47 protein-coding genes and 2 pseudogenes (1 of these 49 running past the window's edge) are annotated in these 57671 nt (G+C 55.2%); 19 read left to right on the top strand and 30 right to left on the bottom strand.

Annotated elements, in window-relative coordinates; translation table 11 throughout:
* The 3 genes and pseudogenes from F6S08_RS31335 to F6S08_RS04380 all read left to right on the top strand — a co-directional run.
* A pseudogene (locus tag F6S08_RS31335) lies at nucleotides 1–3404 on the top strand (RHS repeat-associated core domain-containing protein); it begins 1143 nt to the left of the window's first position.
* Nucleotides 3404–3793 (top strand): hypothetical protein, encoded by a 390-nt coding sequence (locus tag F6S08_RS04385; RefSeq protein ID WP_074844622.1) that lies wholly within the window; start codon nucleotides 3404–3406, stop codon nucleotides 3791–3793. Before F6S08_RS31335 ends, F6S08_RS04385 begins: the two are co-directional and overlap by 1 nt.
* A 117-nt stretch (nucleotides 3794–3910) precedes the next feature.
* Nucleotides 3911–4273, top strand: a complete 363-nt coding sequence (locus F6S08_RS04380; RefSeq protein ID WP_027604139.1) for an Mpo1-like protein — start codon at nucleotides 3911–3913, stop codon at nucleotides 4271–4273.
* Between the two features lie 3 nt (nucleotides 4274–4276).
* Here F6S08_RS04380 and F6S08_RS04375 read toward each other — a convergent pair whose 3' ends face one another.
* The 3 genes from F6S08_RS04375 to F6S08_RS04365 all read right to left on the bottom strand — a co-directional run bounded on the left by F6S08_RS04375 (nucleotide 4277) and on the right by F6S08_RS04365 (nucleotide 6249).
* Nucleotides 4277–5074 (bottom strand): acyl-CoA thioesterase, encoded by a 798-nt coding sequence (locus F6S08_RS04375; protein ID WP_137213065.1) that lies wholly within the window; start codon nucleotides 5072–5074, stop codon nucleotides 4277–4279.
* A 90-nt stretch (nucleotides 5075–5164) separates the two neighbouring features.
* Nucleotides 5165–5926: a CHAD domain-containing protein gene (locus F6S08_RS04370; protein ID WP_065947441.1), complete on the bottom strand. Its 762-nt coding sequence runs from the start codon at nucleotides 5924–5926 to the stop codon at nucleotides 5165–5167.
* Between the two features lie 44 nt (nucleotides 5927–5970).
* The gene (locus F6S08_RS04365) at nucleotides 5971–6249 is read right to left on the bottom strand and encodes a hypothetical protein (RefSeq protein WP_003172685.1); all 279 of its coding nucleotides are present in this window, start codon (nucleotides 6247–6249) and stop codon (nucleotides 5971–5973) included.
* A 216-nt stretch (nucleotides 6250–6465) separates the two neighbouring features.
* On the opposite strand from F6S08_RS04365, the gene F6S08_RS04360 reads away from it, so the two are divergent.
* A complete protein-coding gene (locus F6S08_RS04360; protein ID WP_065947440.1) occupies nucleotides 6466–7503 on the top strand; it encodes a patatin-like phospholipase family protein in 1038 nt (345 codons plus the stop codon).
* Between the two features lie 271 nt (nucleotides 7504–7774).
* On the opposite strand, the gene F6S08_RS04355 is transcribed toward F6S08_RS04360, so the two are convergent.
* The 7 genes and pseudogenes from F6S08_RS04355 to kdpF form a co-directional block, all read right to left on the bottom strand.
* Nucleotides 7775–8464, bottom strand: coding sequence for a response regulator (locus F6S08_RS04355; protein WP_027604142.1), 690 nt, complete (start codon nucleotides 8462–8464; stop codon nucleotides 7775–7777).
* Between the two features lie 37 nt (nucleotides 8465–8501).
* Nucleotides 8502–11153, bottom strand: a complete 2652-nt coding sequence (locus F6S08_RS04350) for a sensor histidine kinase (protein WP_065928094.1) — start codon at nucleotides 11151–11153, stop codon at nucleotides 8502–8504.
* Between the two features lie 160 nt (nucleotides 11154–11313).
* Nucleotides 11314–12055, bottom strand: a pseudogene (locus F6S08_RS04345) (helix-turn-helix domain-containing protein).
* Nucleotides 12056–12162: 107 nt separating this feature from the next.
* Nucleotides 12163–12708 carry a potassium-transporting ATPase subunit KdpC gene (gene kdpC / locus F6S08_RS04340; protein WP_315871327.1) on the bottom strand — a complete coding sequence of 182 codons (546 nt, stop codon included), beginning with the start codon at nucleotides 12706–12708 and terminating at the stop codon, nucleotides 12163–12165.
* Nucleotides 12709–12772: 64 nt separating this feature from the next.
* Nucleotides 12773–14836 carry a potassium-transporting ATPase subunit KdpB gene (gene kdpB, locus F6S08_RS04335; protein WP_409999753.1) on the bottom strand — a complete coding sequence of 688 codons (2064 nt, stop codon included), beginning with the start codon at nucleotides 14834–14836 and terminating at the stop codon, nucleotides 12773–12775.
* 9 nt (nucleotides 14837–14845) lie between these two features.
* A complete protein-coding gene (gene kdpA, locus F6S08_RS04330; RefSeq protein WP_065928096.1) occupies nucleotides 14846–16540 on the bottom strand; it encodes a potassium-transporting ATPase subunit KdpA in 1695 nt (564 codons plus the stop codon).
* 9 nt (nucleotides 16541–16549) lie between these two features.
* Complete coding sequence (gene kdpF / locus F6S08_RS04325; RefSeq protein ID WP_003218754.1) at nucleotides 16550–16639, bottom strand: K(+)-transporting ATPase subunit F; 90 nt, start codon at nucleotides 16637–16639, stop codon at nucleotides 16550–16552.
* Between the two features lie 414 nt (nucleotides 16640–17053).
* Between kdpF and eat the strand changes: the two genes are divergently transcribed.
* Together eat and F6S08_RS04315 are read left to right on the top strand one after the other, a co-directional pair.
* On the top strand, nucleotides 17054–18418 hold the full coding sequence (gene eat / locus F6S08_RS04320) for an ethanolamine permease (RefSeq protein ID WP_065928097.1): 1365 nt from the start codon (nucleotides 17054–17056) through the stop codon (nucleotides 18416–18418).
* A 110-nt stretch (nucleotides 18419–18528) separates the two neighbouring features.
* Entirely contained in the window at nucleotides 18529–18696 is a 168-nt protein-coding gene (locus F6S08_RS04315; RefSeq protein WP_003172675.1) for a DUF2897 family protein, read from the top strand.
* Nucleotides 18697–18702: 6 nt separating this feature from the next.
* On the opposite strand, the gene F6S08_RS04310 is transcribed toward F6S08_RS04315, so the two are convergent.
* On the bottom strand, nucleotides 18703–19551 hold the full coding sequence (locus tag F6S08_RS04310; protein ID WP_027604148.1) for an urea carboxylase-associated family protein: 849 nt from the start codon (nucleotides 19549–19551) through the stop codon (nucleotides 18703–18705).
* 15 nt (nucleotides 19552–19566) lie between these two features.
* Nucleotides 19567–20211 carry a GntR family transcriptional regulator gene (locus F6S08_RS04305; protein ID WP_315871325.1) on the bottom strand — a complete coding sequence of 215 codons (645 nt, stop codon included), beginning with the start codon at nucleotides 20209–20211 and terminating at the stop codon, nucleotides 19567–19569.
* Nucleotides 20212–20343: 132 nt separating this feature from the next.
* Between F6S08_RS04305 and F6S08_RS04300 the strand changes: the two genes are divergently transcribed.
* Nucleotides 20344–20922, top strand: a complete 579-nt coding sequence (locus F6S08_RS04300) for a TetR/AcrR family transcriptional regulator (RefSeq protein ID WP_315871324.1) — start codon at nucleotides 20344–20346, stop codon at nucleotides 20920–20922.
* Between the two features lie 17 nt (nucleotides 20923–20939).
* Here F6S08_RS04300 and F6S08_RS04295 read toward each other — a convergent pair whose 3' ends face one another.
* On the bottom strand, nucleotides 20940–21272 hold the full coding sequence (locus tag F6S08_RS04295) for a ComEA family DNA-binding protein (protein ID WP_027604151.1): 333 nt from the start codon (nucleotides 21270–21272) through the stop codon (nucleotides 20940–20942).
* Nucleotides 21273–21796: 524 nt separating this feature from the next.
* Between F6S08_RS04295 and F6S08_RS04290 the strand changes: the two genes are divergently transcribed.
* From F6S08_RS04290 to F6S08_RS04235, 12 genes are read left to right on the top strand one after another with little or no spacing between them, the layout of a single operon-like run.
* Nucleotides 21797–23227 carry a mannose-1-phosphate guanylyltransferase/mannose-6-phosphate isomerase gene (locus tag F6S08_RS04290; protein WP_065947437.1) on the top strand — a complete coding sequence of 477 codons (1431 nt, stop codon included), beginning with the start codon at nucleotides 21797–21799 and terminating at the stop codon, nucleotides 23225–23227.
* Nucleotides 23220–24305, top strand: a complete 1086-nt coding sequence (gene gmd, locus F6S08_RS04285; protein ID WP_065947436.1) for a GDP-mannose 4,6-dehydratase — start codon at nucleotides 23220–23222, stop codon at nucleotides 24303–24305. Before F6S08_RS04290 ends, gmd begins: the two co-directional genes overlap by 8 nt.
* A gap of 20 nt (nucleotides 24306–24325) precedes the next feature.
* Complete coding sequence (locus F6S08_RS04280) at nucleotides 24326–25255, top strand: GDP-L-fucose synthase family protein (RefSeq protein ID WP_065947435.1); 930 nt, start codon at nucleotides 24326–24328, stop codon at nucleotides 25253–25255.
* Nucleotides 25252–26424, top strand: a complete 1173-nt coding sequence (locus tag F6S08_RS04275) for a DegT/DnrJ/EryC1/StrS family aminotransferase (protein WP_315871323.1) — start codon at nucleotides 25252–25254, stop codon at nucleotides 26422–26424. Before F6S08_RS04280 ends, F6S08_RS04275 begins: the two co-directional genes overlap by 4 nt.
* Nucleotides 26424–27035, top strand: coding sequence for a CatB-related O-acetyltransferase (locus F6S08_RS04270; protein WP_098480026.1), 612 nt, complete (start codon nucleotides 26424–26426; stop codon nucleotides 27033–27035). Before F6S08_RS04275 ends, F6S08_RS04270 begins: the two co-directional genes overlap by 1 nt.
* Nucleotides 27032–28042 (top strand): glycosyltransferase family 10 domain-containing protein, encoded by a 1011-nt coding sequence (locus tag F6S08_RS04265; protein WP_315871322.1) that lies wholly within the window; start codon nucleotides 27032–27034, stop codon nucleotides 28040–28042. Before F6S08_RS04270 ends, F6S08_RS04265 begins: the two co-directional genes overlap by 4 nt.
* Nucleotides 28032–29483 (top strand): hypothetical protein, encoded by a 1452-nt coding sequence (locus F6S08_RS04260; RefSeq protein ID WP_315871321.1) that lies wholly within the window; start codon nucleotides 28032–28034, stop codon nucleotides 29481–29483. Before F6S08_RS04265 ends, F6S08_RS04260 begins: the two co-directional genes overlap by 11 nt.
* Nucleotide 29484: 1 nt before the next feature.
* On the top strand, nucleotides 29485–30351 hold the full coding sequence (locus F6S08_RS04255) for an alpha-1,2-fucosyltransferase (protein ID WP_315871320.1): 867 nt from the start codon (nucleotides 29485–29487) through the stop codon (nucleotides 30349–30351).
* A complete protein-coding gene (locus F6S08_RS04250; RefSeq protein WP_315871319.1) occupies nucleotides 30348–31304 on the top strand; it encodes an NAD-dependent epimerase/dehydratase family protein in 957 nt (318 codons plus the stop codon). The genes F6S08_RS04255 and F6S08_RS04250 overlap by 4 nt, the downstream gene beginning before the upstream one ends.
* Nucleotides 31294–32355 (top strand): glycosyltransferase family 2 protein, encoded by a 1062-nt coding sequence (locus F6S08_RS04245; protein ID WP_065947431.1) that lies wholly within the window; start codon nucleotides 31294–31296, stop codon nucleotides 32353–32355. The genes F6S08_RS04250 and F6S08_RS04245 overlap by 11 nt, the downstream gene beginning before the upstream one ends.
* Nucleotides 32356–32387: 32 nt before the next feature.
* Nucleotides 32388–33830: a hypothetical protein gene (locus F6S08_RS04240; protein ID WP_315871318.1), complete on the top strand. Its 1443-nt coding sequence runs from the start codon at nucleotides 32388–32390 to the stop codon at nucleotides 33828–33830.
* A gap of 39 nt (nucleotides 33831–33869) precedes the next feature.
* Entirely contained in the window at nucleotides 33870–35054 is a 1185-nt protein-coding gene (locus F6S08_RS04235) for a glycosyltransferase family 4 protein (protein WP_315871317.1), read from the top strand.
* 35 nt (nucleotides 35055–35089) lie between these two features.
* Here the strand turns inward: F6S08_RS04235 and F6S08_RS04230 are convergent, their stop codons facing one another.
* From F6S08_RS04230 to mtnA, 17 genes are all read right to left on the bottom strand, one after another.
* Nucleotides 35090–37090 carry a nucleoside-diphosphate sugar epimerase/dehydratase gene (locus tag F6S08_RS04230; RefSeq protein ID WP_315871316.1) on the bottom strand — a complete coding sequence of 667 codons (2001 nt, stop codon included), beginning with the start codon at nucleotides 37088–37090 and terminating at the stop codon, nucleotides 35090–35092.
* Nucleotides 37091–37180: 90 nt separating this feature from the next.
* The gene (locus tag F6S08_RS04225) at nucleotides 37181–38197 is read right to left on the bottom strand and encodes an MraY family glycosyltransferase (RefSeq protein WP_065947429.1); all 1017 of its coding nucleotides are present in this window, start codon (nucleotides 38195–38197) and stop codon (nucleotides 37181–37183) included.
* A gap of 101 nt (nucleotides 38198–38298) precedes the next feature.
* Complete coding sequence (locus F6S08_RS04220; RefSeq protein WP_065947428.1) at nucleotides 38299–39261, bottom strand: UDP-glucose 4-epimerase family protein; 963 nt, start codon at nucleotides 39259–39261, stop codon at nucleotides 38299–38301.
* Nucleotides 39258–40457: a glycosyltransferase family 4 protein gene (locus F6S08_RS04215; RefSeq protein WP_083221176.1), complete on the bottom strand. Its 1200-nt coding sequence runs from the start codon at nucleotides 40455–40457 to the stop codon at nucleotides 39258–39260. The genes F6S08_RS04220 and F6S08_RS04215 overlap by 4 nt, the downstream gene beginning before the upstream one ends.
* Before the next feature lie 69 nt (nucleotides 40458–40526).
* Complete coding sequence (locus F6S08_RS04210) at nucleotides 40527–41657, bottom strand: UDP-N-acetyl glucosamine 2-epimerase (protein ID WP_065947426.1); 1131 nt, start codon at nucleotides 41655–41657, stop codon at nucleotides 40527–40529.
* 67 nt (nucleotides 41658–41724) lie between these two features.
* Entirely contained in the window at nucleotides 41725–42843 is a 1119-nt protein-coding gene (wbjC, locus tag F6S08_RS04205) for a UDP-2-acetamido-2,6-beta-L-arabino-hexul-4-ose reductase (RefSeq protein ID WP_065947425.1), read from the bottom strand.
* Nucleotides 42844–42846: 3 nt separating this feature from the next.
* On the bottom strand, nucleotides 42847–43881 hold the full coding sequence (locus F6S08_RS04200) for a polysaccharide biosynthesis protein (protein ID WP_065947424.1): 1035 nt from the start codon (nucleotides 43879–43881) through the stop codon (nucleotides 42847–42849).
* A 663-nt stretch (nucleotides 43882–44544) separates the two neighbouring features.
* Nucleotides 44545–44841, bottom strand: a complete 297-nt coding sequence (ihfB, locus tag F6S08_RS04195; protein ID WP_003218804.1) for an integration host factor subunit beta — start codon at nucleotides 44839–44841, stop codon at nucleotides 44545–44547.
* 130 nt (nucleotides 44842–44971) lie between these two features.
* The gene (locus F6S08_RS04190; RefSeq protein WP_315871315.1) at nucleotides 44972–45256 is read right to left on the bottom strand and encodes a hypothetical protein; all 285 of its coding nucleotides are present in this window, start codon (nucleotides 45254–45256) and stop codon (nucleotides 44972–44974) included.
* 151 nt (nucleotides 45257–45407) lie between these two features.
* Nucleotides 45408–47093 (bottom strand): 30S ribosomal protein S1, encoded by a 1686-nt coding sequence (gene rpsA, locus F6S08_RS04185; protein ID WP_027604177.1) that lies wholly within the window; start codon nucleotides 47091–47093, stop codon nucleotides 45408–45410.
* 120 nt (nucleotides 47094–47213) lie between these two features.
* Nucleotides 47214–47903, bottom strand: coding sequence for a (d)CMP kinase (cmk, locus tag F6S08_RS04180; RefSeq protein WP_003172653.1), 690 nt, complete (start codon nucleotides 47901–47903; stop codon nucleotides 47214–47216).
* Nucleotides 47900–50110, bottom strand: a complete 2211-nt coding sequence (locus F6S08_RS04175; RefSeq protein WP_065928289.1) for a bifunctional prephenate dehydrogenase/3-phosphoshikimate 1-carboxyvinyltransferase — start codon at nucleotides 50108–50110, stop codon at nucleotides 47900–47902. The genes cmk and F6S08_RS04175 overlap by 4 nt, the downstream gene beginning before the upstream one ends.
* A 28-nt stretch (nucleotides 50111–50138) precedes the next feature.
* The gene (gene hisC / locus F6S08_RS04170; RefSeq protein ID WP_092359025.1) at nucleotides 50139–51251 is read right to left on the bottom strand and encodes a histidinol-phosphate transaminase; all 1113 of its coding nucleotides are present in this window, start codon (nucleotides 51249–51251) and stop codon (nucleotides 50139–50141) included.
* Nucleotides 51252–51260: 9 nt separating this feature from the next.
* Complete coding sequence (gene pheA, locus F6S08_RS04165; RefSeq protein WP_003172650.1) at nucleotides 51261–52355, bottom strand: prephenate dehydratase; 1095 nt, start codon at nucleotides 52353–52355, stop codon at nucleotides 51261–51263.
* Nucleotides 52355–53440: a 3-phosphoserine/phosphohydroxythreonine transaminase gene (gene serC / locus F6S08_RS04160; protein WP_065928115.1), complete on the bottom strand. Its 1086-nt coding sequence runs from the start codon at nucleotides 53438–53440 to the stop codon at nucleotides 52355–52357. The genes pheA and serC overlap by 1 nt, the downstream gene beginning before the upstream one ends.
* 212 nt (nucleotides 53441–53652) lie before the next feature.
* On the bottom strand, nucleotides 53653–56307 hold the full coding sequence (gyrA, locus tag F6S08_RS04150; RefSeq protein WP_065928116.1) for a DNA gyrase subunit A: 2655 nt from the start codon (nucleotides 56305–56307) through the stop codon (nucleotides 53653–53655).
* 422 nt (nucleotides 56308–56729) lie between these two features.
* Nucleotides 56730–57671: S-methyl-5-thioribose-1-phosphate isomerase (gene mtnA, locus F6S08_RS04145; RefSeq protein ID WP_315871314.1), on the bottom strand; the 942-nt coding region annotated here is incomplete at its 5' end.

The following is a 57671-nucleotide window of genomic DNA, read 5'->3' as shown; positions in this document are numbered from 1 at the left end:
GTGCCGGCGGTTCGCGGGAAGACTCAGCAGACGGTGTTGGTCAGGCAGGAGCCTGTCGATGATGTTCCGGTTTCAGGGAAGAATCCGAACGGGGATGCGACGGCATCTTCGGATAAGACCGTCACCAACGGCTGCCCCGTGTCGATGGTTACCGGGGAGGAATTGCTCACCCTCACCGACGGCACGTTGGATGGAATCTTGCCGTTCGAGTGGACACGGTTGTATCGCACCAGTGCGGTGGAAGTGGATGTCGGGTTGGGGTTTGGCTGGAGTCATTCGCTGGCGCATCGGCTTGCGGTGTCGGGCGATTCGGTGGTGTGGACGGACCATGAGAATCGCAGTACTTCGTTTCCGATGCCGACTGTTGCTCGGCCAGCAATCACCAATAGTTTGGCCGAAGCCGCGATCTATTTGGGCGCGTCGCCGGATGAACTGGTGCTGGCCCAGGCGTCGCGGTTTTATCACTTTCGCGACGGTGTGCTGGTCTCGATCAGCGACGCGTACGACAACCGGCTGCGGATTTCTCGGGATTATTTGGGGCGGATTGAGCGGCTGGATAACGGTGCGGGGTGTGCGCTGTTCCTGCGCTATGAATCGGACCGCATCGTGGCGGTGGACTACCAGGTGCAGCGGGCCGAAGACCGTGGTCCGTATGTCTGGATTACTGAGCAGAGCATTGTTTCCTACGCCTATGACGATGCTGGCCGACTGGTCTCGGCGACCAATGCGGTAGGTGAAAGCGAGGTTTATCGCTACGACGATCAGCACGTCATTCTTGAGCGGGGCTTGGCCGGTGGGGCGAGTTTCTTCTGGGCGTGGGAACGGGCTGGCAAGGCTGCGCGATGTGTTCGGCATTGGGCCAGTTTTTCCCAGATGGATACGCGGTATGCCTGGGGGAAGGACGGCCGTGTCACGCTGCATAACGCCGATGGCAGTCAGGAAGTGTATGTCCATGACGACCGGGCGCGGCTGGTGCAGCGGATTGATCCGGACGGTGCCCAGCATTTCAAATCCTACGACGCCAAAGGCCGGCTGACGGTTGAGCAGGATCCGCTGGGGGCGGTGACGGCGTATCAGTACGACGACGCCGGACACTTGGTGGCGTTGTTTCCCGGGGATGATGAGCCGACGTCCTACGAGCATGACAATGGCTTCGTACGGGTTGTAAGGCGGGGTCTGGCGGTCTGGAAATATGAGCGTAATGACCAGGGCGATGTCATCCGCAAGACCGATCCCGACGGCAATATCACCGACTACAGCTACGACAAATACGGGCAACTGGTTGGGGTTTGGTACCCGGATCACAGTTGCCATCGGCTGGTGTGGAATGAGCGGGGGCAACTGGTTGAGGAGCAGTTGCCCAATGGCGGGATCAAGCGGTATCGCTATGACGATCTTGGCCGTCAGGTGGCGCGCGAGGATGAGCATGGCGCGCTGACCCAGTATCAGTGGGGCAGTGTGGGTCGCTTGGTTCGCGTCGTATTACCAGGCGGTGCATGTCGGGAATACAGCTACAACCCCTACGGAAAAATCAGCGCCGAACGCGACGAACTGGGCCACGTCACCCGCTACGAATACGCCGACGGGTTGCACCTGATCAGTCGGCGCATCAACGCTGATGGCACTCAGGTCAACTACCGCTACGACAACGTGCGGTTATTGCTGACCGAGATCGAAAACGAAGTCGGCGAGACCTACCGACTTGCTTATCATCCCAACGGACTGATCCAGCAGGAAACCAGGTTTGATGGGCAGCNNNATATGCCTACGACCGCCAGGGCAACCTCCTCAGCGTCGATGACGGCCACTGGGCGTTGGCCTACGAATACGACCAACAAAGCCGCCTCACCGCCGAACACCAAGGCTGGGGCACCTTGCGCTACGGCTACGACGCCTGCGGCCAGCTTCAACACCTGCGCCTACCGGACAACAACCGCTTGGTGTTCAACCACGGCAAAGGCGGCCACCTCGCCACCGTCGAATTAAACGGCGCGCTGCTGACGTCTCATCTGTTCAAAGCCGGCCAGGAGCACCAACGCCAACAAGGCCAACTCCTCAGCCACTACCACTACGACGACCAACACCGCCTGCACGTCCACGCAATCACCCAGCAACAAGACCACCTCTACCAACGCCAATACGACTACGACAAAACCGGCAACCTCACCCGCTTGCTCGACACGCGCAAAGGCGAACACCACTACCACTACGACCCACTAGGCCGCCTCACCCGCGCCGACCACTCCCAAGACCTGCAGGAACGCTTCGGCCACACCCCGGCCGGCACCCTGCTGATGCAAGACCGCCCCGGCCCCGATATCGTTGCCGGCAACCGCCTGATGATCCAGGGCGACCGCCACTACGACTATGACGCCTTCGGCAACCTCATCCGCGAGCGACGCGGCAAAGGCCATCAACTCGTCACCGAATACCGCTACGACTGCCAGCATCGGCTGATCGGCATCACCCAACCCAACGGCCAAACCGCCAGTTACCGCTACGACCCGTTTGGGCGGCGCATCAGCAAAACCGTGGACGGCCTAACGACGGAGTTTTTCTGGCAAGGCGACAGACTGATTGCCGAACACCATGCGGATCGCCATCGCAGCTATCTCTACGAACCCGATAGTTTTAGGCCGCTCGCCCTGCTGGAAGGCTTCGGCCCAAAAGATACCAAGCCCTATCACTACCAACTCGACCACCTCGGCACGCCGCAAGAACTCACCTCTCCAGACGGCGACATCGTCTGGTCCGCCCACTACCGCGCCTACGGCCAGATCAGCCGACTCGACAAAGGCACAATCGACAACCCGCTACGTTTCCAGGGCCAGTACTTTGATCAGGAAAGCGGGCTGCACTACAACCGCCATCGCTACTACAATCCGGATATTGGGTGTTACCTGACGCCTGACCCGGTGAAGTTGGCGGGTGGGATCAACGCGTACCAGTACGTGCCTAACCCGACCGGATGGGTAGATCCGTTAGGGTTAGCTTGCACTTCTGGGAGCTGCCCTCCGCCACACACCGGAAACACGTGGGAGTTTAACTCCGATGTAGATCTGGACTGGCGCAAACAAGACCGCAACAGCTACGAGCAAATGCACACGGGTTTAGATGAAGCCTTTCGCAGAACAGGCATATCAAGGGATGAATACAGCGTATCCAAATGGGGTAAAGACCAATATGGAAAGTCATTTCCAACTGAATGGCGTGTCCAAAGCGGCCCAAATAGGGGGGCCGAGGTGAATATTGATGACCCAATACTTGTCCCAAGCAAAGAAGGGCCGAAATCACCTCATATTGGCTATCAAACCCCCGGAAAGAGAGCGGGCGGAGGGGCAAAAAGAGGTCATATACTTCTCAAACTGGTTCCCGTTAGCCGATCAAGAATTGGGATTCACTAATGAGTTACCTGGAAGAAGAAATAGATGATGCTTTCAGGAGCTTAGAAATAAGCTTTAGAAAACTTCAGACATACGAAACCACAGCATTAATAAATAACCTGACAAAAAAGTTCTTCAAGTTCGAGAGCAGCTTCCTCGACCCCGTCGAACTGAACGAGAAAAATTCAGAGCACAACCCCAATTTCTGGAAGGAAATACAGTACCGCATTAACCAAAAAGACCTGATTTTGTTGGTACTTGATTCAACATACTCGGGCTGGGAAATCGACAATGCGCAGGATATAGCCTCTATCTTAGGTGAAACGACCGGATATCCGTTCTGGGTGACGGATAGCAAACTCACGTTTCTGGTGCACATGGATGATCATGACTGCGTTATTTGGGCTTGAAGATGGTTTGCCACAACTGGCCTTCTATCACCGTCATAGCCAACCCCAATTCGCCCACCCGCCCCCCCCCACCTAAACTCTCCCCATATTATTTCAACGGACAGAGGGTTCACCATCATGGGCAAACGTCATCCCAATCTCCCCGCCTGGCAATGGCGTAACTACCCGCAAAACCATCAGCACCCGACCAACCTGGCGTTGCACCTGATTGCCGTGCCGCTGTTTATCATCGGGTTTCTGTTGATTGTGTCCGGAGTGTTCAGCCTGAGCCTGGCCAGTTTCGCCATTGGCGTAGTCGGCATCCTCGCTGGCCTGGCGTTGCAGCGTCATGGCCATAGCCTGGAAGCCGAGGCCGGTGAGCCGTTCAGTGATCGTAAAGACGCAGTACAGCGCCTGGTGGTCGAGCAGTTCCTGACGTTCCCGCGCTTTGTGTTGAGCGGTGGCTGGTGGCGTGCCTGGCGGCTGCGCCACCGCCACTGACGATCAGGCGAAGACCACCACGGTCTGGCGGCTGAGGGCGATCAACGCACCGGTTGGGCTCCACAGCGCGGCGGCGGCGTGACCGTAGCCGTCGCGCGCATGTTCGATGCTGACGTGGTACTGGCACCAGTCCAGGGTCGTCAATTCCTGCAAGGGCTGGATGAATTCGATGGTCCAGGTCAGTGTGCTGCCCGGAGCGGGCTTTTTCAGGTGCGGCAGTAACGCCGGTGGCCAGGCGTCGACCAAGGCGAGGATATGCGCTTCGGTCAGCGGTTCCTCCTTCACATCCCCGCGCAAGCGAACCCAACCGCCCATCTCGCGGGATTTATTACCGGTAAACGGCAAACCGCCAACGCTCCAGCGCATCGCCAGGTGGCGCATGAATTCAGGCGTGACGCCTTTGATATAGGGCAGTTCCTGGCACTCATCCCAGTGCTTGAACGTCGGCGGCGGCTCGCTGGCCACATCGATTTCCGACTCGCGGGATGCGCCAAAACTGGCCTGTACCAGGGTCGCGACCTCACCGTTCTGCACGACACGGCCGAGCAACTGGCTGACCGCCTTGCCTTCACGCAACACTTCGACTTGATAGCTGGCGGGTACATCGGGCGCGACCGGGCCAACGAAGGTGATCGCGAGCGAGCGCAATGGGCGGTCCGTCGGCACCTGGGCGCGCAAGGCTTCGTATTGCAACGCAGCAACCAAGCCACCAAAGGACGCACGGCCCTGGGCCCACTCGGCGGGAATGGTGACATCCAGCGGGTTGCTTCGGGCAGCGTCGAGCAAATCACTAAAGCGCATGGCGACCTCACATCAAAAAAAACGGATGTGCGATCTTAACCAGCGCGCAGCCAAGGTACAGCGCTTATTCCGGCCAAAAGCCGGACCGATTTAGAAACAATCCGCGCTGAGTTTGTCCAGCACGCGATCCGCCTGCCCTTCGGCCTTGGCCATGGTGCGATGCCATATCGCAACACAGGGCTGCAGATCGGCTTGATGTTCGGCCTGGGCCAACCATTGCCAGCAGTCATGCCAATCACCCAGTGCCGCTTGGGCTTTCTTCAGGCGTGGCAGGGCATTGGCGGGCAACTTATCCAGCTGGGGGTAAGCCTCGGCGGCATAGCGCACACGCTTGATCAACAAGCGCAAACGGTGGCGATCATGGTCTGGATCTTTCAGCGCTTGATCGAGTTTCTGCCATTGCTTGGCCAGGCGCTTCTCAATGCGCGGTCGCAAACCCTTGAGCAATTTCTGGTGCTCCGAGGCGCGGATAAAGCGCGGGAATGCATCAAGGATCAGCAGCAGATGCGCAACTTCCGGGCCTTGCGCCACCTGGCGATAGGCGTCGGGTTGCAGGCGCAGGCGTCGATCTGCGGCCTCGTGATAACCATGCTGATGCAAATACGCCGCCAGCACCTCTCGGTCGCGCAGCGGCGTCGTCAACTGGCCGACCGTGCCGGCGGCCAATTCAAGCTGTTCCACACCCGGCAGCCCGCGCAAAGGACGCAACAGACTGCGCAGGCGGCGTACGGTGGTGCGCAGATCATGCAGGGCTTCATCATCGGTAACGGCAGCGAGGCGAGCCTGGCAGCTCAGTAACCCTACTTCCAGGCCAATGACCTGAGCGACTAACTGATCGACCAAAGCTGACATCCTGCCCTCACTCTCAGATGAAAAATCCCACTCTGCGCTGCACGTTAACGCCCGGCGCGCGACTCACGAATATAGAACCGAGCTTTTTCGGCCTTGTTGGAGCAGCCTTCAAACGCCTCGAATTGCTGCTGGGTCTTGGCGCCCGTCAGTAACGACAAAGCCTTGGAGTAGCTGACGGTGCCGGCAAAACCTTCGGCCTTGGCCAGGTCGAGTTCTTTCCAGGCGGCATCCAATTGCGAGCCACAGCTGTCGCGGTATGCGGTTTTCCCGGCACAACCCGCCAGGGCCAACATGATCACAGGCACACACATCCAGGCTTTCATCGATGACACCTCAAAATAAAGAAAAACAGTCGTACGCTGTAGACGTTGCCTACAAGAAAAAGTGCCTTGTCCTTAGCCTGAAATCGGTAGTACCTATTGCCAGAGCATACCCGAGCCTGGGCGCTATTCTTGAAAAATATTGCCAGGCGCAACGAAGATTGAAGCGGCCCCCAAAATAGGCGCATTGTGGGCCCCCGTTTATGAAGGACATCGACCATGAAGAAACGTGTTGCCTTGGTGTTGGGTTCCGGCGGGGCCCGGGGCTACGCCCATATCGGGGTGATCGAGGAAATCGAACGGCGCGGCTACGACATCGCCTGTATCGCCGGTTGCTCCATGGGTGCCGTGGTGGGCGGGATCTACGCCGCCGGCAAACTGGACGAGTATCGAAACTGGATTGAAAGCCTCGACTACCTCGACGTGCTGCGCCTGGTGGACGTGAGTTTCCGCCTTGGGGCGATTCGTGGCGAAAAGGTCTTCGGGCAGATCCGCAAGATCGTCGGCGAGATCAATATCGAAGAGCTGCGCATCCCCTACACCGCCGTTGCCACCGACCTGACCAACCAACAGGAAATCTGGTTCCAGGAAGGCTGCCTGCACCAGGCCATGCGCGCCTCGGCAGCGATTCCCAGCCTGTTCACCCCGGTGATGCAAGGCAACCGCATGCTGGTGGACGGCGGCCTGCTCAACCCGCTGCCGATCGTGCCGGTGGTGTCGAGCCATTGTGACTTGATCATCGCGGTCAATCTCAACGCCACCAACCAGAAACACTACCAGTTGCCTGTGATCCAGCGCCCGCCGGCGTTCAAGAGCCGCTTCAACAGCCTGGCGAAATCACTGGGTTCGCACCTGCCGTTTCGCCGCAAGCAGGCCGAGCAGTTGATGAAACTTGAGCAGGAAGCCTTGCAGGCCCAGGCGGCCGAGATCAATCCGTGGCTGGAGTCGGCCGAACCCGAATCCCAGCAACCTGCCGCCGCACCGGAAAAGCCGGGGGCGCCGAAGTCGGCCACCGGTTCATTCATCATCGATAACGTCGGGCCGGCGTCATTGCTGGATCTGATCAACCAGAGTTTCGAGGTGATGCAGACTTCGCTGGCGCAATACAAGATCGCCGGCTACCCGCCGGATGTGCTGATCAACGTGCCGAAGCGGGTGTGCCGGTTTTTCGAGTTCTACAAGGCGCCGGAGTTGATCGCACTTGGGCGGGAAATTGCCAGTGATACCCTGGATCGCTATGAGAGTGAGCAGCGCTGAGACAGCCGTGTCGCTAGAGCCGTGGTGAGCGGGCTTGCCCCGCGCTGGGCTGCGCAGCGGCCCCACTCAATGAGGAGCGCGCAGTGTCAGGTACTCCTTTGGGCCTGGTTTTGGGGCTGCTACGCAGCCCAGCGCGGGGCAAGCCCGCTCACCACAGAATCCACATAACCCACAGAACCCACAGAACCCACAGAACCCACAGAACCACAGACCCCACAGACCCCACAGAACCCACAGAACCACAGAACCACAGAGAGGCTGACAGATCGCCTCAGGCGCTCAACAACCGATACCCCACTCCCGCCTCGGTCACGATAAACCTCGGCTGGGTCGGATCATCCGCCAGCTTCTGGCGCAGATGCCCCACCACAATCCGCAGGTAGTGACTGTCGTCGGTGTGGGTCGGCCCCCAGATGTCCTTGAGCAGTTGCTGTTGGGTAATCACCCGTCCCGGATGCCGCGCCAGTTGTGCCAACACCGCGTATTCCTTGCGGGTCAGTGCCACCTCGGCGCCGTCCAGCAGCACGCGGCGATAGGCCAGGTCCACCGTCAACGGGCCAAACTGCAACGCCGCTTCCTGGGTCTCGCCCACCGGCGCCTGGCGCAACAAGGCGCGCACGCGGGCCAGGAACTCCTGGATGCCGAAGGGCTTGGTGACATAATCATTGGCGCCACCGTCTAGGGCTTCGACCTTCTGTCCTTCGCTGGCCCGCACCGACAGCACCAGTACCGGCACCGTCGACCACTCACGAAACTCGCGCAACACCTGCTGGCCGTCCATGTCCGGCAGGCCCAGGTCGAGCACCAGCAAGTCGGGTTTGCTCAACGCAGCCTGGGCCAGGCCTTCGTTGCCGGTACCGGCCTCGATCACTTTGTAGCCCTGGGAGGCCAGGCTGATGCGCAGGAATTTGCGGATCTGCGGTTCGTCATCAATGACTAAAATCGTCGCGGTCTGGCTCATGGCGTCCAATCAACATCCGTAGAGAAAACAGGGTAGCTCACGCCTCGCCTTCCAGGCCAGGCTGTGTCGGCAATGGCAGGAACAGCGTGATACAGGTACCGCGCCCCTCAATGCCATCGGCCACGCTGATATGCCCACCATGGGCGCCGACCATGCCCTGGCAGATCGCCAGGCCGAGGCCGGTGCCCTGCCCGCCTCGATCACCGCGTGCGGCGGTGTAGAACATGTCGAAGATCTTCGCCCGCTCATCCTCAGGAATACCGGGCCCCTCATCCGCCACGGCGAAAAACAATCGGTTATCCGAGACGCCGGCGCTCAGTTGCAATCGACCGTGGGGCGGTGAAAAGCGCGCGGCATTTTCCAGCACATTGACCAGTGCCTGTTCGATCAACGCAGCATGGACATAGAGCAACGGCAACTCCGCCGGCACATTGGTGCTCACCTGCAGAGGTGCCAACACCGCGCGCAAACGCCCGAGCGCACTGCCGACAATATCGCCGGGCGACACCCAGTCCCGCGCCAGCTTCAGCGCGCCATGGCCCAGTCGCGTCATGTCCAGCAGGTTCTGGATATAGCGGTCCAGGCGCTCGGCCTCATCGCGGGTGCCTTCGAGCAGCTCGCGACGATCCTCCAGGGGGATGGCTTCGCCGAGCGCCAGCAGGCTGTCGATACTGCCGCGCATGGAGGTCAACGGTGTGCGCAAATCGTGGGACACCGACGCCAGCAAGGCGCTGCGCAGTTGCTCGGTTTCGCCATGCAAACGGGCGGATTCCAGCTCCTGGGCCAACTGTGCCCGCGCCAGGGCCTGGGCCAGGGGCTGGCTCAAGGCGGTCAGCAAGCGACGGCGCTGGCCGCTCAATTCCAGGCCCGGCTTGGCACTGACGCCGAGCAACCCGAGCGGGCCTTCTTCGCCCGACAACGGCCACCACCACCAGCGCCCGAACGGCAAGGTGCCGGTGCCCATGCCTGCCGGCTGGTCATGCTGCCAGGCCCAATCGGCCGCAGCACGCTCGGCTTCGGTGAAGGTCAGCGGGCCGCCGGTCTCGACCTTCCAGCCACCCTGGCCGTCGCGATTGACCAGGCACAGATCCAGGTCGCTCCAACCTTCCAGATGGTGGGCGGCGGCACTGATCACCGCCTGGCGGTCGGTGGCGGCGGTGAGTTTGCGCGACAGGTCGAGCAGTTCGCCGGTTTCTTCCTGGGTGTCGCGCAATGCCTGCAACTGACGGCGCTGGCGTGCGGCAAGATTGCCGGTGAGCGCCGCCATCAGCAGGAAGAACAACAGCGTCAGCACGTCCTCCTCGCGCTGGATGGCGAAGGAGAAATTCGGCGGGATAAACAGGAAGTCATAGGTCAGGAACGACAACGCCGCACACACCAGGGACGGCCCCAGGCTGCTGCGCACCGCCACCAGCAACACGGCGGCAAGAAACACCAGCGAGATATTGGGCAACGGCAGCGCGCTTGCCACTGCCCAGGCCACAGCGGCGGCGACGATGGTCGCAACCACGGCCAAGGCGTAATCGAACCACACCAGGCCGCGCACATCCGGCAGGCGTGGGGCTGCGGGCACATCGTCACTGTCGAGGACGTTGATTTCCAAGCCCCGGGCATTACGCAACAGGCGCGCCGCCAAACCGCCACCGAACAGGCGACGCCGCCAACGCATTCGCGACTGCCCCACCAACAGCAGGCTGGCACGGCGTTCGGCGGCATGCTGGATCAAGGTCTTGGCCACCTCCCCCGCCCGCAGCAGCACCACTTCGCCGCCAAGGCGCTCGGCCAGTTGCTGGGCGTTTTGCAGGCGCAGGCGGGCCTGCTCATCCCGCGCACGGCCGTTGTCGATATGCACCAGGCTCCACGGCAAATGCCGACGCTGGGCGACGCGACTGGCATGGCGCACCAGGCGTTCGGCCTGCGCATCGCCATCCACGCCCACCAACAAACGCCCACGTACCGCCGGCGCCGCCTGGCCGAGCTGGCGATAACCCTGGGCCAAATCGTCGTCGACATGGGCGGCGGCGGTCTGCATCGCCAGCTCGCGCAGGGCCATCAGGTTGGTCTGGGTAAAGAACGCATCGATGGCGGCGCGGGCCTGCTCCGGCACATACACCTTGCCGTCGCGCAGACGCTCGAGCAGTTCGCGGGACGGCAGGTCGATCAACAGCAGTTCGTCGGCCTCCTGCAACACCCAATCCGGCAAGGTTTCGCGAACCTGCACACCGGTGATGCCGCGGACCTGGTCATTCAGGCTTTCCAGGTGCTGGACGTTGACCGTGGTAAACACGTCGATGCCGGCGGCGAGCAGTTCCTGAATGTCTTGCCAACGCTTTTCATGGCGGCTGCCGGGGGCGTTGCTGTGGGCCAGTTCGTCCACCAGCACCAGCTTGGGCTTGGCGGCGAGCAGGCCGTCGAGGTCCATTTCTTCGAGCATCACGCCACGGTATTCGCTGCGCAACAGCGGTTGTTGCGGCAGGCCGCTGAGCAAGGCTTCGGTCTCGGCTCGGCCGTGGGTTTCAACCACGCCGGCGATCAGTTTGACGCCCTGGCGCAATTGGGTGTGGGCAGCCTGGAGCATGGCGTAGGTCTTGCCCACACCCGGCGCAGCGCCGAGGAAAACTTTGAGCCGGCCACGGCCGTCCCGGGGTAGATCGGCTAGCAGGGCATCGGCGCGGCCGGAGTCGCTCATGCTGGGGTTTCCTTCAATTGTTCAGACCCAGAGAAAATCCAATGTGGGAGGGGGCTTGCCCCCGATAGCGGTGGTTCAGTCGATACCTGTGTTGACTGACACTCTGCTATCGGGGTGTAGAACCGTAGACATCGTTTACATCTGAAACCGGGGACATCGTTTACACATTTGAGGCCTGGACGCGGGTCATACCTCGTCCCAGCCTCCCCAAGGGATAATCACACAGGTACAAATCCCAAGCTTCATCTTCAGCTTCTTTGAGCCCTATCCTTTCCCCGGACAGCGCCTCGCTGATAAATACCAACTTGCCGTTCCACTTGATCGATCCGTCCTGCCTGACGCTTCGAACTTTCATTTCTNNNGGCCCTGCACGCTAAAATCAGCCGCGACGCATGGTCTGTGACGGTCAAAGGGAAGCACATCTGAGCATTAAGCATCTTGAACTGCCCTTTGTAGTCAGCACACCACGTCTTGTTAGGTTCGTCGGCCTTTCGCATTTGTGCGTGGGAAATGCTGTGTCGGCGTTTGAAGCGCCGCTTTTTGACGAGCCCAAGTCGGTCAAGCCATTGACCGGCCGTACTTGGAGAGGGCCAGGTGACGGAGGGATCTTCCAGCCGTAATAGCTCGAGAAGCTTTTTCGGCCCCCATTTATCGTGAGCCTCCTTCATCGCGACTACACGGGCCAAAATCTCGTCGTCGGTTTTATTTGGGCTGTTGTGAGGTCGCCGGGACAGTTCGGATAAAGACCTCAAATCGCCGTCGTGCCGGGCAATCCACTTATCGACGGTAGGTCGGCTAACGTCAAAGCGGCGTGCCAACTGGCTTTTGGTGAAGTTGCCAGAAAGCCAATCAGCTACCAGCTTGATTCTTTGATTCATGGGGGACTCTTGGTTCCAGGGCATGATCAGTTACCTCCTGATCATGCGTATTAGCCTGTAAACCATGTCCCCGGTTAGAAATGTAAACGATGTCCCCGGTTTGTACCGGGGCAAGCCCCCTCCCACAGGGTTCAGAGTTTTTCCAGGGCCATGTTCAGCGCCAGCACATTCACCACTGGCGGCCCCACCAGCGGGCTTTCGATATGTGCATCCAACAACCGTTGCAGGGTCGACACCGGCACATTTCGCGCGGCAGCCACCCGTGCCAGTTGATAGGCAATCGCCTGGGGTGGCAAGTGTGGATCAAGACCGCTGCCGGAGGTAGTCAGCGACACCAAAGGCACCGGGCCCTGGCCGGGCACCAACTGTTTGTTCGCGTCATCGAACACGCGGGTGGCCAAGGCCGGGTTGCTGGGGCCGAGGTTACTGGCGCTGCTGGAAACCGTCGCAAAGGCACCCGCCGAAGGGCGCGGATGGAACCAGCTGTCACCGGTAAAGTCCTGGGCGATCAGGCTGGAGCCACGCACTTTGCCGCCGGCATCGCGCACCAGGCTGCCGTTGGCCTGGTCCGGGAAGGCGACTTGGGCGACACCGGTCACCACCAGTGGGTAGGCCACGCCGGTGATCAGGGTCATGAGCACCAGCAGGCTCAGGGCCGGGCGGATTATGTTGGACATTTCAAATTCCTCAATTCGGTCTTTGCAACCTGTGGGCACCGGGGTGGTGCCCACAGGCATCGGGTCACACCAGGTGCAGCGCGGTCAGCAGCATGTCGATCGCCTTGATGCCCACGAACGGAACCAGCAACCCGCCCAGGCCATAGATCAGCAGGTTGCGCCGCAGCAACGCCGCCGCACTCGCGGCCTGCACACGCACACCGCGCAGCGCCAGGGGAATCAGCACCACGATGATCAGCGCGTTGAACACGATGGCCGAGAGAATCGCGCTCTGGGGGCTCTGCAAGTGCATCACGTTGAGCACGCCCAACTGCGGGTAGATCGAGGCGAACAACGCCGGCAGGATCGCGAAGTACTTGGCCACGTCGTTGGCGATGGAAAAGGTGGTCAACGCACCACGGGTCACCAGCAACTCCTTGCCGATCTGCACCACGTCCAGCAGCTTGGTGGGGTCGCTGTCGAGGTCGACCATATTGGCGGCCTCGCGGGCGGCCTGGGTGCCGTCGTTCATCGCCATGCCGACGTCCGCCTGGGCGAGTGCCGGGGCGTCGTTGGCACCGTCGCCGCACATCGCCACCAGGCGGCCGTCGTTTTGCTCGTGACGGATGCGCGCGAGTTTTTTCTCCGGGGTCGCTTCGGCCAGCACGTCATCCACACCGGCTTCGGCAGCGATCGCAGCGGCCGTCAGCGGGTTGTCACCGGTGACCATCACCGTGCGAATCCCCAGCTTGCGCAGCTCGGCGAAACGTTCGCGGATACCGGGCTTGACCACGTCCTTGAGGTGGATCGCACCGAGCAATTTGCCGTCGGCACACACCAGCAAGGGCGTGCCGCCGCTCTGGGCGATCTTGTCGATTTCCCGCGCCAATGCCGGTTGCAGGTCGCCGCGTGGCTGGCCGATAAACGCCAGCAACGAATCCACTGCGCCTTTGCGGAACACGCGGCCCTGGTAGTCGACACCGGACAAGCGGGTTTCGGCGCTGAACGGTACCGCGGTCAGTTCATCCAGGGATGGCTCGGCCTGCGGGTGCAGAGCCCGCAGGTATTCGACGATGGATTTGCCTTCTGCCGTGTCATCGGCCAAAGAAGCAAACAACGCACCTTCGGCCACTTCCTTGCCGCTGACGCCAGGCGCCGCAACCACCGCCGCACACCGACGGTTACCGAAGGTGATGGTGCCGGTCTTGTCCAGCAGCAACACATGCACGTCACCGGCCGCCTCCACGGCACGACCGGACTTCGCGATCACATTAAGGCGCACCAGACGGTCCATACCGGCAATACCGATGGCCGACAACAAGCCACCGATGGTGGTAGGAATCAGCGTCACCAGCAGTGCGACCAAAAACACCAGCGGCAAGCTGCCGTTGGCGAAGTGGGCGAAGGGCTGCAAGGTCACGACCACCATCAGGAAGATCAGGGTCAGGCCGATCAGCAGGATATCCAGCGCGACTTCGTTGGGAGTTTTCTGACGCTTGGCGCCTTCGACCAGGGCGATCATGCGGTCCAGGGTGGACTCGCCGGGGTTGGCGGTGATGCGGATCAGCAGCCAGTCCGACACCAGCCGCGTGTTGCCGGTGACGGCCGAGCGATCGCCGCCGGACTCGCGGATCACCGGCGCGGACTCACCGGTGATCGCCGCTTCGTTGACCGCTGCGATGCCTTCGATGACCTCGCCGTCGCCGGGAATCATTTCCCCGGCGGCCACACGCACCACATCACCTTTACGCAGACTGGTGGCCGGCACGACCTTGAAGCTGCCATCGGCTTCCTTACGCCGCGCGCTCAGGCCTTCGCTGCCGGCCTTGAGGCTGTCGGCACGGGCCTTGCCGCGTCCTTCGGCCAAGGCTTCGGCGAAGTTGGCGAACAGCACGGTGAACCACAGCCACACGGCGATTTGCACGGCCACATACGTCGGTACGGCGGTGTCGGGCACAAAGCACAGCACGGTGGTGAGGATGGCGGTCAGCTCGACCACCAGCATCACCGGCGAGCGTTGCAGCTGGCGCGGGTCCAGCTTGACGAACGCCTGGACCAGCGCCGGGCGCCACAGGGCAGAGACGGCGGTTTTGGCGGGTTCCTGGGTTTTGACCGGGGCCGCGTTTTTTGCAGGCATATTCATGTTCATATCCCCTTTTTAGAAGCCCATGCTCAAGTGTTCAGCGATGGGCCCCAGCGCCAGCGTCGGCAGGAAAGTCAGGCCGCCCACCAGCAAAATAGTCACGGTCAACAGGGTCACGAACAGCGGACCATGGGTCGGGAAGCTGTTCTGGCCAATCGGTGCGGTCTTCTTCATCGCCAGGCTGCCGGCCAGGGCCAGTACCGGGAGGATGTAGCCGAAGCGGCCGATCAACATGCCCAGGCCCAGCATCAGGTTGTGGAACGGCGTGTTGGCACTGAAACCGCCGAACGCCGAGCCGTTGTTGGCGCTGGCCGAGGTGTAGGCGTACAGCAACTGGCTGAAACCATGAGGGCCAGGGTTACTGATCGCGCCGGCTGGGCCGGGCAGGCTCGCGGCGATGGCACCCAGTACCAGCACGCCCACCGGCATCACCAACAGGGTCACGACCAGCAGCTGCACTTCCTTGGCCTGGAGTTTCTTGCCCAGGTATTCCGGGGTGCGCCCGATCATCAGGCCGGCCAGGAACACCGCGATCAACACGTTGAGCAACATGCCGTACATACCGGCGCCGACGCCGCCGAAGATCACTTCGCCGACCATCATGTTGACCAGCGCCACCATCCCACTGAGGGGGTTGAGGCTGTCTTGCATGCCGTTGACCGAACCGTTGGACGCCGCCGTGGTGGTCACCGACCACAACACCGTGCCGGTGGTGCCGAAGCGCGCTTCCTTGCCTTCCAGCGGTGCGGTCTGCTCGACGGCCGGGTTGTTCAAGGTCGGGTTGGGCTGGTATTCGGACCACAGGGAAGTGGCGCCGCCGATCAGGAACAGCGCCAGCATGCAGCCAAGGATCGCGCGGCTCTGGCGCAGGTCTTTCACGTAGTGGCCGAAGGTGAATACCAACGCCACCGGGATCAGGATGATCGAAGCCACTTCGAACAGGTTGGCCCAGGCGGTCGGGTCTTCAAACGGGTGCGCCGAGTTGACGCCGAAGAAGCCGCCGCCGTTGGTGCCCAGTTGCTTGATCGCAATCTGGCTGGCTGCCGGGCCCAGGGGGATCACTTGATCCACGCCTTGCAGGGTCACGGCATCCACATAGTGCGCGAAGGTTTGCGGTACGCCCTGCCACACCAGGAACAGCGCCAGCACCAGGCACAACGGCAGCAGGCCGTAGAGCGTGGCGCGGGTCATGTCGACCCAGAAGTTACCCAGGGTCCTGGCGGATTTTCGCCCGATCCCACGGCACAGCGCGACCAGGACGGCCAGGCCGGTGGCCGCACTGACGAAGTTCTGCACGGTCAGGCCAGCCATCTGGCTGAGGTAGCTCAGGGACGCCTCACCGCTGTAGGACTGCCAGTTGGTGTTGGTCATGAAACTGACCGCGGTATTGAAGGCCAGGGTCCATTCCTGGCCCGGCAATTTCTGCGGGTTCAGTGGGAGATAGTCCTGGAACAGCAGGATCGCGAACAACAGCAAAAAGCCCGCGAGGTTGAACGCGAGCAAGGCCAGCATGTATTTCTGCCAGCTTTGTTCCTGATGTTCATCCACCCCCGACAGGCGATAACAGGCTTTTTCGACAGGCCCCAGCACCGGGCTGAGCCACGTGCGCTGGCCTTCCATCACCTTGTAGTAGAACCGCCCCAGGAACGGCGCCGGCACCAGTACCACGGCAAAGAAGGCAATGATCAGCCAATAGTCATAACTGTGCATGGCCAGCTCCTAGTTCCGATCCGCGCGTAACAGCGCAACCAGCAGATAAATGAACAGCGCCACGGCCAATAGCAGTGACACCCCGTCCAGAACGCTCATGGAAGTCTCTCCGTTTAGCGGCGAGTGCCGCGTGTGGGGCAATTGTCCGCAGGAGTGGCGTAAAGGAACGAGAGCGACGGGGTGGGCGGGGCGTAAAGATGGCGTAAAGAGTGGGTTTATGCGGGGTTTACACTGGGGGTTCCAGCGTCTGGGCGGGCGCTATCGGGGCATGGGTATCTACACAACTTCCAGTGAATACGGAATCTATGGCAATTAGGCTTCTGTGGGAGGGGGCTTGCTCCCGATAGCGCCGGCACCGTCACCGCCGCACCTATCTGGTGCGACGCCGGCAAATTTCAAACGCCAAACCATCCCCCACACGACAGTTGCGCCGCTTTACGACAATGATTCTCAGGCTGGCATGGCCGCTGCAACACCTTGAATCATTCCAAACCGTTCAGGGAGCGCAGCACGATGAACACACAACTCAAACCCACCTTGGGCACCCTGCATTTATGGGGCATTGCCGTCGGGCTGGTGATTTCCGGGGAATACTTCGGCTGGAGCTACGGCTGGGGCGTGGCCGGGACCTTGGGCTTCCTGGTGACCTCGCTGATGGTCGCCGCGATGTACACCTGCTTTATCTTCAGTTTCACCGAGCTGACTACCGCCATTCCTCACGCAGGCGGGCCGTTTGCCTACAGTCGTCGCGCCTTTGGGGAGAAAGGCGGCTTGATCGCAGGCCTCGCCACCCTGATCGAATTTGTCTTCGCCCCGCCTGCCATCGCCCTGGCGATCGGCGCGTATCTGAATGTGCAGTTCCCGGCCCTGGACCCCAAGCATGCGGCCGTCGGTGCCTACATCGTATTCATGGGGCTGAATATTCTCGGCGTGAAACTGGCCGCGACCTTCGAGCTGGTGGTGTGCGTGCTCGCCGTCGCCGAGCTGCTGGTGTTCATGGGCGTGGTCGCGCCCGCGTTCAGCTTCAGCAACTTTGCCCTGAACGGTTGGGCCGGTTCCGATACCTTCGGCGCCCCGGCGGTTGCCGGGATGTTTGCGGCGATTCCGTTTGCCATCTGGTTTTTCCTGGCCATCGAAGGCGCGGCCATGGCGGCCGAGGAAGCAAAAGATCCGAAGCGCACCATTCCAAAGGCCTACATCAGCGGCATCCTGACCCTGGTGATCCTGGCCATGGGCGTGATGTTCTTCGCCGGCGGCGTGGGCGACTGGCGCACCCTGTCGAACATCAACGATCCACTGCCGCAGGCGATGAAAACCGTGGTGGGCGACAACTCCGGCTGGCTGCACATGCTGGTCTGGATCGGCCTGTTCGGCCTGGTGGCGAGCTTCCACGGCATTATCCTGGGCTACTCGCGCCAGTTCTTCGCCCTGGCCCGCGCCGGTTACCTGCCCTCCTTCCTCGCCAAATTATCGCGCTTTCAGACACCACACCGGGCAATCATCGCCGGTGGCGTGGTCGGCATCGCCGCCATCTACAGCGATGGCCTGATCAACCTGGGTGGCATGACATTGACCGCGGCGATGATCACCATGGCGGTGTTCGGTGCCATCGTGATGTACATCATGAGCATGCTCAGCCTGTTCAAACTGCGTAAGACCGAGCCGCTGCTGGAACGTACCTTCCGCGCGCCGGGTTATCCGATCGTGCCCGGCATTGCGCTGGCGCTGGCCGTGGTGTGCCTGGTGGCCATGGCGTGGTTCAACACGCTGATCGGGCTGATCTTCCTCGGCTTTATGGCCGTGGGTTTCATCTACTTCCAGATGACCGCACAGGACCGTGCCGATGCACCGGCAGATGCAATGTTGACCGGGCTCTAAGGTTTCGAGGCAGAACGGGCCTACACTGAACTACTCAGAAAGCCCGTCACTCAAAGTAGTTATTGCCGTGGGAAAATTCTCCGACGGTAATCTGCCTCAAGGAGAGCCTTATGCCGTGGTATGCGTGGTTGATTATGGTGGTTGCGATTGGGTCGATCGTCGGAGGGCTGATGATGCTGCGTGACAGCGCCAACAAGGTGGAACTCACCGACGAACAACGCAAGCGCGTGGCCGAGCGCAATGCCCAGGCGGACGCCAAGGACGCGCAGGACCGCTAGGACCGCTTACTCCCAATCCGCCTTGGCAATTTGCAACCCGTGCTGCCCTTTATAGGCAGCACGCTCCGGCTGGCTCCAGCCGTCCAGCAACTCGTCCTCCAGCCGATAGATCTCAACCCCCAACGGACGGCACACCGTCAGCGGATCCTGCGCATCCGGCCCCCACATCGGCAGCGACAAATCCCCGCCCGGGCACGTCGACAGCGCGCAGAGCAAATCAATCTCGGCAAAGAACTCCAGGTAATCGCCCTTCTGCGCCGGGCAGGCTTTCATGAAATACATGTCGTCGTGATTGAGGCCCGTGCACTGGAAAATATTCAGCACGTCATGCACGTCGAATTCCGTCAGACCGTGGGGTAATACCGCGCGGGTCAGGTTGGAGTGGCAATGGTGATGGAAGTCCTCGCCGGTGAGCATGCGGTTCACATAGGGATCGCACCGCGTCCCCAGCAAGTCATGCAGACGCCCGCCGTGCTCATCGATGCCGTAACTGGCCAGGCTGTCATCGGTGATGGTCACCAGTGGCCTTAGAAATGGCAGATTCGACCATAGCCGGTCATGAGTGCTCACATGCGCCCCCTGCAACTGACGGGTACGTGCAGCCCAAAGACGTTCGCGGGGGTCATTGGCGTTCCACACATTGAAGTCCCCCACCTGCGGGCCCACGGGCGTGGTAACACGAAACACATGCCCGGCGGGCACCTTCCACGCCCTGCCCGTGCGAATCGGTACCTCGAACTGCTCGATCAAGCTGCGCTGATCTTTTCGGTCACGAATGCGCTCGTAAAATGCCGCGTCGACCTGCAACGCCGAACCCTTGCTGACCTGATAAGCGGCCGGATAGTCTTTGTACATGATGCAGATCCTCGATCAGGGGTGGGTAAACAGGGCCAAGGACAGGCGTTCCGAATCATCCAGGTACAGGCTCATCGCCTCCCCTGCCGCCGGTTTGTCCTGCTGGACCAGCCATTGATAAATCTCACGGTCACGCTCCAGCCAGGGCGACTGGAAACGTTGCTCATCAGGCGCGGCGCAAAACACCAGGCGCAACTGGGCGATGACCTGGGCAAAAAACTCATCGAACAACGGGCTGCCCATCAACCCGACGATGTGCTGATGGAACAGCAAACTGTGGGTGGCCACCGCACGCCAATCCTCGCGCTCACGGGCCAGGGTGGTGGCGTCAATGGCGTTTTGCAGGCGTTCGGATTGCTCGTGCGTCAAGGCATCGCTTCCGGCGATGGCCTGCAACTCCAGGGTACGGCGGACTACAAAAAGGTCGCGGACTTCCTCACGCTCCAACCGCCGCACCATAACGCCCTTGTTACGCACATAACGGGTCAACCCCTCCTGCCCCAGACGATGCAAGGCTTCGCGAATCGTATTGCGCGACGCACTGTAGGCCTTGACCAGATCCACCTCGACCAATGCCATGCCTGGCAATAACCGCCCCGCAATGATGTCGGCACGCAGCTCCAGGGCAATCTGGTCGGCTAAAGACAAACTGAGCGTCATGACTACCTCACGATTGTTGAACAATCCTCCGTCTAGATGTAATCACATTTCATGCCAACGCCTTGCATGCCGACGAGTGTGTAAAAAAGGTCAAGTTGGCTAAAATGCCCGCCTGTAACCGAGGCATGCCCCATGCGTTATTCACAAAACCACAAAGCCCAGACCCACCAACGCATCATCACGGAAGCCTCTGCGCGCTTTCGCCGCGATGGCATCGACGCCACCGGCCTACAGCCACTGATGAAAGCGTTGAACCTGACCCATGGCGGCTTTTACGCGCATTTCAAATCCAAGGGCGAACTGGTGGAGACAGCCCTGCAGGCGGCCGCCGCAGACCTGGACGCCCATTGCGACATGCTGTTCAGCCAGGAGCAGCCGCTGGGCGCGTTTATCGACAGTTACCTGTCGGAATGGCACCTGGCCTCCCCGGACCAAGGCTGCCCGCTGCCAACGATGTGTTCAGAACTGGGGCTCCGAGGCCAGCCCAGTGCGACTACAGACCAGGTACTCAACGCAAGGCTCAAGCAAATAGAAACGGCATTGGGAGATGAGCGTTGCGATGCAAAGAGCCTGGTGATGATGTCGACACTGGTGGGCGCATTGGTACTGGCCAGGAGTGTTGAAGCCCCTCAATTGGCAAGACAGATCATGGCCGTGGTGCGCGAACGCCTGAAAACGCAGAACCCGGAGGGCAAAAAGGCCGATCAATGACCGGCCTCCTGGATGAATCAGTTGATGGCCAGCCTATCGCGATTCTTCTCCAGCAGCGCCTTGCCAATCCCCTTCACTTCCAACAACTCATCCACCGCCGTGAACGGACCATTGCTTTCGCGATAGGCGATGATCGCCTGGGCTTTAGCGGCACCGATACCGAAGAGGTCACGACGCAGGGTCTCGGCATCGGCGGTGTTCAGGTTGACCTTGGTGGACTGCTCGACCTTGGTCATCTGGGCGGTGATAGGGGTTGGAGCTTCGGGTTTGATGGACGGGGCTGCGGTGGTGGTGACTGAGAGGGTCGTGAGGAAGGCGAAGATTAGGGAGGTGAGGTAGGTGTTTTGCATTGGTGACGCTCCATGACAGTGTAAGAGAAAAGCAGCTTTTCCGAGGCTGCTTTTCTAACTTAGGTGACTACAGAGCCATGTCAAAAATGACGAGGTTACAAAGTATGTGATGCGTAAGGTCATAGCGGACATGCGCCCCACAGATCAATGCAGTCACCGCCAATCGGAAACTGTAAGCCTCCAAAAAACAGCTAAAAAATGACGTCAGAGTCCTTGCATGAGGTAAAACTTGAAGCACGCCAAGCATAAGGTAAACTATTAGGTTAGCGTACCTGATGGCAATATAGAGTTAGTCAAAAAAATGGCAACTCGCCCTTAGAGGGTTTCACAAACGTCCGGCGAAAAGGATTTTTTGACTTGTATGAAACTGAAAAGCTCTTACGGCGTGGAGTCAGGCAGCTACCACAAAAAGACCAAGCATATCAACGCCGCTAGATATCTTTATAGATATTTCAATTCGTCGAGATCCACGTAGGTAATGCCATTTACTGGCTTTTTAGGCTTTTTGTTCAAGTAGACCACTGATGACATCTAACTCAATCACCCCGGTTATTCTCTGTGGCGGCTCTGGATCTCGGCTATGGCCGTTGTCACGCAAAAGTTTTCCAAAACAGTTTGTACCTCTAATCGGGGAGAAAAGCCTGCTACAACTGACACTGGAACGCGTATCTCTCCTCGCGGATCATGTGCTGTTAGTCGCTTCTGAAGATCACCGGTTTCTAGTCTCTGAGGGCCTTCACTCGACACAGTTGAAGGGCGCAGTGATTCTGGAGCCGTCTGCTCGGAACACGGCAGCCGCCATGACACTTGCAGCGCTGAGCAGTGTGAAAGAAGGGCGAGACTTACTGCTGTTTTGCCCAGCTGATCACCACATTCCGGATGCGGAAGCTTTCGCAAGAACCGTGCGGCTTGGCGTTGCTCACGCCCAAGGCGGAGCAATCGTCACCTATGGCGTACTGCCGAGCTTTCCCTCGACCGCTTATGGTTATATCCAGCAAGGCCTTGCTCAAAAGGATGGGTGTAGCCGCGTCGAACGTTTTATAGAAAAGCCCGATGCTGCCACCGCGCAGACCTTGCTCCTGCGGGGCGATGTCTTGTGGAATGCAGGGATTTTCCTGTGCAAAGGCACAGTACTGATTGATGCGATGGAACGCCATGCACCGGACATTCTGGAGGTCTGCCGAGCATCCTTCGATGAGGCAACGTCAGAACGGCTCGCAGGTGGAACATCTTTTATCCGCCCTGCTGCTTCGAGTTTTGCGACCTGCCGTGCAGAAAGCATTGACTACGCCGTAATGGAGCACCATGACCATGTAGTAGTAGCTCCATTCAGCGGGCAATGGAGTGACGTAGGTAGCTGGAATGCGCTGGCTGAAATGACCGAAGCCGATGAATTCGGCAACAGAATCCACGGCCAAGGCCGAATAAGCCAATCCCGAAACACGTTCATCCACGCGCCACACCGACCAGTCGTCGCATTAGGCACTGAAAACCTGTTGATTATCGATACCCCGGATGCAGTCCTGATAACCCACAGAGATCATGTAGAACACGTTAAAAACGTCGTCCTGCAACTGGAAAAAGAAAACTGCAGTCAGGCGATCACCCATCGAAAAGTTTCGCGACCCTGGGGTTGGTACGACAGTATTGATACGGGCGATCGCTTTCAGGTCAAAAGAATTGGTGTGAAACCAGGCGCCTCGTTGTCACTGCAAAAACACCATCACCGAGCCGAACACTGGATCGTTGTAAAAGGGACGGCCGAAGTGACACGCGGCGCTGACACTTTTATTTTGACCGAAAACCAATCCACGTACATCCCCATCGGGGAAATCCATCGCCTGAAGAACCCGGGAATGGTTGAACTTGAGATAATAGAAGTCCAATCCGGTAGTTATCTGGGTGAAAACGATATCGTTAGATTCGAAGACAATTATGGAAGAGCAAATGATTAAGAAAGCACTCATCACAGGCGTAACTGGACAAGATGGCGCCTATCTTGCTGAATTATTGTTGAGCAAGGGCTACGAAGTACACGGCATGAAGCGCCGGAGCTCGTTGTTCAACACCGCTCGCATCGATCATCTATTCCATGACGTACATGACAAGGGCCTGCCTTTTTTCTTGCACCACGGAGATATGACCGACTCGTCCAGCCTGACGCGCATTATCCAAAAAGTGCAACCGGACGAAATTTACAATTTGGCAGCGCAAAGCCACGTAGCGGTCTCTTTTGAAGAGCCTGAATATACTGCCAACTCCGATGCACTCGGTGCGCTGCGTATTCTTGAAGCCATCCGAATTCTTGGCTTGGAAAAAAAGACCCGTTTCTATCAGGCGTCCACTTCCGAGCTTTACGGCCTCGTGCAAGAAACGCCACAGAAAGAAACCACGCCTTTCTACCCACGCAGCCCCTACGCCGTTGCGAAGCTATATGCCTACTGGATCACCGTCAATTATCGAGAGGCTTACGGGATCTACGCCTGCAACGGAATACTTTTTAACCACGAAAGTCCGATTCGAGGCGAAACCTTCGTCACGCGCAAGATCACTCGCGCACTTGCTCGGATAAAACTCGGCCTTCAAGAATGCCTGTACCTGGGCAATATGGATTCTTTGCGGGACTGGGGTCACGCAAAAGACTACGTAGAAATGCAATGGCTGATGCTGCAACAAGAAACCCCCGAAGACTTTGTTATAGCAACAGGCGTGCAATACAGTGTCCGTGATTTCGTTAACGCAGCGGCCAGCGAACTAGGCATTAATATTACCTGGCAAGGCTCGGGCGTAGACGAAAAAGGGTACAGCGAGGATGGTAAATGCATCGTGGCAGTAGACCCAAGATACTTCCGCCCAACTGAAGTGGAAACACTACTGGGAGATGCAACCAAAGCGAAAACGAAGTTGGGTTGGACGCCAAAAATCACATTCGAAGAACTCGTCAGTGAGATGGTGCGCGAGGACCTTAAAAGCGCGGAGCGTGATGAGCTTGTCAATCAACACGGCTACACGACGTTCAGCTATAACGAATAATTGAGTTGGCTACCCATCCAATGAGCACGAAACGAATACTGTTGACAGGCGGAGGAGGAATGGTAGGGCGCAACTTGCTCGACCATCCCGAGATTGGCGAGTTTGAAGTATTAGCTCCGCGCAGCAGCGAGCTGGACCTGCGGGATTTTCTCGCGGTGCAGGCTTACGTTGAGCGGCATAAGCCTGACTTCATCATTCACGCGGCAGGAAAGGTAGGAGGGATCCAAGCGAACGTCAGGGAGCCTGTGAACTTCCTTCGAGACAACCTTGATATAGGTCGCAACGTCGTCAGCGCAGCACAGCTCGCAGGCGTGCCCCGCCTGATCAATCTCGGTAGCTCCTGCATGTACCCTCGCAACCATACCGGATCGCTCAGCGAAGATATGGTGCTGACGGGAGAACTGGAGCCGACCAATGAAGGCTATGCCTTGGCCAAAATAGTGACAGCGCGACTGTGCGACTATATTTCACGTGAAAACCAAGGACTTCAATATAAGACGCTGATCCCCTGCAATATCTTCGGACGTTTTGACAAATTCGATCCTGCTCACTCACACTTGTTACCGGCTATTATTCACAAACTCCATATAGCGAAGAAAACGGGGGCGCCCTCAGTCGATGTGTGGGGAGATGGTTCTGCCAGACGGGAGTTCATGTATGGGGGCGATTTGGCAGATGCACTAATACACGCAATTAAGCATTTTGAGTCGGTCCCTCGCTATATGAATATAGGTCTGGGTAACGACCACTCAATAAATGACTACTACCGCACTGCAGCCACAGTAATGGGCTATGAAGGGACGTTCGAGCACGACCTTACTAAACCTGTGGGCATGGCGCGAAAACTTGTGAACATCGAGCGCCAAATATCGTGGGGATGGAAGCCGCGACATAGTTTGCAAGAAGGTATTGAAAAGACTTATAGCTATTATCTGGAGCATCAACAATGAGCATTAAATTTCCGCTGGCTACCTCCTCATGGGAGAAGGAAGAGCTTGAAGCGATGCAGCGCGTCATCGCCACCGGCATGTTTACAATGGGTGAGCAGGTCAAGGCATTTGAACGGGACTTTGCGGAATTTGTAGGCAGTAAGCATTGTGTGATGGTGAACTCCGGATCGTCGGCCAACCTGTTGATTGTCGCCGCACTGTTTTACACGCAAAACGCCTCCATCAAGCTACAAAGAGGCGACGAGATTATTGTTCCTGCAGTTTCATGGAGCACTACCTACTACCCACTTTACCAGTATGGTCTGAAGATCAAATTTGTAGACATCGACCTCCACACGCTCAATTACGATCTCGAACAGCTCGAGCTTGCTGTAACGGATAAAACCCGCGCAATCATGGCGGTCAATTTACTTGGTAATCCAAACGATTTTGGGCGTATTCAAGAAATCATCGGCGATCGGAAAATCGTGCTGATTGAAGATAACTGCGAATCCATGGGCGCAACTTATAACGGCAAACAGGCCGGTACATTCGGCGTAATGGGCAGCTTCAGCTCCTTCTTCAGTCATCACATCTCAACGATGGAGGGAGGCTTGATCGTAACCGACGATGAGGAGTTGTATCAGATCTTGCTGTCGCTTAGAGCGCACGGCTGGACTCGCAATTTGCCCAAGCAAAACCTGGTGTGCAGCGATAAAAGCGATGATCCATTTGAGGAGTCGTTCCGCTTTGTGCTGCCGGGATATAACGTCCGTCCTCTGGAGCTTGAGGGTGCGCTGGGCGTTGAGCAGGTAAAACGCTTGCCTAGCCTGATCGAAGAGCGGCGTAAAAATGGATTGCTGCTACAGGCCGCAATGACAGACCACCCAGACATTATTATCCAACGAGAGCTTGGAGAGTCCAGCTGGTTCGGGTTTAGCCTAGTGATTCGCCCAGGCAGTAAGTTGACGCGCAAATATCTCGTAGAAAAACTTACTGACCTCGGCTTTGAGTGTCGACCAATTGTAGCCGGAAATTTTGCAAAAAATGAAGTGGTTAAATATTTCGACTCAGAAGTACACGGTGACCTGAAAAATGCTGAGCATATTGACCGATTCGGGTTATTTGTAGGGAACCACCACTACTCCATACCAGAGGCATTCAATCTTCTTAAAAGCATTCAAGCCTAATGCGATTTATTTCGGCATTTAAAAATAAGATTGCAATAACTTGCAAGAATATGCGTGGACGGAACAACGTTCGATCTACGCATGTTTCTACAAAAGCTATAGGGGCCTCAATCGGCATCGAAACACTCTATGAGACTCATGTAGACTCAGAAAGCAGGATTGGCAGCTATACTTATATCGGCGAACACACAAATATTACCAAAAGCAATATCGGACGTTTTTGCTCAATTGCTAACAACGTATCTATCGGTCAGGGCGAGCACGTACTTGATCATATTTCCACATCATCTATTTTTTATAAAACCCCTTGGAAAACACTTACCCAGCATGATTGCAATATTGAGAGTGATGTGTGGATCGGCGTTGATGCGGTAATATTACGAGGTGTTAACGTCGGCTTCGGAGCAGTGATCGCCGCGAACGCAGTTGTGACCAAAGATGTTCCGCCCTTCGCTATAGTTGGTGGCGTTCCTGCGCGATTGATCAGGTACCGTTTCTCCGCAGATGATCAGAACCTTATTCTTGCTTCCCGATGGTGGGAACACGAGCACCATGAAGCAAAATCGATAATCCAACAGTTGGAAGTTAACATAAGCAGGTCCAAGCAATGAAAGTTTCCATACTTCGCGCTCCAGGTATGCGCAACAATACAATCTTTGATCTTGGAAGCCCTCAGAATAGGGACAATTGCTTTGCGCCCTACGCCCTACTGAGAGAAGAACTGCTTAAAAAAAACATACAACTACAAACGTCAGATATCGCAACACAAAGTCCAGTTGCATTTGAATTACATCAAGATGTACAGCCAGACTCATTGAGCGTAGATAAATATTTGATGTTATTTGAAACGAAATTCATCAAACCTGAAAATGGAAATCACAAGCTGTTTTCCAGTTACCGTAAAGTTTTTACATGGGATGAGCGTCTCGTAGACAATGATCACATCATTAAAATAAATTTCCCAAATGAATTACGAGTTAATGACGTAGACGGTATTACTTCAAGGAATCAATTTTGTTGCTTAATCTCCAGCAACAGAGCACTAACGATAGCCAGCACTAATGACCTCTACTCTGAACGGATCATTGCAATAAAATGGTTCGAAAAAAATGCGCCCGCAGACTTCCATCTATACGGGATAGACTGGAATTTACCCGCGGCAAAAGCTGGCTATATCGGAAAAATTCAACGGCGAACGTGGCCATTTATTAACCGCGTTCTAAAATCAGAACCGTTCCCGAGCTACCGAGGGAAAATAGAAAGCAAATATGAAGTTTTGAAAAAAACCAGATTTTCCATTTGTTATGAAAATGTCAAAGATTTACCCGGATATATAACTGAAAAGATTTTTGATTGTTTTTTTGCAGGCTGCATTCCTATTTATTGGGGTGCCAGCAATATAACCGACTATATCCCGGCAGATTGTTTTATAGATCGACGCAAATTTAGCAACATGCAGGATCTCTATAACCTCCTAAAAAAAATGCCAGACTCTGAATACACCGCATATCAACAGCGCATCGCAGACTTTTTAAAGAGCAAGCTGGCTCATCCATTTAGTTCACCGTTCTTCGCGGAGACTATCGTAAATACGATAGTTAAAGACCTTGAACGTTAAAAAAGAATTATTAATAATCAGCTCCGGCCGACTTATCTCAACGTTGATTGCTCTGATTTCAATTCGCGCTGTCACCTCATTCCTTCCGCCCGAGAAATACGGTGAGTTGGCCATATTAATAACGATTCAAATGCTGTGTGGTTTATTTCTTATAAATCCCGTCGGTCAACACATAAATTTGAATACCCACAGGTGGTGGGATGACAAGACGATAATTCCGAGGCTAAAATCGTATCGCTCTTACGTCATTGCCTCCTCTACTTTTGGGGCAATTATTGCTTTAGGAGTCTTTCCCCCTACCAACTCGACGATGATTATTTTAAATATATTCCCTGTCTTTGCTATGGTCGTTGCCGGAACATGGAATGCAACGTTCATCCCAATGTTAAACATGCTTGGGTTTCGAGGGCACTCAGTTTTTTGGTCGATAGTAACGTCTTCTACGAGTCTTGTTACTTCGATATTGCTTGTAGCCATATGGACGTCAGCAACCTCATGGTTTGTCGGCCAAGCGATAGGAATGGCGGTAGGTGCATTGGGAGCACGATACCAGTTAAATAAACAAGTCTCAGTGGAGATTCGTCGCCAGCCGAAAATTCCATTATTATCCAAAGATGTGATTATCAGCTACTGTCTACCGCTATCACTTGCGGCAGGCCTTATGTGGATTCAACTATCGGGCTATCGATTTGCCATTCAATTTTATTGGGGCTTGGCGCAGCTTGGGTTCATTGCTGTCGGGCTTCAATTGGCTGGCCAGATATGGGCCTTGATCGAATCGCTTGCAATTCAATTCCTGTACCCGTTTTTTTTCCGCAGGGTAAGCGAACAATCTGACAACTCGGAGATTGAACTAGCAGTCTCAGATCTACTGAATACTTTGGTGCCAACTTATCTCTTGATCGCAGGCTTGACGATCTTAACGGCACCTTATCTCCTGAAATTACTAGTTGCTCCAGAGTACAGTGATGCTTGGCTCTTTGTAGCTGCAGGAGCGATTGTGGAGCTCTGCAGAGCGTTAGGAAATCTCCTTGGTAACGCCGCGCATGTACGGAGAAAAACAATCTCTCTTGCAACGCCTTACGCACTCGGCGCAACGGTGATTATAGTCTGTATTTTTTATTCTGGTACACGCCAACTTGATATAAAATGGGCCGCAGCAGCCTTAGTGGCAGGTGCGCTAGCCATGATAGTTAGTATGACTGCAAATATGTATACCCAAGTTAAATTCAAACTGGATAAATTTCGCTGCTTCAGCTCACTCCTTTGCATGCTAGGAATGGCGAGTCTTATCGACAGTATCCCATATGCTTCCAGCTGGATTAGCGCAATAGGATATATCATAATTACGTCGCTAATCGTAGCTTGTTTATTATTTATAATGCTATGGAAAAACCCTGCAACCTCTAGATTACTTAGTGTGCAATTGAGGAAAATTTGAAATGATAATTGCGCATATTATAGGCGGCCTAGGCAACCAAATGTTTCAATATGCAGCTGCCAAGGCACTTTCTGTAGAAAAAAATACAGAGTTACTCCTAGACGTTACTTCTTTCGATTCATACGCCCTTCATCAGGGCTTTGAGCTCAATAAAATATTTAGCGCCGACTTTAAAATAGCCAGTAGCTCGGACATAAAAAAAATTCTCGGCTGGCAAGCCCCTACTATCGTTCGTAGTGTTCTGCACCGCCCTCGTCTTACCTGGTTGCGCAAAACCACATTGAGTATTGAACCATCATTTCAATACTGGCGGGGTTTTCAGGACTTATCGGACAACACCTATCTGAGTGGATACTGGCAGAGCGAACGCTACTTCAAAAATATTGAATCTATTATCCGAAAAGATTTCTCGTTCAAGCTACCTATGGACAATGAAAATTCGCGCATTGCAAACTTAATCAGCAATACAGAGGCGGTGAGCCTACATATACGAAGAGGCGACTATGTGAATAACTCAGCATATAGCGCATGCTCTTTGGATTACTACCAGGCTGCCATAAGCCATTTTACTCACATGAATAAACCGCCAACATTTTTCATTTTTTCAGATGATATAAACTGGGTCAAAGAACATTTAAAAATAGAGCACCCTCACTGTTACGTAGATCATAACAATGGGGCAGCAAGCTACAACGACATGAGACTTATGAGTCTCTGCAAACACAACATCATTGCGAACAGTTCATTCAGTTGGTGGGGAGCTTGGCTAAATGCGAATAATGACAAAATCGTCATTACACCGAAAAGCTGGTTCAACACTAATAATCATATAGATGATCTTATCCCGCCGACCTGGATCAGCCTATGATCAGTAAATTCTCGCCAGGTCTAACCACACTCGTTATTGGGGGTGGAGGCTACATCGGTCACTTTCTTGTTGCACAACTGGTGGCGTCAGGAAGAAACGTGACGGTCCTTGGGCGAAGCGCTAAGCCGCGCTATGAGGTTCCCCTAGGGGCTAAGTATATAGCCGGAGATTTTGCCCATAAGAATCTTATTTGCAAGATATTGAATACGCATCAGGAGGTAATCCATCTCGCTTATGCGACAGTACCCAATACATCTTTTGAAAACCCATTAGCTGATTTGGAGCAAAACCTCCCAGCTACTGTGCAGTTGTTTGCAGAGGTCGCTCGCCGTGGATTAAAGCTGGTACTCGTTTCCTCAGGCGGGACGGTGTACGGTGAAGCGCTATCTCTGCCTATAAGTGAAGAGCATCCCACAAAACCGATATCACCTTACGGTGTGACGAAGCTTACGTTGGAAAGTTATGCTTTTCTTTATGCTATGACCCATAATCTTCGGTTCACCTGTGTTCGCCCTGCAAATGCATATGGTACTGGTCAACGTCCGTTCATCGGTCAAGGCTTTATAGCCACTGCAATCGCCTCATCAATAAAAGGTTCTGCTATCAAAGTTTTTGGCCAGGCTGGAAGCGTGCGAGACTACCTCTACGTCAGTGATGTAGCCTCCGGAATATTTCATGCGTTGGAAAACGGTAAACTGTCGGAGATTTACAATCTAGGATCAGAAGTGGGCCTCAGTAATATGGATGTAATTGAAATAATGAGACCTATAATGAAAGATATCGATTGCGATATCAAGGTTGAACATTTACCAAAGCGGGGCTTTGATGTGAGTACAAATATTCTCAATTCTCAAAAGCTCAAGAGCCACACAGGCTGGGGCCCTAAAGTTCATTTTCTAGATGGCCTTTTAACAACCAGAGATTGGCTATGGAAGCACCGTCATGAATTCTGATGAATGCAATACTGCACCACTTATTTCAGTGATTCTTCCGGTATATAACGGTGCTGCACACCTGGCATCCGCGATCGATTCAGTATTAAATCAGACCGTGTCTAATTTCGAGCTGATAATCATTGATGATGGTTCAACGGATAATTCACTCAGCATCTTACGAGAGTACGAAAAAATAGATCGCCGCATTAGACTTTCTAGCAGAGTGAATGCTGGCCTCGCTAATACACTCAACGAATCCATCGCTCTAGCTACAGGCACGTGGATTGCGCGTATGGACCAAGATGATATCGCAATATCGACGAGATTTGAAAAGCAATTAGAGTATTTAAACTACTCAGGTGCCGACATCGTTGGAAGTTGGGTTAAACGATTTGGTACGACTGATAAACGCATTGTCAAACTGCCGGAATCCGACAGTGCAATTAAGATAGCTTTACTCTTCATATCACCTTTTGCACATCCCACAGTCATGATGCGCGCCGACTTTGTCAAGCGACTACAATATAGACACAAGTGGGATAAGGCGGAAGATTATGATCTCTGGGTTCGTGCGGCAATTTGCGGCTGGAAGATGGCTAACGTACCCGAGGTTCTGCTTAAATATCGAGTTCACACCACTCAAATTTCCACCTCCTCTGCTTTGCGGCAATTGAATTTATCAAGAGGTATTCAGGAAAATTATTGGAATCACTTGCTAACGCAATGGGGATGTGACACTTCATGTGTTAGCTCAGTTGTGAACATTTATAACAGTGGGTACAAGGTCTCCGTTGAGGATGTCGACATGGCGCTTACTTATGTCTTACAGCACTCCGAAAAAGAAACCCACGAGATGATATTCAAAAACGCATTTAGAATGTACATCAGGATCGCGGCAGATCACCCAAATTTAGCTGAGCGCTGGAAAAAGCTGTGTAATAATTTCTCAATTGTGCCTTCAAAAAAATCTATGATCACAATAAAAATATTGTGCTTTTTTAGAATTCGTCCGGAAGGAAAGTTTTTTATTGGAGCACGACGGGCGCTGGTCTTTCTAAATTTTAGATAAAAACCTCTTTCTAAATATAGAGACTTCTAATTATGAACGCACTTAAGATCTTCTCTCTCCACCTCCTTGCATGCAAAAAAGCAAAATACATTTTTATATTTTTTCTGGTGCTTTCGTGGTCAACATTATTTCTTTTAGCCACCTTTGAATACCCTGGCAACCAGTATAGTTATATTTTTTTCTCCCTTATATTCTTAGCTCTACTGCTGTCAGGACTATTTTCAAAGGTTAGTTATGGATATACTTTTTTATCAGTCATGTTATGGCTAGGATTTTGGTTGAAAGCCACACTTCATTTATTATTTAAGTATGACTATGTTGAGCCCATCGGCCAATTCAACGGATCAGGCGACGAATGGGACAATATACTGCTTGTAGCCTCTTGTGGTGTAATAGGCGTTTTGGCTGCTCGCTATTTTTATAATTTTGCAAATAAAAACCAGTCTACTTTAATTATAGAAACCCCTCCATTACCGCCAACCTTGTACAAAAAATTAAAACTCCCTCTTTGGATTATACTCATTTCATCAATAATCATACTTTCGGTAATAAATATTTATTTTTCATTCCAACAAATAGGAATAGTCCCGAAGACTATAATCTGGCCTCTGAATGCAATTTTTTCCTGGCTAATGTCTACTGGTTTCGCTATGGCCATAGCCACTTTATTGTGGTGGGAGTTCTCCCTAACCAAAGCAAATATTTACATTGTATTATTATCTTTATTTGAAGCAACTTTCTCATCTATTTCCTTGCTGAGTAGAGGACTCTTTGTTTTTCATATCATACCAATTTTTATGGCAACTTTCTTAAATCGAAAGCTAACAAAAAATCTCAACTTAAAATCCTCTGCTTTAATACTAATCTGCGCGCTCGCACTATACGCCGCCACATTTCCGCTAGTTAATTCCATTCGCGATTATCATTATTCCGGGCTGGTTCAAAAGCCCTCTATAAACTTTGAAATAAGTCTTTTCAAAAATAGTATACTAAAGCTTTCAAAGTTTTCTGTGGATCGATGGATTGGCCTAGAGGGGCTAATGGCAACATCTTCCTACAAGCAAAAAGATCGAACACTTTTCCTTTCAGTTCTAACTGAAAAAGTAGAAATTGGAAAAACTACGCAATTTCAAAATATCGCAAACTCAGATTATAGATTTTCAGATTCAGAAAAGTTCTTATTTGCTAGCTTACCTGGTCCTATTTCACTTTTCTACTTATCAGGCAGCACGCTAATTGTAATATCTTGCATGTTCTTAATCACATATACCGTACTGGTTAGTGAGCTTATAGTTCACAAAATCTTCTCAAACGCTTTTTTAACTGCTCTGTGGGCAAGTATAATATCTACTGCCGCGGCCCAAATGGGTATAAACGTACCAGGTTTATTATTTTATCTTTTTCTATGCTCACTCGGACTTTTCGCCATTTATCTTTCCCAAAAAATACCTTTTCCTAGAAAACAACTTCATTAGCAATTCTTTATTAAAATGTATAACCATCTCGGACCTAACATGAACAAGTTAAAAATATTAACATTTTCTTCTTATTATGTACCGGGCTATAAAGGTGGCGGCCCCGTCCGCACAATAGAAAATATGGTTGCTCATCTAGATGATTCTCTTGAGTTCTGGATCGTCACTCGTAATCATGACTTGGGCGATACAATACCCTACCATAGCATCCAGCACGAAGTTTGGCAGCGCCAAGGAAACGCCTATGTCTATTACCTACCTGCAGAAAAGCTCAACCTTTTAGGCATCCGTAAAATAATAAAATCCACACCTCATGACATCGTATATTTGAATAGTTTTTTTGATTGCAGATTTACTATCTTCCCACTTCTATACCGTTATTTATCGCGTGATCATTCGACACCTTTCGTTCTTGCCCCTAGGGGAGAGTTTTCTTCAGCAGCTTTAGAAATAAAAAAAATCAAGAAGAAACTCTACATTGCCATTTCTCAATTTTTGCGCCTGGGTAAAAATTTAACTTTCCAGGCGTCCAGTGAATTTGAAGCGAACGATATTGAAAAAGCACTAGGCATTGATAAGAGCGAGATAAAAATCGCCTCAGACTTACCATCTGTTAATTCACCGTCGCCAGCTTCGCTCAACCTCCACCCCCCGCATCAAACAGAAGAAAGCTCTTTACGCGTTATTTTTCTATCGAGAATATCGCCCATGAAAAATCTCGATTTTGCTATAAGCATACTTGCAGAGACTACATGCAGCCTCCAATTTGATATTTATGGCCCGAAGGAAGATTTACCTTATTGGGCGCACTGCGAACAGTTACTTTCGTCCCTACCAGATCACATTCAATACAACTACTGCGGAACAGTAATGCCTGATGATGTTAGAGAAATATTCTCTGCGTACGATTTATTCCTCTTTCCCACACAGGGGGAAAACTATGGCCATGTGATCGCCGAGTCGATTAGCGCTGGAACGCCTGTTCTACTAAGTGATAGAACTCCTTGGCGTTCGCTTGAACAAGATAATCTCGGCTGGGTTTTACCGCTTGGCACGCCCCAGTCATTTGCACGGGTGATAGATGCATTTTCCAAGACAACACCTCAAGAAAAACAAGAAAAGCGCAGGCATATTCTCGACTTCTCTGAGCACAAGTTATGCGCTCCTGAATCAATCATTCAGAATCGTGAGTTGTTTGTCTCCTTGCTACCGCAGAATAAGTAATCTAAAGGCTTAGCAACCGGCGAAGCATCCCGTGATTATGGCTCTCGTCGCCTACGCTGCTGCTCATGCACCCAATCTACAATCTCTCCGTCAGGGGAATATCCACTGACGGACTCACGCAATAACTGACGCACCAGTAAATAATTATCATCGTTCACAGCACTGATCAGTTCGCTCAGTTTATTTTTGAGGGTTTCCCAAGAGAGATAGTCTTCATTTGCACTCATGATCATTGGGTGTCTTGTTGCAACGACGTCATCACCAATGAGAAGCTCCTCATACAGCTTTTCTCCTGGGCGCAGCCCGGTGAATTCGATGGCGATATCGCCGTGCGGATTTTTATCTGAACTAACACTTAATCCCGATAGGTGGATCATCTTTTCTGCCAGTTCCACAATTTTTACGGGCTCACCCATATCCAGGACAAACACATCCCCTCCCATTCCCATAGAACCCGCTTGGATAACCAATTGAGCTGCCTCAGGGATCGTCATGAAATAACGCGTAATTTTTGGATGGGTTACCGTTAGAGGTCCGCCAGATTTAATTTGCTTGTAGAATAGTGGAATCACAGACCCCGAAGACCCCAATACGTTTCCGAATCGAACCATCGTAAACCGAGTTTTATTAACCCTTGATACGTTACTCGAATCGCCAAAAAGTACCGGCGCAACTTCTTTACTCAACGCTTGTAATGTCAGCTCTGCGAGTCTTTTGGTACTGCCCATAATATTCGTGGGTCTGACAGCCTTGTCCGTCGAGATCAAAACAAAATTGGCGACCCCAGCCTCCAGAGCCGCCTGAGCAGTGTTGAGGGTGCCAATCACATTATTTAGAATACCTTCCGCAATATTATGTTCTACCATCGGCACATGCTTATAAGCTGCAGCATGATACACCGTGACCACACTCCAGCGTTTCATGACATCAAGGAGCTTCTCCTGGTTTCGCACAGAGCCGAGAATGGGGAGCAATTTTATTGATCTGGATTCCCTTATTACCCGCTGCTCCAGCTCTGACAAGATGCTATAGAGATTAAACTCACTATGATCAAACAGAATCAGCGATGTAGGTCCTAAAGATAAAATTTGCCGGCATAGTTCGGAGCCAATAGACCCTCCTGCACCGGTAACCATAACAACCTGGCCTTTAATGCAGTGTGCGAGCAGGTCTTCTTGGGGAGGGACAGAATCGCGACCGAGTAGATCGGCAATATCCACCTCTTGAATATCATCAACTTTGACCAAACCACTCGCAAGATCCATAAAACCAGGCACGCTCCGTACATGGAATGGAAACCTTTCGAGGTAACTTAAAATTTCACGACGCCTGGCACGAGAACAAGAAGGAATGGCCAAGAGAACCTCCCCCACTCCCGTCTCATCAATCATGCGTTGAATATTTTTTGGTTTGTATACCTGCAACCCGGAAATCACACGATCGGAGATACTGGCATCATCATCGATAAAGGCTACAGGACGCATAAGTCGCCCCATTCTTAAAGCAGCAACAAGTTGGTTGCCAGCGGCTCCCGCGCCATAGATGGCCACTTTGGGCAAGCCATCCTCACGATTAGTGAAAGGAACGTGCTGTGCGGCCGCGAACCAATCCCCAAGAAAATATTGACGCATGGCTAAACGCAGGCCACCGATCATAACCATGCTCAACCACCAGTAATTGAACACTATCGAGCGTGGGACTACAGTTTGGTGGTTGCTGTACACATACACGGCTAATGCCAGTACCAACGCCGAAAGAGTAACAGCCTTTATTATTATAATAAGTGCATCATTACCGAAGTAACGCATCACCGCACGATACATTCCGAGTCGCACAAACAAGGGAATCGCTATCACTGGCGCACTGAGAAACAACCAAAGGTGGACTACAAATGGATTGCTTAGCTCGTCAATTCCCAAGCGTATTACGAACGCCATCCATAGGGCGAACCAAATCAACAGGATGTCAGTCGCTACCTGGAGAAACCGTTTTTGCCGGCGGGACATTCCCACCAGATATGCTCTTATCTTATCCATAACCCTTTGAATTACCTCAGTCCCTAGTAACGACTCAAAAACCAGCACCCTACGTATAGCTCATCTATTTAAAATCGCAGCCGGTACCTATTATGAAGGCGTTTCCAATTCACCGGCATGAAACTTCACGGCTAATATCACCAACGGCACATACGCTATCACCAGGCCAATAAGCCCGTTAAACCCCATGCCGACACACACAGCAATCGGGAGCAGCCAGAGTAAATTGATGAGCATAACGGTGATTGTAACTGGCATATGACGCCCAACTTTACGTGCAGCATACTGATATGCATGACTGCGGTGGGCCTCGTAGATTTTGTCTCCACGCAGTAAACGCCGGCCCAAAGTAAAGGTCGCATCAACGATAAATACGCCCAGCAAAATCAACCAAACCCAAAGCAACTCATTGGCCACCCATGCGGCCTGTAAAGAAAACACTCCAATCACGACACCTAGAAACCCGCTGCCGGCGTCTCCCATAAAGATGCGCGCGGGCGGAAAATTCCAATATAAGAAACCCAGCACTGCAATTGCCAGTAGCCCAGGAGCTATTATGAGTGCGTCGTGCCCAGCCAGCCAATAGACCAAGCTCGCCCCTGTGCAAGCACAAACTGCCTCAATGCTGGCGATGCCGTCGATTCCGTCCATGAAGTTATAGAGATTGAGCATCCAGACCAAGTACATGGCCGCCAACAGGTGTCCAAGCCAACCAAGGCTCAGATCAACCCCCGCAACGTTTAATGTGGGTAACCCCCCCATCCATAACAGTGCCCATGCCGCCGCTGCAAAATGCGCTAGTAAACGCCAACGCGCAGCGACATGCCCGTGATCATCGAGAAAACCGACCAAGGCAATCAATAATCCACTGCCCAGCAAAGGCAGTGCAGTAGCCCAACCTATAAGCCCCATAGATACCATCACACCCAATGCCACCAGGTAAGTAACGACAATGGCGACACCACCACCTCGTGGCGTAGGCACCGAGTGAGAACTGCGACAGTTGGGTATATCCATCAGGCTGCGTGTCAACGCATAGCGGCGTAGAACCCAAGTCAAAAATAACGACGCTATAAGCACCGTTGCAAACACCAACCAAATGGACATGTACGATCAGTTCCTGAAACAGAATGCTGGCAAAAAGAGATGCATCACTCGTCGCCGAGCCAATTCAAGCCGGTAGGGTTATTCGAAAATCGCCTATTTGCCTACTTTTTAACGTGCAAAAAATGCTGAGCAGCCTTTAACAAAGCTTGATCAACACTCACAGGCGCGACCCAGCCCAGAAGTTTCTGGGTTTTACCAATATCGACCTGCAGCGAGCCACAGAGGCGCTGAGAAAGTGCTTTGCGCCCCAGCAACGAGGCCCCGCACTCCAATATCCATGCTGGCACCGGTAATAAGCGTGCCGGAGTCCCCAGTGCAGCAGCCATTCTACGCAACAACTGAGTGGTAGAAAGATCCTCACCGTCACTGACCAGAAACGTCTCATTCGCGGCCAATGGGTGCTCGGCGCACGTCAGGATAAGGTCCACAAGATTATCCAAGGCGACCAGACTGCGCTGGTTATGGATGGCCCCAAAGGGCAGAGGTACACCTTTACTCAACCAGCGCATCATATTGAGAAAGTTGGCCTTCACTCCTGGTCCGTAGACAAGTGTCGGACGGATGATGACAACCTCCATTCCTGTCTGCGCAGCCAATAGCCTAAGAGCCTGTTCAGCCTCCATCTTGGAGATGCCATAAGGATCCACCGGAGCAGGCTCTGCATCAGCGGTGTAAGGCGCGCCCCGTCGCGTGCCTTCACCATTGACCTTGATCGAACTGACAAAGATAAAGCGCTTGGCTCCCGCCTGTGCAGCCTGCCTGGCGAGTTGCAGTGTCCCGTCGACGTTAACCTTGCGAAACTCCGCTAATGGATCAGCACTAGCGTCACTCATCACATGGACGCGCGCTGCACAGTGAACCACAACAGCACAATCGGTTACTGCCTCACTCCAGTCACACGCGGCATCAATCGCGTTTATCTTCACCATCCTAGTCGTACCGGGTAAATCGGAAAGGGCTTTACGGACAGCAATGACCGGCTCGAAGCGCCTATCCTGTACTACACGATCAAGCACGGCTCGCCCGACAAAACCAGATGCACCTGTCAACAACATAATTCTCATGATTTATTGCCCTGTCTCAAAGTGGCTTTTCTGAAAAGCGACTCAAGACGCTCGAACAACTTGGCTTTGGAGAAATGTTCAAGGTAGTAATCCCTACCAGACAGCCCCATACGCTCAAGCTCTGGGGCAGTTAAAGTGCCCATGGTGCGCACGATTTCGGCCAGCCCTCGGGCATCGCCTGAACCACAGGCCATACCGGCACCTGACTCAACAACCACTCTAGCGGCCTCACCATCAATCATCGCAATAATGGGCTTGCCCGAGGCCAGATAGGCCTGAACTTTGCCTGGGATAGTCCTTTCAAAAACCTCGTTGGTTTTTAATGACACCAGCAATGCGTCCGCCACAGAGAAAAGTGCAGGCATTTTTTCGAGTGGATGACGCCCCAACAACAAGACATTGCTCATCTGATGTTCAGATATGTGCTTGGTAAGCCATTCACTGGCCCGGCCATCTCCTACAATCACCCATCGGACCTGAAGATCTCCCTTGAGTGCTTTGGCCGCTTCCAGTATCGCCGGGAAGTCCTGAGCCTCGCCAAGGTTACCGGCGAACAAGATAGTGAAGACGGACTCATCACGTTGAAGCAGTTCGGAGGCTACCTGTACCTCCCCGGCAAAGTCGTCCTCGGCCCAACTTGGGAAGTACACAAGGCGATCGGCCGAAATCGAGCGGGTACAGTACTTTCTGACGTTTTCATCAAAGGCACGTGACTGCAACAATAGGTAGTCGGTGCGATTGTAGATCCAGGACACCACCTTGCCGACCATGCCAAGCAATTTCGGATGTTTGATAATGCCGACCGCGCTCAAGGTTTCCGGCCACAAATCCAAGACCCACACAAATACCGGCACTTTTTTCAGGCGCCCAATCACCAGTGCGGGAATTGCCGCCATAATAGGAGATACGGCATACACGAAGATTGAGTCGAATGACTGACCGCGCAGCTTATAGCTGCCGACTATTGAGGCACTCGTAAAAAAAGAAAAGTAGTTCAAGGCTAGGGTGATGCTGCGCCTGCCTCGCGCCAGCATCGGCACGCGCACAACCCGAGCACCTCGATAATTAGAGAACTGCGCAGGGTCCCCACGGAAATCAGCATAGACCTTGCCTTCCGGATAGTTGGGCACGCCGGTGAGCACAGTCACCTCGTGCCCCATGGCGATAAACCCTTCGACCATGTTGTTGATTCGCATGTTTTCCGGCCAAAAATACTGAGTGACCACCAGAATCTTCAGCGGCTTTTCTTGAGCGAACCTATCCAATCAATATTGCTTCCATACTGTACGCATAACGTAATCACGATAGCTGTGGATAATCCTCACCACTTTTTCGGCAACATTCGGCATGCTGTAATCCGATACGAGGCGAAGCGTGCGCTCGTGACCACTCCCTTGACGTTCCAGGAGTTGCAAGGCTTGCATGACACGGTCCACTTCTAGGCCAACCATCATCACCGCCGCCTCCTCCATGCCTTCAGGCCGTTCGTGGGCTTCACGTATGTTCAGCGCCGTAAAATTGAGGATCGACGATTCTTCATTAATGGTGCCGCTATCTGACAGCACGGCTTTGGAGGTCAACTGCAGTTTGTTGTAATCCTTGAAACCCAGTGGCTTGAGCAGTTGCACGTTCTTGTGAAAGATGACGCCCATTGCGTCTACCCGCTTTTGAGTACGCGGGTGGGTGGTCACAATTACCGGCAGTTCGTAATGGGCTGCAACAGTGTTAAGGACGTCTACCAGCTTTAGAAAGTTCTTGTCCGAATCGATGTTCTCCTCACGGTGAGCACTCACGACAAAAAATTTGCCTGCGTCCAGGCCAAGACGCTCCAATACGCTCGAAGCTTCGATTCCCTCGCGGTAATAATTGAGCACCTCGTACATGGGGCTCCCGGTTTTGATCACCATATCCGGCGGCAGACCTTCACGCAGTAAATAATCGCGGGCAATACTGCTATAGGTCAGGTTTATATCCGCCGTATGGTCAACGATGCGCCGGTTAATCTCTTCCGGCACGCGCATATCAAAACAACGATTACCGGCTTCCATGTGGAACGTCGGGATTTTACGACGCTTGGCTGGAATGACCGCCATGCAACTGTTGGTGTCACCAAGCACCAATAGAGCTTCTGGCTGCTCGTGTTCCAGGACGCGATCTACGGCAATAATCACGTTACCGATAGTCTGTGCACCACTGGCGCCTGCTGCGTTGAGAAAGTGATCGGGCTTACGGATGCCAAGATCTTGGAAAAAAATCTCGTTTAGCTCGTAATCATAATTTTGTCCGGTATGTACGAGGATATGCTCACAGTGCTCGTCCAGCTTCGCCATCACTCGCGACAAGCGAATGATCTCGGGGCGTGTGCCCACAACCGTGACGACTTTTAGCTTTTTCATCTCAACACTCTTCCAAATTCATAAACGTCTGGATCATCAACCTAACCATCGGCTTCACACCTTGACTTCAGGCTTGAGTTCCAACCGGCAGAGCAAAAGTATCCGGTCGCTCGCGGTCGAAAATCTCGTTTGCCCAAAGCATTACGATCATTTCGTCATCACCTACGTTGGTAATATCGTGAGTCCAACCAGGTACAGTCTCTACGATCCGAGGCTCATCGCCGCTAGTGAATAATTCGTAAAAGTCGCCAGAAATGATATGGCGAAAACGGAAACAGGCCAGGCCTTTGATTACCAGGAATTTTTCGGTTTTGCTGTGGTGGTAATGGCCGCCGCGTGTGATGCCAGGATAAGCGGTAAAGTAAGAGAACTGCCCACTGTCTTTGGTCTTCAACATTTCCACAAAAACGCCACGTGGGTCTCCGTACTTAGGAACGTCATAAGCGAACTGTTCGACAGGCAGGTAGCTCACGTAGGTCGAATAGAGCGCCCGCACTAGCCCTGTGCCAACAGCTTCACTGATCAGCGTGTCACGGCTTTTACGGAAGGTATGCAACTGATCCGCCAACTCCCCTACGGTAATGCTGTATACCGGACTTACCTGCGGATTTGAGTCAGCGAATGATCCGCCGTCCATAGCACTGACGAAACAATCAATAACATCATCGATGTAGACCAGGCTGATCACTGACTTAGGGTCATTGATCTGAACCGGCAAGCCCCGAGTGATGTTATGGCAAAAAGTTGCGACAGCTGAGTTGTAATCGGGACGTGCCCATTTGCCAAATACATTGGGTAAACGCAGCACCTGAATGCGAGAACCGTGACTGGTGTGTAGATCCTGCAATAACTGCTCAGCAGCGAGTTTGCTGACGCCATATGGATTATCTCGATCAGCTTGGATCGACGACGTGTAAAGAACAGGTATTGGCTTGCCGCTCACCTTAATTGCTTCGCAAAGAGCAAGAGTCAAATCGGTGTTTCCAGTTTTAAACTCTTGCGGCAATAGCGGTCGATTGACCCCTGCCAAGTGAAAAATAAAATCGGATTCGGCCACCATGAGAGGTAACTGGGCGATGCTGTTATCTCGGGTAAAGGGCACTACCTCGATATCTTTACGCTCGCTCAAGTGCGCTATCAGATTCTTACCAACAAAACCATTAGCCCCGGTGACCAATACCTTCATTACTTACTCCTCCGGCGTAGCATGCTCGCCACGTTGGATAGCCTGCATAAACTCAAGTTTGAGCAAGAGGCGCTGCATACCTGCCACATCCAACCTTTCGGTATTGTGGGAGTTATAGTCTTCCGTACGAGAGATTTTCTCTTCACCAAGCTCCACAAACTTGGAGTAGTTCAGGTCACGTAAATCTGGCGGAATACGATAGTAGTCGCCCTTATCTTCAGCGCACGCCATTTCTTCGCGACTCAAAAGCGCCTCGAACAACTTCTCGCCGTGACGCGTGCCAATGACTTGAATAGGGTGCTCGGGCTTACCAACCATAGCGGTCAGTGCCTTGGCCAAAGTCTCGACGGTTGCCGCAGGTGCTTTTTGCACGAAAAGATCACCGTTACGGCCATGCGCGAATGCGTACAACACCAAATCGACGGCGTCCGCCAGTGTCATCATGAACCGAGTCATATTCGGATCAGTCAGGGTTAATGCCTGTTCTGAACGGATTTGCTCGATGAACAAGGGAATCACCGAGCCACGCGAAGCCATGACGTTACCGTAACGAGTGCCACAAATAACGGTTCTTTTATCATCGACATTACGGGATTTGGCAACCATTACCTTTTCCATCATAGCCTTGGATATACCCATGGCATTGATGGGATAGACAGCCTTGTCCGTACTCAAGCAAACCACACGCTTGACTGCGTTCTGGATTGCAGCTTCAAGAACATTTTCGGTGCCAATGACATTGGTCTTGACTGCCTCCATTGGGTGAAACTCGCAGGATGGGACCTGTTTGAGCGCTGCTGCGTGGAAAATGTAGTCCACTCCACGGGTGGCAGTGAGCACACTCTGATAATCGCGCACATCGCCAATATAGAATTTCAGCTTGGCATTAGCGTAGCGCTTACGCATATCGTCTTGCTTCTTCTCATCGCGGCTGAAGATGCGAATTTCAGCGATATCGCTGCCAAGGAAGCGTTTAAGCACTGCGTTACCGAATGAGCCGGTACCGCCAGTGATAAGGAGCGTTTTTCCGCTGAACATAATGAGTCCTAGGGCAATCCGCACAGCACGACAAGCTTCTAGCCGGCAACTCACCTCAAGACCAGCAGACCGACAAGCCCCCTCGACTCCCCCTGAAAACACGCTACAGATAAGAGTTAATGGGCTCAAGGAAAACGTCGAAGCTTGCCAGCATGCAGACTGAAAATCAGCGTTGTGTTGTGCAGTTAAAGATGAAGGGGGTGACGAAATTGATGAGTATTTTAAGCTCTACATCCTTAAAGTCAAAAACGAACACAAATAGATGACGTGCAAGCTCGCACCCTCATCTTGATCGCAAAACAAAAAGGCCTGCCAACTCGAAGAAAATCCACAGAGACGTCTGCTGCACAGTCTTTTGAATAGGAGACTACAGAACTGCCTGACTCCTCCCACCGACAACGAAAATGACTAGTTTTTTCGATCAGATCTCTTGATACGCGCAATTAAACAGAGCACCGGCCCAACGATCAAACCGAGCATTAATGACAGCGCCATGAACACTGACACTGGAAGCTCAGCCGTAGACCAGCCAAAAAACGACAATGACGTACTTCGCTGGTTCTCCAAGACAAATGCAATTATGAGAAATGTTAAAACCAGCACAACGAACGCTATCAAAACGTGCTTAAACCTACGCATAAGCCCCTCCCAACCCAAAACGTCTCAGACCCCCTCCTCCTCATCCTCATTCACCCGATCCCGCAATTCCTTCCCCGGCTTGAAATGAGGCACAAATTTCCCATCCAGACTCACCGACTGCCCAGTCTTAGGATTCCGCCCTACCCTTGGCGCGCGGTAGTGCAGCGAAAAACTGCCAAACCCACGGATCTCAATTCGATCCCCGGTCGCGAGGCACTGGGACATTTGCTCAAGCATGGTCTTGATAGCCAGCTCCACATCCTTGGATGAAAGCAGCCCTTGATGGGTGACAATTCGTTCGATCAACTCCGACTTCGTCATATTTTTCCCTTCTTTTTCAAGCAGCTAGGAAAAGCGCTTCGAAGGTTTTAGCATGACTTGATGAATTTGAACAGCCCATCTACCAACTTATCTGCCGTTTGAATAACGCCGCCATGAGCGACCCACACTCTCAATTGCAGATCACGAGCATGGTACGAGTGACCGCTCCTGCAGGGTTCCAACCGAACAAGTAATCACCCTCTTCGTCGTTGGCGTCGCTGGACCTGGTGATGACCTTATAGCCCTGCAGCCTGCATTCGCGGGCGGCGCGTTTCTCGCACTTATCCCAGTTGTTGCCCAACCCCGAGCAATCGACCTCAATGCCGCTGACACCGCGCCTCGCGTGAGTTTTGGCGCTGGTAACGGAACAGCCTGCAAGCATTACTACTGCGAACACCACGATAAGCCTGTTCATCGAAATTCTTAAAAACACGGGAGCGCCTTTATCAATACTCTATTCAGCTCTGACACCAAGGCGTCTGCCTTGGTTCTTGCGTGTTGATTCAGCGAATTTCAGGCACAAAAAAGGGCGACCGAAGTCGCCCTTTTTTACAGCCTTACAGAACTTAGTTCTGTTTAGCCATTGCTTCGCGCAGCAGGGAGGCCATGGTGGTCTCGCCTGTTGCAGCTTCCGGAGCCGATTTCAGGCTCTGGATGGCTTCTTTCTCTTCCACTTCGTCTTTCGACTTGATGGAGAGTTGGATCACGCGGCTCTTGCGATCGACGCTGATGATCTTGGCTTCTACTTCCTGGCCTTCTTTCAGAACGTTGCGCGCGTCTTCAACGCGGTCACGGCTGATTTCGGAGGCTTTCAGAGTCGCTTCGATATCGTCGGCCAGAACGATGATGGCGCCTTTGGCGTCAACTTCTTTCACAGTGCCTTTAACGATTGCGCCTTTGTCGTTCTCTTGAACGTACTCGGAGAACGGATCGCTTTCCAGTTGCTTGATACCCAGGGAGATGCGCTCGCGCTCTGGGTCAACCGACAGGATAACGGTGTCCAGCTCGTCGCCCTTCTTGAAACGACGAACAGCTTCTTCGCCAACTTCGTTCCAGGAGATGTCGGACAGGTGAACCAGGCCGTCGATGCCGCCGTCCAGACCAATGAAGATACCGAAATCGGTGATCGACTTGATGGTGCCGGAGATTTTATCGCCCTTGTTGAACTGGCCAGAGAAATCTTCCCATGGGTTAGATTTGCACTGCTTGATGCCCAGGGAGATACGACGACGCTCTTCGTCGATGTCCAGAACCATGACTTCCACTTCGTCGCCGACTTGTACGACTTTCGAAGGGTGGATGTTCTTGTTGGTCCAGTCCATTTCGGAAACGTGTACCAGGCCTTCAACGCCTTCTTCCAGCTCAGCGAAGCAGCCGTAGTCGGTCAGGTTGGTAACACGTGCGGTGACGCGAGTGCTTTCTGGGTAACGGGCTTTGATAGCGACCCATGGATCTTCACCCAGTTGCTTCAGGCCCAGGGAAACACGGTTGCGCTCGCGATCGTATTTCAGAACCTTGACATCGATCTCGTCGCCAACATTGACGATTTCAGAAGGATGCTTGATACGCTTCCAAGCCATGTCGGTAATGTGCAGCAGGCCATCGACGCCACCCAGATCGACGAATGCGCCGTAATCGGTGAGGTTCTTGACGATACCTTTGACTTGTTGGCCTTCCTGCAGGGATTCCAGCAGAGCTTCACGCTCGGCGGAGTTCTCTGCTTCCAGGACGCTGCGACGGGAAACGACAACGTTGTTGCGCTTCTGGTCGAGCTTGATGACCTTGAATTCGAGTTCCTTGCCTTCCAGGTGCGTGGTGTCCCGCACAGGACGAACGTCGACCAAAGAACCTGGCAGGAACGCACGGATGCCGTTAACGTCGACAGTGAAGCCGCCTTTAACCTTACCGTTGATAACGCCCTTGACCACTTCTTCAGCTGCGAAGGCTGCTTCGAGAACAATCCAGCATTCAGCGCGCTTGGCTTTTTCACGGGACAGCTTGGTTTCACCGAAACCGTCTTCAACCGAGTCCAGAGCAACGTGAACTTCGTCACCGACATTGATTGTCAGATCACCAGCATCGTTGTAGAACTGTTCCAGCGGGATCAGAGCTTCAGACTTCAGACCAGCGTGAACGGTTACCCAGCGAGCTTGGTAATCGATATCAACGATAACACCGGTGATGATGGAGCCTGCCTGAAGGTTCAGGGTTTTTAGGCTTTCTTCAAAGAGTTCCGCAAAGCTTTCGCTCATTTTAATTCCTGTTGATAAGGGCGAAGAATACGCCCATCTCCACACCCCAGACGGTGTGGGTCAGTTTCAGTTAAAAGAAGCCACCGCAGGACTATGACTGGTCCCCTGCGGCCTTCTTGATCACCCGGCGATATCGCGAATGGCGATTTCACTCAAGATGCGTTCCAGCACCTGCTCGATGGACAACTCCGTGGAATCCAGCTGTATGGCATCAGCCGCCGGCTTGAGCGGGGCTACTGCGCGCTGGGTATCACGCTCATCGCGTGCACGGATCTCATCTAGCAGACTCGACAGACTAACACCATCGACTTTGCCCTTCAACTGCAAGTAGCGGCGGCGAGCCCGCTCCTCGGCGCTGGCGGTCAGGAAAATCTTCAGCGGCGCCTCGGGAAACACCACCGTGCCCATGTCGCGGCCATCGGCCACCAGCCCCGGCGGCTCCTGGAAAGCCCGCTGACGCTGCAACAGCGCATCACGCACCGCAGGCAGCGCGGCAACCTGGGAGGCCCAGGAGCCGACCTGCTCGTTACGCAGGTCATCGGTCACATCGTCCCCTTCCAGGATGATGCGCTGGGGATGACCTTCCGTCGCGCCGACGAACTGCACATCGAGGTGCGCGGCCAGCAGCTTCAGGGATTCTTCGTTGGTCAGGTCGACGCCATGGTTGCGTGCGGCAAACGCCAGCAGGCGGTACAACGCGCCGGAATCCAGCAGGCACCAGCCCAGGCGCTTGGCCAGGATGCCGGCGATCGTGCCTTTGCCCGAGCCGCTTGGCCCGTCGATGGTAATCACCGGTGCTTTGATATTCACAATTGAGCCTCTTGGGCAACACGGATGCCGACTTGGGCACACAGTGTAAGAAAGTTCGGAAAAGACGTAGCAACATTGGCGCAGTCATGGATACGAATCGGCGCAGCCGCCCGCAGGGAAGCCACGCTGAAGGCCATGGCAATCCGGTGATCGCCATGGGCATGGACTTCACCACCGCCCATCAGGCCACCGTCAATGATAATCCCATCGGCGGTCGGTTCACACTTCACTCCCAACACCTGCAGACCGTCGGCCATGACCTGGATACGGTCGGACTCCTTAACACGCAACTCTTCGGCGCCCCGCAAAATGGTCCGGCCTTCAGCGCAGGCGGCCGCGACGAACAACACCGGGAATTCATCAATAGCCAGGGGCACCAGCGCTTCTGGAATCTCGATACCCTTCAATACAGCTGCCCGCACCCGCAGGTCAGCGACAGGCTCGCCACCCACTTCGCGCGGGTTTTCCAAGGTGATATCGGCCCCCATCAACCGCAGGATATCGATCACCCCGGTGCGGGTCGGGTTGATGCCGACATGCTCCAGCAACAACTCGGAGCCCGCGGCAATCGAAGCCGCCACCAGGAAGAATGCCGAAGAGGAGATGTCCCCCGGCACTTCAATATGGGCAGCCGTCAGTACATGACCCGATTCCACCGATGCGGTAGCGCCTTCCACCGCAACCGGGTAACCAAAACCGCGCAACATACGCTCGGTATGGTCACGGGTCGGCGCAGGCTCGGTCACTGCGGTTTGACCTTCGGCATACAGCCCCGCCAGCAACAGGCACGATTTGACCTGGGCACTGGCCATCGGCATTGCATAGCTCATGCCTTTGAGCGCCTGGCCGCCACGAATGGTCAGCGGCGGACGCCCTTCCGGCCCGGTCTCGATCACCGCACCCATGTCCCGCAATGGCTTGGCCACGCGGTTCATCGGGCGCTTGGACAGGGAAGCATCGCCGGTCAACACGCTGTCAAAGCGTTGTGCCGCCAACAAACCGGACAGCAGGCGCATGGACGTACCGGAATTGCCCAGGTAAATCGGCCCCGGCGCCGGCTTCAAGCCGTGCAAGCCCACACCGTGAATGGTCACGCGCCCATGGTGCGGCCCTTCAATCACCACACCCATGTCGCGAAACGCCTGCAGGGTCGCCAGGGCGTCTTCACCCTCAAGGAACCCTTCCACCTCCGTCACGCCCTCGGCCAACGAGCCGAGCATGATCGAGCGATGGGAGATCGACTTGTCACCCGGCACCCGGATACGCCCGCTCAAGCGGCCGCCCGGGTTGGCGAGGAAAGTCAGGTCATCGGCGTTCACAGCGGTTTCCATATAGGCCCGGCGAGCCAGGATCTTGCTGAAATGCTCACGCGCCACACGCGCACGGGTGAACACGCCCAATAATTGATGGCCATCCCCGGCATCGACCGCGTCGCGCAAGGCGTCGAGGTCACTGCGGAAGGTGTCCAGGGTGCGCAACACCGCTTCGCGATTGGCGAGAAAGATGTCGTGCCACATCACCGGATCGCTGCCGGCAATCCGCGTGAAATCGCGGAAGCCACCGGCGGCGTAACGGAAAATCTCGAGGTTTTCGTTGCGCTTGGCCAGGGAGTCCACCAGGCCGAATGCCAACAGATGGGGCAAATGACTGGTCGCCGCCAGCACTTCGTCGTGGCGTTCGACCTGCATATGCTCCACGTCCGCCCCCAGCTCACGCCAGAGACGATCCACCACCGCCAGCGCGGCCGGATCGGTTTGTTCCAGCGGCGTCAGGATCACTTTATGGCGGCGGAACAGCTGCGCATTGGACGCTTCCACCCCGCTCTGCTCGGAACCGGCAATCGGATGGCCCGGCACAAAACGCGACGGCATGCCGCCAAAAGCCTGTTGCGCGGCCCGCACCACATTGCCCTTGGCACTGCCGACGTCGGTCAGGATCGCCTGGCCCAGGTCCATGCCGGCCAATACCGCCAGCAGTTTCTCCATGGCCAGGATCGGCACAGCGAGCTGGATGACGTCAGCCCCCTGGCACGCCAGCGCCAGGTCCGCCTCGCAGCGATCCACCACACCCAACTCCACCGCCAGCTTGCGCGATTGCGGGTCCAGGTCCACACCGACTACTTCGCCGCACAGCCCGCTTTCGCGCAGGCCTTTGGCGAAGGAGCCACCGATCAAGCCCAGGCCGACCACCACCAGGCGACCGATCATAGGCACGGCAGGTTGCAATGCAGTGACATCAACCACGAGCCAGGACCTTGGCCAGCGCCTCCAGGAAGCGGCTGTTTTCAGCCGGCAAGCCGATGGTGATCCGCAGGTGGTTCGGCATGCCGTAGTTGGCCACCGGCCGCACGATCACACCTTCGCGCAGCAGCCCCTGGAATACCGGGGCGGCCACTTGACCAAGGTCGACACAGATGAAGTTGCCCTTGGAGGGAATCCAGCCCAGGCCCAACGCACGGAAGCCATCCTGCAACTGCAGCATGCCGCTTGCGTTGATGCGGCGACCTTCTTCCAGGTACTCGGCATCCTTCACCGCCGCACAGGCTGCCGCCAGGGCGAGGCTGTTGACGTTGAACGGTTGGCGCACGCGGTTCAGCACATCGGCCACCACCGCTGTCGACAAGCCATAGCCAACCCGCAGCGAGGCCAGGCCATAGGCCTTGGAGAAGGTGCGCGACACCAGCAGGTTCGGGTAGGCCGCCAGGAAATCCAGGCCGTTCGGCAGGTCGCTGCCTTCGGCGTACTCGATGTAGGCCTCGTCCAACACCACCAGTACATGCTCAGGCACGTCCTGCAGGAAGTCGTTGAGCGCCTGCGCATCGAACCAGGTGCCGGTCGGGTTGTTCGGGTTGGCGATAAACACGACGCGGGTCTGGGCGTCGATGGCGGCCAGCATGGCCGGCAGGTCATGGCCCCAGTCCTTGGCAGGAATCACGCGGGCGTCGGCACCGACCGCCTGGGTGACGATCGGGTAGACCGCAAACGCGTGCTCGCTGAACACGGCGTTCAGGCCCGGCGCCAGGTAGGCACGCCCGACCAGCTCGAGTATGTCATTGGAACCGTTGCCCAGGGTGACCTGGTTCAGCTCGACCCGGCATGTTTCTGCCAACAGGGACTTGAGGGCGAAGCCATTGCCGTCCGGGTAACGCGTCAACTCGGCCAATTCTTCGCGAATCGCCGCCAATACCTTGGGGCTTGGGCCCAGTGGGTTCTCGTTACTCGCCAGCTTGACGATCTTGGAGGGGTCCAGGTTCAACTCACGCGCCAGCTCGTCCACAGGCTTGCCCGGAACGTAAGGCGACAGTTGTTGCACGCCCGGCTGGGCCAGGGCGAGGAAGTTGCCACTCATGTTAAAGCCTCACAAAACCGCTTTCGGGTAAGAGCCCAGCACCTTGAGTGCCACGGCTTCCTGACTGATCTTCTCCAGCACGCCCTTGACCAGCGGATCGCGGTGGTGGCCAATGAAGTCGATAAAGAACACGTAAGTCCATTTACCGCTGCGCGAAGGACGTGTCTCGATGCGCGTCAGGTCAATCCCGTTGTCGTGGAACGGCACCAGCAGCTCATGCAGCGCGCCGGGCTTGTTGCTCATGGAGACGATGATCGAAGTCTTGTCGTCGCCGGTCGGCGGCACTTCCTGGCTGCCGATCATCAGGAAACGCGTGGAGTTGTCCGGGCGATCCTCGATTTTCTCGGCCAGGCGCGTCAGGCCATACAGGCCTGCCGCCATATCACCGGCGATCGCCGCCGAATTCCATTCACCCTTGACCCGCTTGGCCGCTTCGGCGTTGCTGGACACCGCCACGCGCTCGACATTCGGGTAATGCGCATCCAGCCACTTGCGGCACTGGGCCAGGGACTGCGCGTGGGAATAGATGCGGCTGATGCTGTCGGTCTTGGTGTTCTCACCCACCAACAAGTGATGGTGGATGCGCAGCTCGACTTCGCCGCAGATCACCATGTCGTGCTCAAGGAAGCTGTCCAGCGTGTGGTTGACCGCGCCTTCGGTGGAGTTTTCCACCGGTACCACGCCAAAGTTCACCGCGCCGGCCGCCACTTCACGGAACACCTCGTCGATGGCCGCCATCGGCTTGCTGATCACCGCATGGCCGAAGTGCTTCATGGCCGCCGCCTGGGTGAAGGTGCCTTCCGGGCCGAGGTAGGCCACTTTCAGCGGCTGCTCGAGCGCCAGGCACGACGACATGATTTCACGGAACAACCGCGCCATCTCTTCGTTGCCCAGCGGGCCCTTGTTACGCTCCATGACGCGCTTGAGCACCTGGGCTTCACGCTCCGGCCGGTAGAACACCGGCACTTCGCCCTCCGCCAGGGACGCCATCTTCACCCGTGCCACTTCCTGGGCGCAGCGCGCACGCTCACTGATCAGCTCCAGGACTTTCTCGTCCAGGCTGTCAATGCGTACACGCAGGGCCTTGAGTTCTTGTTCAGACATTAGCCGTGTTCCTTTTCGAACTCTGCCATGTAGGCAACCAGCGCATTGATCGCGTGAATGTCCACAGCGTTGTAGATGGAGGCGCGCATGCCACCTACCGAACGGTGACCCTTGAGGTTCAGCAGGCCACGGGCGTCGGCACCGGCCAGGAATGGCTTGTCCAGGCGGTCATCGGCCAGGCGGAACGGCACGTTCATCCACGAGCGGTCGGTGAGGTTGATCGGGTTGCTGTACAGGCCGCTGGCGTCGATGAAGTCGTACAGGGTGCGCTTCTTCTCTTCGTTGAGCTTGCCCATGGCCGCCACGCCGCCCTGCTCCTTCAGCCACTCGAACACCAGGCCCGACAGATACCAGGCGAAGGCCGGCGGGGTGTTGTACATCGAGCCGTTGTCGGCCGCGACCTTGTAGTTGAGCATGGTCGGGCACAGTGAACGGGCGCGACCCAGCAGGTCCTCACGCACGATATTGACCAGGATGCCGCTCGGGCCGATGTTCTTCTGCGCGCCGGCGTAGATCATGCCGTAGCGCGACACATCGATAGGCCGCGAGAGGATGTCCGAGGACATGTCGCACACCAGCGGAACGTCGCCGACTTCCGGCACCCAGTCGAACTCCAGGCCGCCAATGGTTTCGTTCGCGACGTAGTGCACGTAGGCCGCGTCCTTGGACAGCTTCCATTCGTTCTGACCGGGAATGGCGAAGTAGTCGTAGGGCTTGGCGGTGCCGGCCACGTTGACGTGACCATAGCGCGAGGCCTCTTCAATGGCCTTCTGCCCCCAGATACCGGTGTCGATGTAGTCGGCAGTGCCGCCTTCCGGCAGCAGGTTCAGCGGGATCTGGGCGAACTGCTGGCTCGCGCCGCCTTGCAGGAACAGCACTTTGTAGTTGGATGGAATGTCGAGCAAGTCGCGCAGATCCTGCTCGGCCTTGGTGGCAATGGACACGAACTCATCGCTGCGATGGCTCATTTCCATCACGGAGAGGCCTTTTCCATGCCAGTCGAGGAGTTCACCCTGCGCACGCTGCAGGACTGCTTCAGGAAGCGCCGCGGGACCGGCACAGAAGTTATAGGCTCTCTTGCTCACATCCAATCTCTCTGATCTGGTGGGACTGAAATCAAACACGGTAGGAGCGAGCTTGCTCGCGAAAAACCCGAGAGCGCAAGGGCACATCAGGCAGCTCGCGTTATCGTTGACGATTTTCGCGAGCAAGCTCGCTCCTACAGGGGGCGGCGTTGTTCTTTCAAAGGGGACAAACAACAAGGGGGCGAATCTTCATCCGCCCCCTGTGTGTCCGCTTATTCCTGCGGTTCTTCTTCGTCTGCGGCAGCATCGAGGGTTGGCTCGTCGACGCTGTCATCGCCGGTTGCGATCACCTCGCCTTCGAACTCCTCACCTTCCAGCTCTTCGCCTTCGACTTCCGATGGTTCCTGGACACGCTCCAGGCCGACCAGTTTTTCGTCCTTGGCCAGTTTGATCAAGGTCACACCCTGGGTGTTACGGCCCAGGCTCGACACTTCGGCCACACGGGTACGCACCAGGGTGCCCTGGTCGGAAATCAGCATGATTTCCTCGCCATCGAGCACCTGGACCGCGCCGACCAGACGGCCGTTGCGGTCGTTGCTGACCATGGCGATAACGCCCTGGCCGCCACGCTTGTACTCCGGGAACTCGCTGATGGCGGTGCGTTTGCCATAACCACGCTCGGAAGCGGTGAGGATCTGGCTGCCTTCTTCCGGGATCAGCATCGAAATCAGCTTCTGCCCTTCCGGCAGGCGCATGCCGCGCACACCGCGGGCGGTACGGCCCATGGCGCGAACGTCGGATTCCTTGAAGCGAGTGACCTTGCCGCCGTCGGAGAACAGCATGACTTCACGCTCGCCATCGGTAATGGCCGCGCTGATCAGCACGTCGCCTTCGTCCAGCTCCAGGGCGATCAGGCCCACGCTGCGCTGGCGGCTGAAGGATTCCAGCGGGGTCTTCTTCACGGTGCCTTTGGCGGTGGCCATGAAGATGAAGTGACCTTCGGTGTATTCCTCGACCGGCAGCATGGTGGTGATGTATTCATCACTGTCCAGCGGCAGCAGGTTGACCAACGGACGACCACGGGCAGCGCGGGAGGCTTCCGGGATTTCGTAGGTCTTGAGCCAGTACACCTTGCCCTTGCTGGAGAACAGCAGCAGCGTGGTGTGGCTGTTGGCGACAAGCAGGTGGGCGATGTAGTCCTCATCCTTCACGCCGGTAGCCGATTTACCTTTACCACCACGACGCTGGGCCTGGTACGCAGCCAATGGCTGGGTCTTGGCATAGCCACCGTGGGAGATGGTCACCACGCGCTCTTCTTCCGGGATCATGTCACCCAGGGTCAGGTCGAGGCGCGCATCGAGGATTTCGGTGCGGCGCACGTCGCCGTATTCGGCGCGGATCACTTCCAGTTCTTCGCGGATCACTTCCATCAGGCGCACGGCGCTGTTGAGGATGCGGATCAGCTCGCCGATCTGGTTGAGGATCTCCTGGTACTCGGCCAGCAGCTTCTCGTGCTCCAGGCCGGTCAGGCGGTGCAGGCGCAGCTCCAGGATAGCCTGGGCCTGTTCCGGCGACAGGAAGTACTTGCCATCGCGCAGGCCGTATTGCGGGTCCAGGGTCTCCGGGCGGCACGAGTCGGCACCGGCACGTTCAACCATCGCCACCACGGCGCTGGATTCCCATGGCATCTTGATCAGGGCTTCCTTGGCTTCCGACGGCGTCGGCGAGGCCTTGATCAGGGCGATGACCGGGTCGATGTTCGACAGCGCTACAGCCTGGCCTTCCAGGATGTGACCGCGTTCACGAGCCTTGCGCAATTCGAACACGGTACGGCGGGTCACCACTTCGCGACGGTGACGTACGAAGGCTTCCAGCAGGTCCTTGAGGTTCAGGATGCGTGGGCGGCCGTCGATCAGTGCGACCACGTTGATACCAAACACGCTTTGCAGCTGGGTCTGGGCGTAGAGGTTGTTGAGGATCACCTCAGGCACTTCGCCACGACGCAGCTCGATCACCACGCGCATACCGTCTTTGTCGGATTCGTCGCGCAGCTCGGTGATGCCTTCGAGTTTCTTCTCTTTAACCAGCTCGGCGATCTTCTCGATCAGACGCGCCTTGTTCAACTGGTACGGGAGTTCGGTGATGACGATCTGCTGGCGGCCACCGACCTTGTCGATGTCCTCGATGATCGAGCGGGCGCGCATGTAAATACGGCCGCGACCGGTGCGGTAGGCTTCGATGATGCCGGCGCGACCGTTGATGATCGCAGCGGTCGGGAAGTCCGGGCCCGGGATGTATTGCATCAGCTCATCGACGGTCAGCTCAGGGTTGTCGATAAGGGCCAGGCAACCGTCGATGACTTCACCGAGGTTGTGCGGCGGGATGTTGGTGGCCATGCCCACGGCGATACCGCTGGAACCGTTGACCAGCAGGTTGGGGATCCGGGTCGGCATGACCGCCGGGATCATTTCGGTGCCGTCGTAGTTCGGCACCCAGTCCACGGTTTCTTTATGCAGGTCGGCCAGCAGCTCGTGCGCCAGCTTGGTCATGCGCACTTCGGTGTATCGCATGGCCGCGGCGTTGTCGCCGTCGACCGAACCGAAGTTGCCCTGGCCGTCTACCAGCAGGTAGCGCAGGGAAAACGGCTGGGCCATCCGAACGATGGTGTCGTACACCGCAGTGTCGCCGTGAGGGTGATACTTACCGATCACGTCACCGACAACACGGGCAGATTTCTTGTACGGCTTGTTCCAGTCGTTACCCAGCTCGCTCATTGCGAACAGCACACGCCGGTGCACGGGCTTCAAGCCATCGCGCGCATCAGGCAGTGCCCGACCGACAATTACGCTCATCGCGTAGTCGAGGTAGGACTGTTTCAGCTCGTCTTCGATATTGACCGGGAGGATTTCTTTGGCCAGTTCGCCCATGAGAAGCCTGATTCCTTTTTCGGGTGAAACCTCGTCGCGTCCATATGGGACGAACGAAGCTCGCCGTCGCCGGCACACTGCCTGACAACGACTTACGACAAATCAACGAGTTATGACACGGATCTGCACGTTATGGACAACCCCTGGGGGCGGCCCTGGAAACCGCCGGATGTTATCACAATCGCCGCCACGCACCTATCCCCCTGATGCGCATGGAGACTAGTAATTTGACGGATGACAGGCTTGAAGAGGACCAGAGGGGCTCAGAGATGGGGTGGTGCTTTTTTTTGAGGGCGGATCCGAGGGTTTTATTGACTTTCCGGGCCAATCGGGGGCAAGCCCCCTCCCACACTTTAATTGTGAACAGTCAAAATGTGGCAGGGGGCTTGCCCACGATAGCCATTTCACAGACACCACAGCCCTCAATGCAGCCGCTTACGGCACATCAGCTTGGCCAATTTCGCCGTATCCGGCCGCTCAACCACGCCCTTCTCAGTCACGATCACATCGATCAGGTCGGCCGGGGTCACATCAAATACCGGATTAAACGCATTGACCTCCAAGCGCTGCCCCATGACCTCCAGCAGTTCACCGGGATCGCGCTCCTCCAGGGCCACATCGTCACCAGTGGCCATCATCAGGTCCAGGCTCGAACTCGGCGCCACCACCATGAAACGCACGCCGTGGTGCATGGCGCACACCGCCAATTGATAGGTGCCGATCTTGCTGATCACATCGCCATTGGCGGCAATGCAATCGGCGCCGACGATCACCCAGGTGATGCCCTTGGTCTTGAGGAGATGCGCGCCGGCGGAGTCGGCATTCACGGTGACCGGGATCCCCTCGCCCGCCAGTTCCCAGGCGGTCAGCCGCGAGCCTTGCAGCCATGGGCGGGTTTCATTGGCGTAGACGTGCTCGACCAAGCCTTCCAGGAACGCCGCGCGAATCACCCCGAGGGCCGTGCCGACACCGCCGGTTGCCAAGGCGCCGGCGTTGCCATGGGTCAAGATCGCCTGGGCATTGCCCTGATGCTTGCGAATCCGCTCAACGCCCAACTGGGCCATGACGAGGTTGGCTTCCCGGTCGCTTTCATGGATAGCGATCGCTTCGGCCTCCAGCACCGCCAGCGGATCGGCGTGCTTCTTGACGCGATCCAGGCGATCGCGCATGCGCTTGAGCGCCCAGAACAGGTTCGAGGCGGTCGGACGGGTATCGGCCAGTAGTGCGTAGTCCTCTTCCCAGGCGGCCTGCCAGTCACCGCCCTCGGCGATACGCTCGCGAGCGGCGAGCACCAGGCCATAGGCCGCGCTGATGCCGATCGCCGATGCGCCACGCACCACCATGGCGCGAATGGCCGCAGCCAC

The sequence above is a fragment of the Pseudomonas sp. JV449 genome (assembly GCF_032424295.1).
Lineage (GTDB): Bacteria > Pseudomonadota > Gammaproteobacteria > Pseudomonadales > Pseudomonadaceae > Aquipseudomonas > Aquipseudomonas marginalis.
This window is presented reverse-complemented; position numbering and strand designations above follow the sequence as displayed.

Coding starts and splice junctions, on each gene's coding strand:
- F6S08_RS04385 (WP_074844622.1), top strand. CDS start 3,404: ATGAGTTACCTGGAAGAAGAAATAGATGATGCTTTCAGGAGCTTAGAA.
- F6S08_RS04380 (WP_027604139.1), top strand. CDS start 3,911: ATGGGCAAACGTCATCCCAATCTCCCCGCCTGGCAATGGCGTAACTAC.
- F6S08_RS04375 (WP_137213065.1), bottom strand. CDS start 5,074: ATGCGCTTTAGTGATTTGCTCGACGCTGCCCGAAGCAACCCGCTGGAT.
- F6S08_RS04370 (WP_065947441.1), bottom strand. CDS start 5,926: ATGTCAGCTTTGGTCGATCAGTTAGTCGCTCAGGTCATTGGCCTGGAA.
- F6S08_RS04365 (WP_003172685.1), bottom strand. CDS start 6,249: ATGAAAGCCTGGATGTGTGTGCCTGTGATCATGTTGGCCCTGGCGGGT.
- F6S08_RS04360 (WP_065947440.1), top strand. CDS start 6,466: ATGAAGAAACGTGTTGCCTTGGTGTTGGGTTCCGGCGGGGCCCGGGGC.
- F6S08_RS04355 (WP_027604142.1), bottom strand. CDS start 8,464: ATGAGCCAGACCGCGACGATTTTAGTCATTGATGACGAACCGCAGATC.
- F6S08_RS04350 (WP_065928094.1), bottom strand. CDS start 11,153: ATGAGCGACTCCGGCCGCGCCGATGCCCTGCTAGCCGATCTACCCCGG.
- kdpC (WP_315871327.1), bottom strand. CDS start 12,708: ATGTCCAACATAATCCGCCCGGCCCTGAGCCTGCTGGTGCTCATGACC.
- kdpB (WP_409999753.1), bottom strand. CDS start 14,836: ATGAACATGAATATGCCTGCAAAAAACGCGGCCCCGGTCAAAACCCAG.
- kdpA (WP_065928096.1), bottom strand. CDS start 16,540: ATGCACAGTTATGACTATTGGCTGATCATTGCCTTCTTTGCCGTGGTA.
- kdpF (WP_003218754.1), bottom strand. CDS start 16,639: ATGAGCGTTCTGGACGGGGTGTCACTGCTATTGGCCGTGGCGCTGTTC.
- eat (WP_065928097.1), top strand. CDS start 17,054: ATGAACACACAACTCAAACCCACCTTGGGCACCCTGCATTTATGGGGC.
- F6S08_RS04315 (WP_003172675.1), top strand. CDS start 18,529: ATGCCGTGGTATGCGTGGTTGATTATGGTGGTTGCGATTGGGTCGATC.
- F6S08_RS04310 (WP_027604148.1), bottom strand. CDS start 19,551: ATGTACAAAGACTATCCGGCCGCTTATCAGGTCAGCAAGGGTTCGGCG.
- F6S08_RS04305 (WP_315871325.1), bottom strand. CDS start 20,211: ATGACGCTCAGTTTGTCTTTAGCCGACCAGATTGCCCTGGAGCTGCGT.
- F6S08_RS04300 (WP_315871324.1), top strand. CDS start 20,344: ATGCGTTATTCACAAAACCACAAAGCCCAGACCCACCAACGCATCATC.
- F6S08_RS04295 (WP_027604151.1), bottom strand. CDS start 21,272: ATGCAAAACACCTACCTCACCTCCCTAATCTTCGCCTTCCTCACGACC.
- F6S08_RS04290 (WP_065947437.1), top strand. CDS start 21,797: ATGACATCTAACTCAATCACCCCGGTTATTCTCTGTGGCGGCTCTGGA.
- gmd (WP_065947436.1), top strand. CDS start 23,220: ATGATTAAGAAAGCACTCATCACAGGCGTAACTGGACAAGATGGCGCC.
- F6S08_RS04280 (WP_065947435.1), top strand. CDS start 24,326: ATGAGCACGAAACGAATACTGTTGACAGGCGGAGGAGGAATGGTAGGG.
- F6S08_RS04275 (WP_315871323.1), top strand. CDS start 25,252: ATGAGCATTAAATTTCCGCTGGCTACCTCCTCATGGGAGAAGGAAGAG.
- F6S08_RS04270 (WP_098480026.1), top strand. CDS start 26,424: ATGCGATTTATTTCGGCATTTAAAAATAAGATTGCAATAACTTGCAAG.
- F6S08_RS04265 (WP_315871322.1), top strand. CDS start 27,032: ATGAAAGTTTCCATACTTCGCGCTCCAGGTATGCGCAACAATACAATC.
- F6S08_RS04255 (WP_315871320.1), top strand. CDS start 29,485: ATGATAATTGCGCATATTATAGGCGGCCTAGGCAACCAAATGTTTCAA.
- F6S08_RS04250 (WP_315871319.1), top strand. CDS start 30,348: ATGATCAGTAAATTCTCGCCAGGTCTAACCACACTCGTTATTGGGGGT.
- F6S08_RS04245 (WP_065947431.1), top strand. CDS start 31,294: ATGAATTCTGATGAATGCAATACTGCACCACTTATTTCAGTGATTCTT.
- F6S08_RS04240 (WP_315871318.1), top strand. CDS start 32,388: ATGAACGCACTTAAGATCTTCTCTCTCCACCTCCTTGCATGCAAAAAA.
- F6S08_RS04235 (WP_315871317.1), top strand. CDS start 33,870: ATGAACAAGTTAAAAATATTAACATTTTCTTCTTATTATGTACCGGGC.
- F6S08_RS04230 (WP_315871316.1), bottom strand. CDS start 37,090: ATGGATAAGATAAGAGCATATCTGGTGGGAATGTCCCGCCGGCAAAAA.
- F6S08_RS04225 (WP_065947429.1), bottom strand. CDS start 38,197: ATGTCCATTTGGTTGGTGTTTGCAACGGTGCTTATAGCGTCGTTATTT.
- F6S08_RS04220 (WP_065947428.1), bottom strand. CDS start 39,261: ATGAGAATTATGTTGTTGACAGGTGCATCTGGTTTTGTCGGGCGAGCC.
- F6S08_RS04215 (WP_083221176.1), bottom strand. CDS start 40,457: ATGCGAATCAACAACATGGTCGAAGGGTTTATCGCCATGGGGCACGAG.
- F6S08_RS04210 (WP_065947426.1), bottom strand. CDS start 41,657: ATGAAAAAGCTAAAAGTCGTCACGGTTGTGGGCACACGCCCCGAGATC.
- wbjC (WP_065947425.1), bottom strand. CDS start 42,843: ATGAAGGTATTGGTCACCGGGGCTAATGGTTTTGTTGGTAAGAATCTG.
- F6S08_RS04200 (WP_065947424.1), bottom strand. CDS start 43,881: ATGTTCAGCGGAAAAACGCTCCTTATCACTGGCGGTACCGGCTCATTC.
- ihfB (WP_003218804.1), bottom strand. CDS start 44,841: ATGACGAAGTCGGAGTTGATCGAACGAATTGTCACCCATCAAGGGCTG.
- F6S08_RS04190 (WP_315871315.1), bottom strand. CDS start 45,256: ATGAACAGGCTTATCGTGGTGTTCGCAGTAGTAATGCTTGCAGGCTGT.
- rpsA (WP_027604177.1), bottom strand. CDS start 47,093: ATGAGCGAAAGCTTTGCGGAACTCTTTGAAGAAAGCCTAAAAACCCTG.
- F6S08_RS04175 (WP_065928289.1), bottom strand. CDS start 50,110: ATGATCGGTCGCCTGGTGGTGGTCGGCCTGGGCTTGATCGGTGGCTCC.
- hisC (WP_092359025.1), bottom strand. CDS start 51,251: ATGAGTGGCAACTTCCTCGCCCTGGCCCAGCCGGGCGTGCAACAACTG.
- pheA (WP_003172650.1), bottom strand. CDS start 52,355: ATGTCTGAACAAGAACTCAAGGCCCTGCGTGTACGCATTGACAGCCTG.
- gyrA (WP_065928116.1), bottom strand. CDS start 56,307: ATGGGCGAACTGGCCAAAGAAATCCTCCCGGTCAATATCGAAGACGAG.